This is a genomic window from Pseudomonas sp. Q12-87, assembly GCF_001269755.1.
Lineage (GTDB): Bacteria > Pseudomonadota > Gammaproteobacteria > Pseudomonadales > Pseudomonadaceae > Aquipseudomonas > Aquipseudomonas fluorescens_S.
In genome coordinates this window covers 57,672-115,342 of sequence record NZ_LHVI01000013.1, presented here as the reverse complement: position 1 = coordinate 115,342, position 57,671 = coordinate 57,672, and the positions used below count along the sequence as shown (strand labels likewise).

Genomic DNA, 57,671 nt, shown 5'->3' with positions numbered 1-57,671 from the left:
TGGGCCTTCACCAGGCCCGAGCCCGGCACCACGATGGCCTGCTTGATGGTCGAGGCAACCTTGCGGCCCTTGGCGATAACGGCAGCGGCACGCAAATCTTCGATCCGCGAGTTGGTGCAGGAGCCGATGAACACGCGGTCGAGCTGGATGTCGGTGATCGCCTGGTTGGCGCTCAGCCCCATGTATTTCAAGGCGCGGACAATGGAGTCGCGCTTGACCAGGTCCATTTCCTTGGCCGGATCCGGCACGTTCTGGTCCACAGCCAGCACCATCTCAGGCGAAGTACCCCAGCTGACTTGCGGCTTGATCTGGGTCGCGTCGAGTTCGACCACGGTGTCGAACTTGGCATCGGCATCGGACACCAGGTCTTTCCAGGCCTCGACCGCCAGGTCCCATTCCGCGCCTTTTGGCGAGAACGGACGGCCCTTGACGTATTCCACGGTTTTTTCATCGGCGGCCACCAGGCCCACGCGGGCACCGGCCTCGATGGACATGTTGCAGATGGTCATGCGGCCTTCGACGGACAGGTCGCGGATCGCGCTGCCGGCGAACTCGATGGCATGGCCGTTACCACCGGCGGTGCCGATCTTGCCGATCACGGCCAGGACGATGTCCTTGGCGGTCACGCCGAACGGCAGCTTGCCCTCGACGCGCACCAGCATGTTCTTCATTTTCTTGGCGACCAGGCATTGGGTGGCGAGCACGTGCTCGACCTCGGAAGTGCCGATGCCATGGGCCAAGGCGCCGAATGCGCCGTGGGTCGAGGTGTGCGAGTCGCCGCAAACCACGGTCATGCCCGGCAAGGTCGCGCCCTGCTCCGGGCCGATGACGTGGACGATGCCTTGGCGCACGTCGTTCATCTTGAATTCGACGATGCCGTATTCATCGCAGTTATCGTCGAGGGTCTGCACCTGTAAACGCGAGACCTGGTCGGCAATGGCTTCGATGCCGCCCTTGCGCTCCGGCGTAGTCGGTACGTTGTGGTCCGGGGTCGCGATGTTGGCATCGATACGCCAAGGCTTGCGTCCGGCCAGGCGCAAGCCTTCAAAAGCTTGCGGCGAAGTCACTTCATGAATGATGTGACGATCGATGTAGATCAGCGCCGAGCCATCGTCGCGCTGCTTGACCAAATGCGAATCCCAGAGCTTGTCGTAGAGCGTTTTGCCGGCCATCAGACGGTTCCTCATCAGCTTGTTTCTATGCCCTGGGTCTTGAATGGAATCAATGACCCCTCGGCTTGTGAGGCTGATGCTATGGGGTTACATTAAATAACTCAAATTCATATTTTTCATACTTTGCATAACCAACTGGAATCCCAGCGAAACCACCATGGACCTCGCCAATCTCAATGCCTTTATTGCCATCGCCGAGACAGGTAGCTTCTCCGGTGCCGGTGAACGCCTGCACTTGACCCAGCCGGCCATCAGCAAGCGCATTGCCAGCCTTGAGCAGCAACTCAAGGTGCGCCTGTTCGACCGCCTGGGCCGCGAAGTAGGCCTGACGGAAGCCGGCCGGGCCCTTCTGCCACGGGCCTATCAGATTCTCAACGTGCTGGACGACACCCGCCGCGCCCTGACCAACCTGACCGGCGAAGTGACCGGGCGCCTGACACTCGCCACCAGCCATCACATCGGCCTGCACCGTTTACCGCCCTTGTTGAGGGAGTTCACCCGACGCTACCCGCAGGTGGCGCTGGACATTCAGTTCCTGGATTCGGAAGTGGCCTACGAGGAAATCCTCCATGGCCGGGCGGAACTGGCGGTCATTACCCTTGCTCCCGAACCCCACACGCTGGTGCGCGCCACGCCCGTGTGGGACGACCCGCTGGATTTCGTGGTCGCCCCGGAACATGCGCTGTTGGGCAACGAGGCGGTCAGCCTGGCGGATATTGCCTTGCATCCGGCGGTTTTCCCGGGTGGCAATACCTTTACCCATCACATCGTGCAGCGGCTGTTCGAAGCCCAGGGCCTGACGCCGAACATCGCCATGAGCACGAATTATCTGGAAACCATAAAAATGATGGTCTCCATCGGCCTGGCCTGGAGCGTTTTGCCGCGCACCATGCTCGACGAGCAGGTGGCGCGCATCCCTTTGCCAGGCATACAGCTCAGTCGCCAGCTAGGCTATATCCTGCACACCGAACGCACGCTGTCGAACGCTGCACGGGCTTTCATGGCCTTACTGGACGCACAAGTCGATCTGCCAGGGACAAGGGCATAGGTTGTGCTACTCCTATAGAGCCGCAACGCCCGTGCCCAACGCTCAACCTGTCAAGGCTCTTTAAACAATGCCCAAACCCGCTGACCACCTCCCGCCCCTGCCGCGAATCCAGGCGCTCGACCCGAAACGGTCCGAGCAAAGCTGGGACAGCGCGCCGCAGTTGCTGGCCGCCCTGAACGGTGCGCGCCTGGGTGCCTGGTCATGGGACATCGATACCGGGCAGATCAGCTGGTCCCGAGGCACCCAGGCCTTGTTCGGCTTCGATCCGCACCATCCGCTGCCAGCAGACCTGGACTACCTGGACTTATTGCTGCCCGAAGATCGTTCCAAAGCCCTGCGCGCCTTTCACGCCGCGGTGGCCGGTGCACCGCTGGAACAGGCGATGCACCACCGCATCGTCTGGCCCGACGGCAGCCTGCATTGGCTGGAAATCAACGGCAGTGTGCTGCCCGACAAGCATGGCCGCCCTCGCATGATCGGGGTCATCCGCGAGATTACCCATCAGCGCGAGCGCGAGCAGGCGTTGCGCAGCTCGGAAAAACGTTTCGCCACGCTGTTTCACCTCAGCCCGAACATGGTGCTGTTGACCCGCCAGGAAGACGGGCTGATCAGCGAGGCCAACCAGTATTTCGAGAGCCAGTTTGGCTGGCCGTTGCATGACGCAATTGGCCGGACCACTCTGGAACTGGGGTTGTGGGTCGATCCCGGTCAGCGGGCGAAACTGCTCGAAGCCATCAAGGGCAGGGGCGAACTGGCAAGCATGGAAGTTGAGCTGCGCGCCAGCAACGGGCAAGTCCATAGCGGTCTTCTCAGCGCGCAAAAAGTCGAGCTGGAAGGCCAGCCTTACCTGTTGAGTACCTTTCTCGACACCACCGATCGCAAGCTGGCCGAACGAGCCCTCAAGGACAGCCAGGAACGCCTGGACCTGGCCCTGGATTCCGCACAACTGGGCACTTGGGACTGGCATATTCCCAGTGGCATGCTCTACGGCTCGGCACGGGCAGCGCAGCTTCACGGACTGGAACCCAAGCCCTTCCATGAATCGTTCGATGCCTTCTTCGAGGGGGTGCCCACGGAAGAACGCAACAACATGCGTAACGCCTACCGCAGTCTGCGCGAAGGCCCGGCGGGCAATTATCAATTGACCTACCGCGTGCAACTGCCCGACGGCAGCTCTCGCTATCTGGAAAGCCGCGCCCGCCTCTACCGCAACGACGACGGCAGCCCCTTGCGCATGGCCGGAACGTTGCTGGACATCACCGACCAGGTGGAGCGCGAACAGAGCCTGGCGGCTTCGGAGGAAAAATTCGCCACGCTGTTCCAGGTCAGCCCCGACCCGATCTGCGTCACTCATCAGGACAGTGGCCGGTTCCTTGAAATCAACTCCAGCTTCACCCAGACCTTCGGCTGGGGGGCCAGCGATGTAATTGGCCTCAGCGCCGATGAAATCGGCCTTTGGGACGCGTCGGGCAGCAGCCTGCAACGGATCGAACGGGTGATTCGCGAGCAATCCTTGAGCAACGTCGCCATCGTCGTTCATCACAAGAACGGCCAGCCGCTGACCTGCGTGATCTCCAGTCGGCAGATCAACGTCGGCAACCAGCCCTGCATCGTCACCACCCTACGGGACATCACCCAGCAACAACGCTCCGAAGCGGCCCTCAAGGCCAGCGAGGAGAAGTTCGCCAAGGCGTTTCACTCCAGCCCCGACGCCATCACCATCACCGAACTCGACAGTGGCCGCTACCTTGAAGTCAACGACGGTTTCTGCCGCCTGACCGGCTACCGCGCCGACGAGGTGATCGGGCATACGGTCTATGAGGTCGGCATCTGGGCCGAAGAAAAACAACGCACGGCCCTGCTGGCCGAGCTGCAACTCAAGGGCCGCGTGCTTCACCAGGAAATGCTTGGGCGTAACAAGCGTGGGGAATTGCTCACGGTGGAGGTATCGGTCGAACCCATCACGCTCAACGAAACCGCCTGCCTGTTGCTGACCGCCCGGGATGTGAGCCTGCTGCGCAACGCCGAGGCCCAGATCCGCCACCTGGCCTATCACGACCCGCTGACCAACCTGCCCAACCGGGCCTTGTTGATGGACCGGCTAAGCCAGCAGATCGCGTTGCTCAAGCGCCATGACCTGCGCGGTGCCCTGCTGTTTCTCGACCTGGATCACTTCAAGCACATCAACGACTCCCTGGGCCATCCGGTGGGTGACACGGTGCTGAAGATCATCACCGCGCGCCTGGAGGCCAGTGTGCGCCTGGAAGACACCGTGGCGCGGCTGGGCGGCGACGAATTCGTGGTGCTGCTCAGCGGTCTGGAAGGCAGCCGCAACGAAGTCGGCACGCAAGTATTGAAGCTGGCCGACACCTTGCGTGAGCTGCTCTCGGAGCCGATGTTTCTCGACGGCCAGCGGCTGCAGGTCACGCCAAGCATTGGCATAGCGCTGATACCCGACCATGGCGCCACGCCCACGGACCTGCTCAAGCGCGCCGACATTGCGCTTTATCGCGCCAAGGATTCGGGGCGCAACACCTCGCAGATGTTCCACGCCACCATGCAAAAAGCCGCCAGTGAACGCTTGCGCATGGAAACCGACCTGCGCCAGGCCCTGGCCCGTGGCGAGTTCAGCGTGCACTTCCAGCCCCAGGTCGATGCCCGGGATAACCGCATCATCGGGGCCGAAGCCCTGGTGCGCTGGCATCACCCGGACCTGGGCGCCCAATCGCCCAATGAATTCATCAAGGTACTGGAAGACAGCGGCCTGATCCTGGAAGTCGGGACCTGGATCCTTGACGAAGCCTGCGATGGCTTCAAGCAACTGATCGCCAGGGGCAAGATCGACCCGCAGCGGTTCAGCCTCTGCGTGAATATCAGCCCGCGGCAGTTCCGCCAGAGCGATTTCGTCGAGCGTATCGAAAACAGCCTGGCCACCCACGGCCTGCCCTGCTCCATGCTGAAACTGGAGATCACCGAGGGCATCGTGATCCAGAACCTGGACGACACGATCAGCAAGATGCGTCGCCTCAAAAAGTTGGGGGTTAGCTTCGCGATGGACGATTTCGGTACCGGTTATTCGTCATTGACCTACCTCAAGCGCCTACCGGTAGACACGTTGAAGATCGACCAGTCATTCGTGCGCGACGCCACCAGTGACCCCAACGACGCGGAAATCATCCGTGCCATCGTCGCCATGGCCCGCAGCCTGAACCTGGTGATGATTGCCGAGGGTGTGGAAACCCTGGAGCAGTTGCACTTTCTGCAGGGGCTGGACTGCCATCTGTACCAGGGTTACCTGCACAGCCGGCCACTGCCGCTGGAAGCGTTTGAGCGGTTGTTGCCCTAAGTGTTCGGGATAGGAAGCTCTTGTGATGAGGGAGCAAGCTCCCTCGCCACAACTATTCCTTCATTGCTTGCAAAAACGAAAAAGGGCGCCATCTGGCGCCCTTCTTCAGTTGCGATGCATCAGTTTTGCAGCGCGGGTTGTTGCTGCACCCCATTGATCGGGATGCGCTTGGCTTTCGCCTCTTCCGGCACCACCCGCAACAAGTCGATACTCAACAGACCGTTGCTCAGGCCGGCGGACTTGATCTCGATATGATCCGCCAACCGGAAGGACAGCTTGAACGCGCGCTGGGCAATGCCCTGGTGCAGGTAGGTCACGCTGTCGTTGCTGGCCTCACGTTTACCACCACTGATGGTCAGCACGCCTTTCTCCACCTGCAAGTCCAGGTCTTCTTCCCGGAACCCGGCGGCGGCGACCACAATGCGGTACTCGTCATCGCCATATTTTTCCACGTTGTAGGGTGGATAGCTGCTACCCGGCTCGTTGCGCAGTGCGGTTTCGAACAGGTCGTTGAAACGGTCGAAGCCCACCGAGGAACGGAACAGAGGGGCCAACGAAAATGCAGTACTCATGATTCAAATCTCCTGAAAATTCAGCAAGGTTTTTTGTCTCCGCGACCCGAATTCGGCATCGCGTAACCCCTATCTAGGGTCCGCCAAATACTTTTCAAGAGCTTTTTTTGAATTTTTTTCAGGCCGCTTCAGTGCGGTGCACCCCAAGCAAACGGCCCACCGCATCCAGGTCGGTTTCCCGCCGGACGGCGCTGAACAGCTCAACGGCTTCGGGGTAATTGCGGGTCAGCATCGCCAACCACTGCTTCAACCGACCGGGCGCTTGGCGGGGGGTCAGTTGCTCGACCACTTGCACCCAGAAGTCCTGGAGCATCGGCTGCAACTCGGCCCAGGACATCTCGACGACCTCCTCGCCGGCCCGGGCCGCGGCGATCTGCCGGGCCAGGTCCGGGCGAGACACCAGGCCGCGCCCGAGCATGATGTCCTCGACGCCGCTGATCTCCCGGCAACGGCGCCAATCTTCCACGCTCCAGATATCGCCATTGGCGAACACCGGCACCTTCACCACGTCCTGGACCCGGGGAATCCACTCCCAGTGCGCCGGCGGCTTGTAGCCGTCGACCTTGGTCCGGGCATGCACCACGATGTGCGCCGCGCCGCCTTCGGCCAGGGCCGTGGCGCAAACCAGCGCGCCGTCCGGGCTGTCGAAACCCAGGCGCATCTTGGCGGTAACGGGAATGTGCTTGGGCACCGCGCGGCGCACGTGCTCGACGATTTGGTTGAGCAGCTCCGGCTCCTTGAGCAATACCGCGCCGCCCCGGGATTTATTCACCGTCTTGGCCGGGCAACCGAAGTTCAGGTCAATGACTTGCGACCCCAACTCGCACGCCAACGCCGCGTTCTCCGCCAGGCACACCGGATCGGACCCCAGCAATTGCACCCGCAACGGCACGCCGGCAGCGGTCCGGGCTCCAGTCAACAATTCGGGGCCGAGCTTGTGGAAATAGGCCGGCGTGAGCAGGCGGTCGTTGATGCGGATGAACTCGGTGACACACCAGTCGATACCGCCGACACGGGTCAGGACATCCCGGAGGATGTTGTCAACCAACCCCTCCATGGGTGCCAGGGCAATTTGCATGGAAAAACACACTCAACGAAAAAACGTGCGGCAGTTTACCGGATTTTGCCGGCATACCCGGCATTCACCATAAAGCCCGCTCCCACAGGATTTTGGTGAGCAGAGAAGTCGCGTCCACTCCAATCCCCTGTGGGAGCGAGCTTGCTCGCGATAGCGCTGGGTCAGTCTATGGAAATGCCAGACGGATCGAGCGCCACACCATAACCTTCGATGAACTCCGCCGGCATGCGCTTGGGCCTACCGGTGGACAGTTCGATGCAGACAAAGGTGGTCTGGGCACGTAACAAGGTGGTGTTGTCACTGGGGCGCACCAGCTGGAAATGCCGGGTCATCTTCAACCGCTGGTCCCAGTCGACAATCCAGGTGGCCAACTGCAACTCGTCGCCTTCATAGGCAGCTGCCAGGTAATCGATTTCATGACGCACCACCGCCATGGCTCGGTCCAGCCGCCGATACTCCACCAAGTCCAGCCCCAGGCGCTGGGAATGACGCCAGGCGCAGCGTTCCAGCCAGGTAACGTATACCGCATTGTTGGCGTGGCCCAGCCCGTCGATGTCTTCGGCCGCTACCTGGAGATCAATGATGAACGGCGTTGCCCGATCCCAGCCCATGCCCCTCTCCCGTCAGAATTTGGATCGGGGCAGTGTAACGGATGCTCAAGCCGATTGCCGCGCTTGCAGGCTGCGTCCGGCCAGCAGTGATAACACGCCATCAACGACGCGTTGATCGGCCAGCACCCGCTGATGTCCGCCCTGAGGCAATCGCAGCAGACGACTGTCGAACCAGGCTTCATGAATCAATTCGGATTCCTTGACCGAAACCGAAGTGTCATCCTCGGCATGAACGATCAATCCGGGCACATCCAGTTGGTAGTGCGCCACATCCATCTTCGAAGCCGGCATGCCTACATCGCTTTCCACCTGGCGAATGAACGCCGAGCGCGCCTTGGGCGGCATGCCCATCAGCCGGGCGAAACCGCGTAGCACGCCGAGGATGCGCGCTGGCGCGGCAATGCTGACCAACGCCTCGGTACGCAAACCCAACTGAACCGCCAGCATCGCACTGGCACCCCCCATGGAATGGCCGATCACGGCCTGGAGCGGTGGCAATTCAGCCGCAGCCTCGAGCATGGCCCTGGCGAACAGCAGGACATTCGCCTCGCGGCCAGGCGAGCGACCGTGAGCCGGGCCGTCCAGGGCGACGACTGTGTAACCGGCCTCGACCAGCGCCGTGATCAGCGCCGCGAACTGGGTAGGCCGACCTTCCCAGCCGTGCATCAGCAACACCGCCGGCCCCTTGCCCCAACGCAAGGCCGATAAGCCAAAGCGCAAGGTGATGCGCTCGGAACTCGCCAGCAATGGCAACTCCCAGTCCCGCGGCGGCAGGTTTCGGGGCCGCATGAACAGCGTGCGCATTTTCTTCGCTACCAACTGCGGCGCTACCCGGCCCAGCGTGCCATTGACACCACGAATCCAGCTCAACCTGTCCATTGCTTGTCTCCAGGGCTTGCGCCTCAGCTCAACGCACCGCCGACTTGGCGGCCCGCAGCAAACGATCCGATAACTCTCCGGGGCCCAAAGCCCGTGCCAGGGCCAGGCCACCGACCATCAAGGCAATGTCGGCCAAGGCCTTGTCGGCATCTTCTGGGCTGGCCGCCAACTGCGCGGCCATCAGCTCGATGTGTTCATTGAGTACGTCACGAAACGCATCCGGCAGCCGTCCGAGCTCACCAACCGATGCGGGGATCGGGCAGGCTTGTTCAGTGGAATCCCGGTGCTTGCGCGACAGATAGAACGCCGCCACCAAAGCGCGCCGCTCTTCACCGGTCAACTCGGCATCCATATCGGCGATCAGGCCGCGACGCCGATTGAGCAACTGCTTGAACGCTTCGAGCATCAAGGCGTCCTTGCTTTCGAAGTGAGCATAGAAACCGCCCACTGTCAGCCCTGCCGCGCCCATCACCTCGCCCACGCTCGGCTCAGCCGGGCCGCGTTGGATCAGCGCGTCGCTGGCCGCCTTGAGAATACGTTCACGGGTCTGTGCTTTTTTATCGCTCATCGCTGCCTCCGAATATTACGATTGAAATATTATCTCTATAATAATTTTCTGCAAGCAGAAATTCTGACCGTTGGTCAGAAGCGCTTTTTTCGATAAATAGAGAATTGGCTGAACGCCAGACAAACAAAAGGGCCATTCAAGAATTGAATGACCCTTATAAAATCCCGCAGAGCGGGTAATCGTGGCGTCCCCTAGGGGACTCGAACCCCTGTTACCGCCGTGAAAGGGCGGTGTCCTAGGCCACTAGACGAAGGGGACACAAACCTTCTTGCTTGATCAGCGCTGAGAACTGATCGATTCAAGGCCGGTGTGGCCAGACCTTGAACCTGACGTTTGGTGGAGCTAGACGGGATCGAACCGTCGACCTCTTGCATGCCATGCAAGCGCTCTCCCAGCTGAGCTATAGCCCCGGATTTTTCGCCTCGCGGCGGAGCGACATCTTGCAACATCGCTTCTGTAAAACTGGCGTCCCCTAGGGGACTCGAACCCCTGTTACCGCCGTGAAAGGGCGGTGTCCTAGGCCACTAGACGAAGGGGACGCAAACCCTTTCTACAACTGATCAACACTGAGTGTTGATCCCTTCAAGGCCGGTGTGGCCAGGCCTTGAAGTGTAAAATTGGTGGAGCTAGACGGGATCGAACCGTCGACCTCTTGCATGCCATGCAAGCGCTCTCCCAGCTGAGCTATAGCCCCTCATCGCTGAGGACGGGGCGAATCTTAAGGGCGTATCGGAGGGCTGTCAAATTTATTTTCAACATATTTGAAAATTTTTTGCCGGGATAACAATCACTTACCGACAAACCCCGGAAAACCGGGGTATGCCCTGCCCCATCGACCGATTATGCAATCGCGCCCAGCAGTTTTTCCCACTCCTTGTTTTCCTTCTTCGACACACCACCGAGCAGATCGAGGGCCTGGCGCAGGCGGAAACGGGTCAGGTCCGGCCCGAGGATTTCCATCGCATCGAGCACCGACACCGAGCTGGCCTGGCCGGTAATGGCGGCGAACATCAGCGGCATGGCATCGCGCAGTTTCAGCTCCAGCGACTCGACCACAGCCTGGATGGTCGCGGTAATGCTGTCCTTCTCCCACTGACGCAAGCTTTCGAGCTTCCACAGGATCAGTTGCATCAACTGGCGCACCTGGTCGCCAGAAAGCTTCTTGGATTCGAACAGCTTCGCATCCGGCGTCACGCCACCGGCAAAGAAGAAGCCGGCCAATGGCGCGATCTGGCTGAAGGTTTCTACCCTGCCCTGCACATGGGGCGCGATCTTCATCATGTACTCAGGGTTCAAGGCCCATTTCTGCACGCGCGCGGCGAATTCTTCCACCGGCAGGTCCCGCAGCCACTGGCCGTTGAGCCACGACAGTTTCTCAATGTCGAAAATCGGCCCACCTAGGGAGACGCGCGACAGATCGAAGTGCTCGACCATCTCTTGCAGCGAGAACTTCTCACGCTCGTCCGGCATCGACCAGCCCATGCGACCCAAGTAGTTGAGCATCGCCTCGGGCATGAAGCCCATGCGCTCGTAGAAGGTCACCGATGTCGGGTTCTTGCGCTTGGACAGCTTGCTCTTGTCCGGGTTACGCAGCAGCGGCATGTAGCACAGCTGCGGTTGTTCCCAGCCAAAGTACTCGTAAAGCAGGATCAGTTTCGGTGCCGACGGCAGCCATTCTTCACCGCGCAATACGTGAGTGATGCCCATCAGGTGATCGTCGACCACGTTGGCCAGGAAGTACGTCGGCAAGCCGTCGGTCTTCATCAGCACCTGCATGTCCATGCGGTCCCACGGGATTTCAACATCGCCGCGCAACATGTCCGGCACCACGCAGACGCCTTCGGACGGCACCTTCATGCGGATGACGTGAGGCTCGCCAGCCGCCAGGCGACGGGCGACTTCTTCCTTGGACAGCAGCAGTGCACGGCCGTCGTAGCGTGGGGTTTCACCACGGGCCATTTGCTCGGCGCGCATCTGGTCCAGTTCTTCGGCGGTGCAGAAACATGGGAATGCATGCCCCATGTCGACCAGTTGCTGGCAGTACTGCTGGTAAATATCACCGCGCTCGCTCTGGCGATACGGGCCATGGGGGCCGCCGACGTCCGGGCCTTCGCTCCAGTCGATGCCCAACCAACGCAGGGCGTCGAAAATCTGCTGTTCGGACTCACGCGTCGAACGCAATTGGTCGGTGTCCTCGATCCGCAGGATGAACTCGCCGCCGTGCTGTTTGGCAAAGCAATAGTTGAACAAAGCGATGTAGGCGGTGCCGACATGGGGATCGCCAGTGGGCGACGGCGCGATGCGGGTGCGGACGGTGGTCATGGCTTGTCTCGAAAAGAATATAAAAGCGAAGGTCGAACAGGGGGCGAATGGTAACAGGCGATGGCGGGCGGGCTCCAGTCAGAGCGGGATATGAGTCTTTTCTTTCAGACCGCGTCGCTCCATTCGCGAGCAAGCCCGCTCCCACACAGGAGACCGCATGAAGCCTGGACGACGCGGTCAACTGTGGGAGCGGGCTTGCTCGCGATGAGGCCCTTAAAGCCGCCGAAAAACCTCAGACAGTCAACAACCGCTCGCGCAACTTGCCAATCTCATCGCGCAATTGCGCCGCCGCTTCGAATTCCAAGTCCCGAGCCAACTGGTACATCTTCTCTTCCAATTGCCGGATACGCTTGGTGATTTCGCTCGGCGAACGCAGTTCGGCTTCGTAGCGGGCGCTTTCTTCGGCCGCCTTGGCCATGCCCTTGCGCTTCTTGCTTCGCGAGCCGGGCACGGTGGCGCCTTCCATGATATCGGCGACGTCCTTGAACACGCCTTTGGGCGTGATGCCGTTGGCCAGGTTGAACGCAATCTGCTTGTCGCGACGGCGTTCGGTTTCGCCAATCGCTCGCTCCATGGAACCGGTGATGCGGTCGGCATAGAGAATCGCCCGGCCATTGAGGTTACGCGCCGCGCGACCGATGGTCTGGATCAACGAACGCTCCGAACGCAGGAAACCTTCCTTGTCGGCGTCGAGAATCGCCACCAGTGACACTTCCGGCATGTCCAGGCCTTCGCGCAGCAGGTTGATGCCCACCAGTACATCGAAGGTACCCAGGCGCAGGTCGCGGATGATCTCGACCCGCTCCACCGTGTCGATGTCCGAGTGCAGGTAACGCACCCGCACACCATGGTCGGCCAGGTAATCGGTGAGGTCTTCGGCCATGCGCTTGGTCAACGTGGTCACCAGCACCCGCTCTTCCACCGCCACGCGCTTGCTGATTTCGGAGAGAAGATCATCGACCTGGGTCAACGCCGGGCGCACCTCGACTTGCGGGTCCACCAGCCCGGTCGGCCGCACCACCTGCTCGACCACCCGCCCGGCATGCTCGGCCTCGTAGTTGCCCGGAGTGGCCGAGACGAAGATCGTCTGCGGGCTCACGCTTTCCCATTCATCGAAGCGCATCGGCCGGTTGTCCAAGGCCGAAGGCAGGCGGAAACCGTATTCCACCAGCGTTTCCTTGCGCGAACGGTCGCCTTTGTACATCGCGCCGACCTGGGGCACGCTGACGTGGGATTCGTCGATCACCAGCAAGGCATCGGCCGGCAGATAGTCGTACAAGGTCGGCGGCGGCGCACCGGCCGGGCGGCCCGACAGGTAGCGCGAGTAGTTTTCGATACCGTTGCAGTAGCCCAGCTCCAGGATCATTTCCAGGTCAAACCGGGTCCGCTGCTCCAGGCGCTGGGCCTCCACCAGCTTGTTGTTCGAACGCAGGTACTCCAGGCGCTCCTGCAACTCGACCTTGATCCCCTCGATGGCGCCCAGCAGGGTTTCGCGCGGCGTCACGTAGTGGCTCTTGGGATAGAACGTGAAGCGCGGCAGTTTGCGGATGACTTCGCCAGTGAGCGGGTCGAAGGCCGAAATACTTTCCACTTCATCGTCGAACAGCTCGATGCGGATCGCTTCCAGGTCGGATTCTGCCGGATAGATGTCGATCACGTCGCCACGCACCCGGAACGTCGCACGGGCGAAATCCATGTCGTTGCGGGTGTATTGCAAATCCGCCAGGCGCCGCAGCAAGGCGCGCTGGTCGAGTTTGTCGCCGCGATCCACGTGCAGCACCATCTTCAGATAGGTTTCCGGGCTGCCCAAGCCATAGATGCATGACACCGTGGTGACGATGATCGCGTCCTTGCGCTCCAGCAGGGCCTTGGTGGCCGACAGCCGCATCTGTTCGATGTGGTCGTTGATCGAGGCGTCCTTCTCGATGAAGGTGTCCGACGATGGCACGTAGGCCTCGGGCTGGTAGTAATCGTAATAGGAGACGAAGTACTCCACCGCGTTATTCGGGAAAAACGCCTTGAACTCACCGTACAACTGCGCCGCCAGGGTCTTGTTCGGCGCCAGCACCAGGGTCGGGCGCTGGACCTGGGCGATCACGTTGGCAATGCTGAAGGTCTTGCCCGAGCCGGTCACACCGAGCAACGTCTGGTGCGCCAGGCCAGCCTCGATGCCCTCGACCATCAGGCGGATGGCTTCCGGCTGGTCGCCGGCGGGCTGGAATCGAGTGACGAGCTGGAATTGAGACATGACATAACCTCTGGTTCACCCCGGTCGGCCAGCCGACAGGAACGAGAAAGACCGAAACGACTGATGTCGCCCGAGGAAAAAGCTGGAATACCCACAATGTGGAGGTGAATGCCTTCGCTTTCAAGACGAACGTCCTACACCCCTTGAAGACTTTGATGCGGCGAAGGGACTAACGGTCGAAAAAAAACGAAAATACTTACCGTAAAAGCCGAATCGCCTGTCGCCGCGCCCGGTGATGGCCTCTATACTAGCTCCCCGTTTGTGCACCGCTCTAGTGCATTCGGCTGGAGCGCGACACGTCCCCTCTCACTCCATTCAGAGCCGCGCAATAATGAGCCTGTTTTCTGCTGTCGAATTGGCACCACGCGACCCCATCCTGGGCCTCAACGAAGCATTCAACGCCGACCCTCGTACCAATAAGGTGAACCTGGGCGTAGGTGTTTACTGCAACGAGGAGGGGCGCATTCCACTCCTGCGCGCTGTCGTTGAAGCCGAGACGACCCGTGTGGCTCAGCACGTTTCCCGTGGCTACCTGCCGATCGACGGCATTGCCGCCTACGACCAGGCGGTCCAGACCTTGCTGTTCGGCAAGGATTCGCCGCTGATCGCTGCCGGCCGGGTCATCACCACCCAGGCCGTGGGCGGCACAGGTGCACTGAAGATCGGCGCAGACTTCCTCAAGCAATTGCTGCCTGACGCCGTCGTGGCCATCAGCGATCCAAGCTGGGAAAACCACCGCGCCCTGTTCGAAACTGCCGGTTTCCCGGTGCAGAACTATCGCTACTACGACGCCGCCACCCATGACGTGAACCGCGCCGGCCTGCTGGAAGACCTCAACGCCCTGCCCGACCGCTCGATCGTCGTGCTGCATGCCTGCTGCCATAACCCGACTGGCGTGGACTTGAGCCCCGAAGACTGGAAAAACGTGCTGGCTGTGGTCAAGGCCAAGAACCACATCCCGTTCCTGGACATGGCCTACCAGGGCTTTGGCGCCGGCATCGAAGAAGACGCCGCGGCCGTGCGCCTGTTCGCTGAGTCGGGCTTGACCTTCTTTGCCTCCAGCTCCTTCTCCAAGTCGTTCTCCCTGTACGGCGAGCGCGTCGGTGCCCTGTCGATCGTCAGCGAATCGAAAGAAGAAAGCGCCCGCGTGCTGTCCCAGGTCAAGCGCGTGATCCGCACCAACTACTCCAACCCACCGACTCACGGCGCAAGCATCGTTGCCGCCGTACTCAACAGCCCGGAGCTGCGGGCCCAGTGGGAAGCCGAACTGGCCGAAATGCGCCTGCGCATTCGCGGCATGCGCAACCAGATGGTGGACATGCTGGCCAAGGCCGCGCCAGGCCATGACTTCAGCTTCGTGGCACGCCAGAGCGGCATGTTCTCCTACTCCGGCCTGACCGTTGAACAAGTGACGCGTCTGCGCAACGAGTTCGGCATCTACGCCCTGGACACCGGCCGCATCTGCGTGGCCGCGCTGAACCAGAACAACATCGAGGCGGTGACCCAGGCGATTGTCCAGGTGATCTGAAGGTCGCCGGGATGAAAACGGGAAGCCATGGCTTCCCGTTTTTTTTTGGAGCTTTAGTATCCGGCGAGGCTACAACTCACTCGCCCGCTGACTCGCCGCATCGTCATAAACGACATACAACGACTCGGCGACTTGGCTCTTGATGGCCTTGGTGCTTTCCAATCCCAGGACAAACCCTTCGGCCTTGCCCCCGGCACGGTTCAGCTCTTCGGCGGAGCTAGCCTGGGTGATGGCGTCGTAAAGCTTCTCGGCGTGCGGCCCCACGCCCTTGGGCAAGCTGATATGTGCGGTGCTCATGGAGACACCTCGGTGCCACTGGCTGTGTGGAGCGGTAACAGATGGTTCATGGCGCGTACCTGTGCTGGCGAATGGCCGTCAGCGCGTACTGCCACTTCCGGGCGGCCATGGTAGCCCTCTCGAGCGGTGACGGTAACCGTCAAATTGCGAATCGATGGGCATCGGCCATGGGAATCTGCCGGCCGGCATTAGAAGCTTGACTTCTCTTTTCCAATCAGTAACATACGCGTCATTCCGCGATAGCTCAGTTGGTAGAGCAAGTGACTGTTAATCACTGGGTCCCTGGTTCGAGTCCAGGTCGTGGAGCCAGACAGCAACACATCAAGCCCCTGAATCGAAAGATTCAGGGGCTTTTTTGTGGGCGAAAACCAACCGGTGGCCGTATCAGCCTGTCCGAGGTCGCTGCCGGAACATTAATCTGGCGCCAAAAAGGCATTATGGTCTGAATCCTGCTTTCTTTTTCCGACAACCCAAGCTGTCACTTGAGCGTCATGGCCGTGCCGCAAGCTGGCGCTGTCCGTCAACAACAGCTTCATAAAAACAAGGACGAAGGTATGCCTACACAAAACCCCCACCGCATCGTTGGCCTGTGCACCTCCAGCAAGGTGTACAACGCGCTGACCGAACTCAAGCACCTGGAAGGCCATCGCAGCGCCAAGTTCCTCTCGCTGCTGGCGGAAAACCTGGTACGCAAGGGCCTGCTCAACGAGCAGGAAGTGGTGCACATGCTCGACCTGGTGGTCGATTGAGCGGCGTCGATTCCTACTATTGAGGCGGTTGATTTTTCCTCGTCCCGGCGGAGCCGTAAGGTAACCCCATCGATTGATGGAGGTTTCCCATGCCCAAGGTTCAAATCATGTCTGTCATTGGCAGCGCCGTCCCCGCCCCACTCCGGGACCGCGGCTTGCTGGCCTGCTGGTATCTGGTGCAGGACGGCGTGACCATCAGCGGCCCGCTGACTTCCCTGCCCGCCGCCCAGGCCTTGTCGCAGCGCATCGGGCCCTACGTGCTCAGCGCCTAGGGCAGTTGTATCCGTGGCGTGCTTTCGACAAACAAGGCCCAACACGACATGAACAGCGCAGCGATCAGCGGCCCGATCACGAAGCCGTTCAACCCGAACACCGCCAGCCCGCCCAGGGTCGAGATGAGTACCATGTAATCGGGCATTTTGGTGTCCTTGCCCACCAGTATCGGACGCAGCAGGTTGTCCACCAGGCCAATCACGAACACCCCGAACAGCGTCAGCACCACGCCTTGCCAGATGGCCCCGGACAGCAGGAAATACACCGCCACCGGCGCCCAGACTATACCCGCCCCTACCGCAGGCAACAGTGACAGGAAGGCCATCAGCACGGCCCATGGCAACACCGTCTCGATCCCCAGAATCCAAAAGATCAGCCCGCCCAGTGCCCCTTGGGTGATAGCGACCAGCAGGTTGCCCTTCACCGTCGCTCGCACCACCCGATTGAATTTCAGTTGCAGGCGACGCTTCTGGTGCTCGGCCAGGGGAACCGCCGAACGCACCTTGCGCACCAATTCGGCACCATCGCGCAGAAAGAAAAACAGCAGATAGAGCATCACGAAGAAGCTGACCAGGAACTGGAACGTCCCTTGTCCGAAACTGAAGGCCTGGGTGGCGAAGAATTCGCTGCCCTGCATCGCGCTCTTGACGATCTTGTCCCGCAATCCATTCAAGTTGCCCAGGCCGAAGCGGTCCAGCAGATGCTGGAAGTACGGCGGCAAGGCATCCTTGAAGCGGGCCAGGTAATCGGCGATGTCCAGCTCGCCGCTTTCCAGGCTCTTGTAGAGCGCCGCGCCTTCTTGGACCAGCAGGGTGCTGATGACAATCACCGGCAAAATCGCGATGACCACGCAGACGCTCAAGGTGAGCAGCGAGGTGACGTTGCGGTGCCAGCCGAATTTCAATTGCAGGCGGCGCTGCATGGGCGCAAAGACGATACCGAGGATGACTGCCCAGAACACCGCGCCGTAGAACGGCAAGAGGATCCAGATGAAGGCGATGGTGACCAGCATCAACAGCAACATCTGGGATTTATTTTGCAGCATCTTTCGGTTCATCAGCTTTCCATGTCCAGGGGCGGGATATGTATTAGTCCGCCCGGACCCGCCGGAGTGCCGTCGCATCTGCATACGGTATTGATCCACGTCAATCTGGCCCGGCCCACCTTGGCGTACCCTCTGCGCTTTTGCGACCCCGACGCCACCATGACCTTCGCCGCCCCCGAACTGCTCGCTCCCGCCGGCACCCTGAAAAATATGCGTTATGCCTTCGCCTATGGCGCCGATGCGGTGTACGCCGGCCAACCGCGCTACAGCCTGCGGGTACGCAACAATGAATTCGACCACGCGAACCTGGCCCTGGGCATTCGCGAGGCCCAGGCAATGGGCAAGCGTTTCTACGTGGTGGTGAACATCGCGCCGCACAATGCCAAGTTGCGCACGTTCCTCAAGGACCTGGAGCCGGTGATCGCCATGGCGCCGGACGCATTGATCATGTCCGACCCGGGGCTGATCATGTTGGTGCGCCGGCATTTCCCGCAGATGCCGATCCACCTGTCGGTGCAAGCCAACACGGTGAACTGGGCGAGCGTCGAGTTCTGGCAGCAACAGGGTTTGAGCCGGATCATCCTGTCGCGAGAACTGTCCCTGGAGGAGATCGCCGAAATTCGCCAGCAGGTGCCCGCCATGGAGCTGGAAGTGTTCGTCCACGGCGCGCTGTGCATGGCCTATTCCGGACGCTGCCTGTTGTCCGGTTACCTGAACAAGCGCGACGCCAACCAGGGCAGTTGCACCAATGCCTGTCGCTGGAAGTATTCGGCGCAACCGGCAATGGAAAACGCCGTGGGCGACATCGTGCACACCTATCAACCCGAGCCGACCCTGGGCCTGGGCGCGCCCACCGAGCAAGTGTTCCTGCTTCAAGAGGCGAACCGCCCGGACGAGTCGATGCCGGCCTTCGAAGACGAACATGGCACCTACATCATGAATGCCAAGGACCTGCGCGCCGTCCAGCACGTAGAGCGCCTGGCCCGCATGGGCGTGCATTCACTGAAGATCGAAGGCCGGACCAAATCGCACTTCTATTGCGCACGCACCGCCCAGGTGTATCGCCGCGCCATCGATGACGCGGTGGCCGGTCGGGAATTTGACCGCACCCTGATGAACGACCTGGAGTCCCTGGCCCAGCGTGGCTACACCGAAGGTTTTCTAAGGCGCCACGTGCATGATGAATACCAGAACTACCAGAACGGCAGCTCGGTGTCGGAGCGCCAGCAGTTCGTCGGCGAACTGACCGGCGAACGGCGCGAACGCCTGGCCGAGGTGCGGGTCAAGAACCGTTTCGGCCTGGGGGATCATTTGGAACTGATGACGCCCAAGGGCAATTTCCATTTCGACCTGCATCAGTTGCAAAACGCCAAAGGCCAAGGCATCGAAGTGGCGCCGGGGGATGGGCATGTGGTGTATGTGCCGATTCCGGATGCGGTGGATTTGCAGTTTGGGTTGTTGATGCGGGATCTGAGCGGTTTGCCTGCCTGATCAGGGCAATGTGCCCGACTGAATTCGCGGAACGATTCGTCCAGCAGAAACTGCCGAAGGCTGCGATCCTCCACTCCCGATAGGGCCTGGTAGCCCAGGCGAAACATCTGGATCGAGAGCGAAAGATCGCAGCCTTCGGCAGCTCCTGCTGCGGCGGGATCAGATTCGGAACTGCCCCACCAGTTTGCCCAGGCGCTGGCCCAGGTCTGCCAGGCTGCGGGAGGTCTGGGCGCCAAGTTGGGTTTCGTCGGCAACGCTGTCCACCGCCACCGCGATCTGATGCACGCTGCGGTTGATTTCCTCGGCCACGGCGGTTTGCTCTTCAGCGGCGCTGGCGATCTGGGCGTTCATCGAATTGATGGTGCCGATCAGTTGCGCCATGGTGTCCAGGGACGCACCCGCTTCGTTGGCTCGCACCGAGGTGCCATCGCCGGCCTCGCTGGAACGGCGCATCGCTTCCACTGCCGCATGGGTGCCCGATTGCAAGCGGTCGATCATGCCCTGGATTTCCTGGGTGCTTTGCTGAGTCCGGCTGGCCAGGGCCCGCACTTCATCGGCCACCACGGCGAATCCACGCCCCGCTTCCCCGGCACGCGCAGCCTCGATGGCCGCGTTCAGCGCCAGCAGGTTGGTCTGCTCAGCAATCGAACGAATCACTCCAAGCACGCTGACAATCGAGGCCACGTCCTGCTGCAGGCTGTCCAGGGACACGCCGCTGCTGCGAATGTCGTTCACCAGCGCGTGAATCTGCTGGATGCTGCCGGCCACCACGCGCTTGGCGGACTGGCCTTCCTCGTCGGTCTGCTGGGCCGCGACGGCGGCGCCTTGGGCGCTGCGGGCCACTTCTTGTGCAGCCGAAGACATTTCGTTGATGGCGGTGGCGACCTGATCGGTTTCGTGTCGCTGGCGCTCCATGGCCTGCTCCGAGCGCTGGGCCTGTTCGGAAACTTGCGTCACCAGCCCGGTCAGTTGCGACGTCATGTCGGTAATCTGCCGCACCAGGCCGTGGATCTTGTCGACAAAGCGGTTGAACGAGCCGGCCAACTCACCGAGTTCGTCCTGGCTGGTGATCGCCAGGCGGCGCGTCAGGTCGCCCTCGCCCGCCGCGATGTCGTCGAGGTTGTCTTTCATCAGGTGCAGCGGCCGCAAGATTGTGTTGGCCAGCAACAGGCCCACGACCGCAATCACCAGCAATACCACGGCGGCGATACCGACAATACTGAGGATCACGCCTTGCACACGCTCGTGGACCTTGGCCTCCACCAATGCCACCTGGGCTTCGATGCCGTCCAGGTTGACCGAACTGCCGACCGCCATGTCCCACTTGGACAGGTATTCGGTGTAGCCGAGCTTGGGCACCAACTCCTGGCTATTGGGCAGTGGTGAGCTGTATTCCAGGTAATGCGTCCCGTCCTTGGCGACCTTCACCAGGTCGCGGTTGACGTAGACGCCGTTCGGGTCGCGGTTGTCCTTGAAGCTCTTGCCCACGCCGTCGGGGCTGTTGGCCTTGAACAGGCGCACGGTTTCGGAATCGTAGCCGAAGAAGTAGCCGTCCTTGCCGTAGCTGACACTCGACAGCAACTTGATCGCCTGGGCGCGCGCCTCGTTATCACCGGGGGCTGCGGCATCGTACAGCGGCTTGATGGCGGTGAGCCCCACCGCCACGTAGTTCTGCAGTGTGGCCTTGGCGTCGGCCAGCAGCCGTTCGCGGGTCTGCTGGACCTCATTGCGGGCTTGTTCCTTCAAGATGAAAGCGGTGGTCAGACTGATGATCACCGCGGACAACAATACGGGCAGTATTGCCAGGGACAGAACTTTAGCCTTCAGGCTCAGGCGCATGCTGTTCACTCTTGTTGGTTTTATGGCGTGGTTAACGGTATTAACGGCACGGCGCAGTAAAACTGTAGAGCAATGCCTAATTCAGCGGATCACAGGATTCAAAGGCCCCTTCGCGAGCAAGCCCGCTCCCACACAGGATCGCGGATGTTCACATATTCTGTGTTTACCGCAGATTCAGTGTGGGAGCGGGCTTGCTCGCGAAGGGCGCGACTCGGTCCGTGAGCCTTGTTGAAGCGTTACAAAACCATCGCCGCCACCCAACCAAATGCCAGCAGCGGCAGGTTGTAGTGGATGAAGGTCGGGACCACGGTGTCCCAGATGTGATGGTGCTGGCCATCGATGTTCAGGCCGGAGGTCGGGCCCAGGGTCGAGTCCGAGGCAGGCGAGCCGGCGTCGCCCAAGGCGCCAGCGGTGCCGACGATGCAGACGATCGCCAGCGGGCTGAAGCCCAGTTGCAGGCACAGCGGCACAAAAATGGTCGCCAGGATCGGCACCGTGGAGAACGACGAGCCGATGCCCATGGTCACCAGCAGTCCCACCAGCAGCATCATCAGCGCGCCGATGCCCTTGTTGTGGCCGATCCAGCCCGCCGAGGCTTCCACCAGGCTCTGGACTTCACCGGTGGCCTTCATCACTTCGGCGAACCCCGAGGCAGCGATCATGATGAAGCCGATCATTGCCATCATCTTCATGCCTTCGGTGAACAAATCGTCCGTTTCGCGCCAGCGCACCACTCCCGACAAGGAGAAAATCAGGAACCCGACCAGCGCGCCGATGATCATCGAATCCACCAGCAACTGGATCGCGAACGCGGCCGCCACGGCAACACCGGCCACCGTCAGGCTCAGCGGGTTGTAGCGCACCGCTACCTGCTCGACCCGGGCGATTTTCTTCATGTCATAGACGCGTTTCTTGCGATAGCTAAACAACGACAGCAGCAGGCCGAACACCATGCCCAGCGCGGGAATGCCCATGGCGTGGGTGACGTTGATGCCGCTGACGTCCACGCCGCTGCGGGAAATGTTGGCCAGCAGGATCTCATTGAGGAAGATGTTGCCGAAGCCCACCGGCAGGAACATGTAGGGCGTGATCAGGCCAAAGGTCATGACGCACGCGATCAGGCGGCGGTCCAGTTGCAGCTTGGTCAGCACATAGAGCAGCGGCGGCACCAGGAGCGGGATGAAAGCGATGTGGATCGGCAACACGTTCTGTGAGGCGACCGCGACCGTACCCAGCAGGCCGATCAGGACCCATTTGACCCCAGAACCACCGGCGGCGTCCTGGCGATCCACCAAGGCCAGGACCTTGTCTGCCAAGGCGTGGGCCATGCCCGACTTGGCAATCGCCACCGCGAACGCACCGAGCAAGGCGTAGGACAACGCCACCGTCGCACCGCCGCCAAGGCCGGCATTAAAGGCCTTGAGTGTCGCCTCGATCCCCAGGCCGCCGGTCAGGCCACCTACCAATGCGCCGATAATCAGGGCGATCACCACATGCACCCGGGACAGGCTGAGCACCAGCATGACGCCAACCGCGGCAATTACTGCATTTATCATCGTTACCTCAAAGCACAGCGATGGAAAGCCACCGGACAAAAAGGTCGCGACTTTGCAGCAAGCGGCGCCAGGCTGCAAGCGTCATGCGGCGGGTTTTAACGTCTCGCAATGTTTGCACCCATCACCGCCCGCTCCCACAGGGGGTTGGCGCAGGTTTCAGCGCTTGGGCAGTTCGATCACGACCTTCAACCCGCCCCACTCGCTGTCGTCCAACGCCAGCATCCCGCCCCAGCTGTCGACGATGTCCCGCACGATGCCCAGCCCCAGGCCGTGTCCATCGGTCTGCTCGTCCAGTCGGGTGCCGCGGCTGAACACTTGGTCGCGGCGATCCTTGGGAATGCCCGGGCCGTCGTCTTCCACGGCCAGGCTGAACCCTGCGGTTGTCTCGTTTACCGTCAGGCGCACCTCGGCGTCGGCCCATTTGCAGGCGTTGTCCAGCAGGTTGCCCAGCAGCTCCAGCAGATCCTCCCGGTCCCAAGGCAAATGCAAGCCTGGTGGGGCCACGTAGCTCAGTTGCAGGTGTTCGCCGTGGATCATGTTGAGCGTGGCCAGCAGCCCTGGCAGTTCGGCATCGCAATCCAGGTGCGCGCCGGGCAAGGCATCGCCGGACAGTCGGGCGCGGTTGAGTTCACGGTTCAGGCGCTGCCTGACTTGCTCCAACTGATCGAGCAACAGCTTGCGCAACTCGGGATAGGGGTCGAGCTTGGCATTGGACGCCAGGCTTTGCAGCACCGCCAGCGGAGTCTTCAGGGCATGGCCCAGGTTGCCCAGGGCATTGCGCGAACGCTTGAGGCTGTCTTCGGTGTGGGCCAGCAGGTGGTTGATCTGCGCCACCAGGGGCTCCAGCTCCCGCGGCACTTGTTCATCAAGTTGCGAACGCTGCCCGCGTTGCAACTGCGCGATCTGCTCCCGGGCGCGATCCAGCGGACGCAAGGCCCGGCGCACAGTGAGGCGTTGCAGCAGCAGGATCAACAGCAGCCCCGCCAACCCCAGGCCGAGGCCGACCTGCTGCATCCGCCGAAAGCTGTCACGCACCGGCGTGTAGTCCTGAGCCACGCTGATGGAAATCCCCTGGCCCAGTCGCCGATAGTCGGTACGCAACACCAGCAGTTTCTGGCCCTCGGGCCCCAGTTGCAGGTTGCTGTGCAGGCCTGGATGGTCGAGCCGGGGCAGTTCCTGGTCCCACAGCGAGCGGGAACGCCAATGCACATCAGCGAAGTCGATGCGGAAATAATGCCCGGAAAACGGCCGTTGATAGGCTGGCGACAAGCGCCGCTCATCCAGTTGCAAACCCTGTGGCCCGCGCACCAGGGCAACCAGCAGGTTTTCACTGTCGTTACGCAGCCCGGCTTCCAGGTAGCGCTGCAAGCCCAGCTCGAACAGCCACAAACTGGTTTGCGCCAGAACCAGGCCGACCACCACCATGACACCGATCAGGCCCAGGCTCAGGCGCCGCTGGATCGATCTCACTGCGCCTGCCCGCCGAACAGGTAGCCCTGGCCGCGACGGGTTTCGATGACGCTGCGCCCCAGTTTGCGCCGCAGGTGATTGACGTGGACTTCGAGAACGTTGGAGTCGCGCTCGGTTTCACCGTCATACAGATGTTCGGCGAGGTGGCTCTTGGACAGGATTTGCTCGGGGTGGAGCATGAAGTAGCGCAGCAGCCGGAACTCGGCGGCGGTCAGCTGGATGTCCGTGCCGTCGCGAACCACGCATTGGCGGCCCTCATCCAGATGCAGCCCGGCCGACTGGAGCGTCGGTTGGTTGACCTGGCCATGGGAGCGGCGCAACAACGCCTGGACCCGCAAGTGCAGCTCCTCGGGGTGAAAGGGTTTGGTCAGGTAATCGTCGGCACCGGCCTTGAGACCCTCGATCCGCTCGGCCCAGGATCCGCGCGCGGTGAGAATCAGCACCGGGGTCGCCAGGCCGCCGGCACGCCATTGGGCCAGCACCTCAAGCCCCGGCACACCCGGCAGGCCGAGATCGAGAATGATCAGGTCGTAAGGCTCGCTGCTGCCCTGGTACACCGCGTCGCGACCATCGGCGAGCCAATCGACGGCGTAGCCCTGTCGTGTCAGCCCGGCCATCAGTTCGTCGGCCAGGGGAACGTGATCTTCCACCAGAAGCAGGCGCATCAGTCTTCCTTATCTTTGAGTAAACGGCCGGTCGCGGCCTCCAGGTCCAGTTCGCGCACGACGCCGTCGGTGTCCAGCAGTTCGACCTCATAAATGTAGACACCGTGCTTTTCTTCCAGCTCGGCCTCCAGCAGCTTGGCGCCGGGATGCAGGTCCAGCGCCTGCTGCAGCAACTGCTCCAGCGGCAGGATCACGCCCTGCTGGCGCAGTTGCAGGGCTTCGTCCTGATCCAGGTCGCGGGCCAGGGCCAGCGAACAAAATCCCAGCAGCACCAGCGCCCAGCGGCAACGGGCGCATCGATTAAGCTTCATTACGTATCCTGATGATTCTTGAGCACCTTGCCGGTGACGGCGTCTACTTCCACGTCCCAGTCGATGCCCTGGGTATCGCGCAGGTCCACTTGATAGATGTACTTGCCGTATTCTTCGTCCAGCTCGGTATCGGTCAAGGTGGCGCCCGGGTGCTCGGCCAAGGCCGCGGCGTTGAGTTTTTCGTAGGACAGGATGGTACCAGCGTCTTGCAGTTTGCGGGCTTCGTCCTCGTTGAGGTCCCTGGCGTGCGCCGCGCCAGTACCGATGACCATGAGCGTCGCGATGAATAAGGCAGTCAGGCGGTTCATGGGTTATCTCCTTTTTATAGTCTTCAGCGGTGGACTGTATCGGGATCAACTTAACTGAAACTGAATTGCCATCATGGAACCCACATCAATGTGTGGACTTTAGTGGGAGCGGGCTTGCTCGCGAAAGCGGTGGGACAGCTTGCATCGAGGCAGGATGTGCTGACGCCTTCGCGAGCAAGCCCGCTCCCACAGAAAAGCAGTGTCGCTATAATCTTTCGCTTGTATGCATTCGAGACCGGTATGACCGCCATTCACATCAAGTTTCCCGCCCTCACCCTCAAGGCCGGGGCCCGTGCGTTCGCGCGAATTCGCCAGGCTGGCCTGAGCGCCGCCGACGTCGGAATCCTGCCGGGTGCCGCCGGTGGTCCAAAGGCTCTCGGCATCCAAGGCCTGGATTTGGCGCTGTTCGGCGAATGGCTGCCCGCCGAGCCCCGGGAGCGCTCGCTGATCGGGGCTTCGGTGGGCTCCTGGCGCTTCGCCAGCGCCTGCCTGCCGGATGCCGCCGAAGGCCTCCGCCGCCTGGGCACTTTATACAACGAGCAAAGCTTCGCCAAAGGCGTGACCATGGCCGGGGTCACACAAAGCTCGCAACGCATGCTCGATGATTTGCTCGAGGGCCGCGACACTTCGATCCTCGCCAACCCGCATTACCGGCTCAATATCATGGTGGTCAAGAGCCACGGTTTGCTGGCCCTCGATCATCGCGGGCGGCTGGGCCTGGGGTTGTCTTCGGTGATCGCCGACAACCTGCGGGGCCGTGCGCGGCTGTCGCGGCACTTCGAACGGCTGATCATCCATGACCCGCGCCTGGCCCCGCCGCTGCATCCGTTGAACGATTTTCCGTCCCGTTTCGTTGCCTTGGACGCCGGCAACTTGCGCCAGGCCCTGCTGGCATCGGGCTCGATCCCGATGGTGATGGAAGGCGTGCGCGACCTGCCGGGCGCCGGTGCCGGCACCTACCGCGACGGCGGTTTGCTCGACTACCACCTTGACCTGCCCTACAGCGGCGACGGCATCGTGCTATACCCGCATTTTACCGACCGAGTCATCCCCGGCTGGTTCGACAAAGGTTTGCCATGGCGCCGGGGTGATGCCGAACGCTTGCAAGACGTGCTGTTGCTGGCGCCGTCCCGTGAATACCTGGCACGCCTGCCCTTCGGCAAGCTGCCGGACCGCAACGACTTCAAGCGCTTCATGGGCGATGACCCAAGCCGCCGCAAATACTGGCGCACGGCGATGGACGAAAGCCGCCGGCTCGGCGACGAGTTCCTCGAACTGACGGCCAACGGTGCGCTGGGCGAGCGTTTGCTGACCCTTTAGTCAGCACGGTCGCGCAACGCAGGGTTCAAACTGATAAACTCCGCCGCCTGCCTCGCGACCGCTACCTTAAAGAGCCCGAACCTGTGGAAATTTTCAAAGAATTCACCTTCGAATCCGCCCATCGCCTGCCCCACGTGCCGGACGGCCACAAATGCGGCCGCCTGCACGGTCACTCCTTCAAGGTGGCGATCCATTTGAGCGGCGACCTTGACCCGCATACTGGCTGGATTCGTGACTTCTCGGAGATCAAGGCGATCTTCAAGCCGCTCTACGAGCGCCTGGACCACAACTACCTCAACGACATTCCTGGCCTGGAGAATCCTACCAGCGAAGTACTGGCCAAGTGGATCTGGAATGAGTTGAAGCCGTTGCTGCCTGAACTCAGCGCCATTCGCATCCATGAAACATGCACCAGCGGCTGCATCTATCACGGCGAGTAACCACTGTCCTTGCGGCAAGTAGGCTCCCGTGGCGAGGGAGCTTGCTCCCGCTGGGCTGCGCAGCAGCCCCAACAGCAGCGGCTCGATTCAACCCGCCACACCGCCATCTCAGGCTTGAGGGCCGCTTCGCGCCCCAGCGGGAGCAAGCTCCCTCGCCACGATTGTGTTTTTCCAACTCCATTGCATTGGCCTATGCTCCGTCCTCTGAACCCTTCTCAGTGGAGCGTCGAACATGACCAACTGGCCGCTGGATCAGCGATACGACTTCAACGGACACCCCATCCGCTACGCCATCCACGGCGATGGCCCGCCGCTGGTGTTCGTCCACGGCACGCCCTTCTCATCCTACGTGTGGCACCGGATCGCCCCGCTGTTCTTCGCCACCCACAAGGTGCATTACTTCGACCTGCTGGGTTACGGCCAGTCCGCGCAGCCCGATGCCGACGTGTCCCTCGGCGTGCAAAACCAGCTGCTCGCGCAACTGCTGGAACACTGGGGCCTGGACTGCCCCGATGTGGTGGCCCATGACTTCGGCGGCGCCACCGCACTGCGCACGCACCTGCTCAATGGCAAGGACTACCGCAGCCTGACGCTGATCGACCCGGTGGCGCTGTCGCCCTGGGGTTCACCTTTTGTGCAGCACGTACGCCAGCATGAAGCGGCCTTCAGCGGCCTGCCCGATTACATTCAGCGAGCCATCGTGCCGACTTATATCCGCGGCGCGATCAAGCGGGACATCCCCGACACGGAACTGGCGCCCTACGTGCAGCCATGGCTTGGCGAGACAGGCCAGGCGGCGCTCTACCGGCAGATTGCACAGATGGACGAGCGTTATACCCACGAGGTCGAAGGGCTGTACCCGAAGGTACGCTGCCCGACCCAGATACTTTGGGGCGAGGATGACCAGTGGATCCCCATCGAGCGCGGCCGGGCCTTGCACAAACTGATTCCAGGCGCGCTATTCCAGCCGATCCCGAATGCCGGGCACCTGGTTCAGGAAGACGCGCCGGAGGCGATCGTGGCGGCGCTGTTGCGGTTCCTGCCGTTGAACTCTTGCACCTGAAGAAACCGTATCTCTGTGGGAGCGAGCTTGCTCGCGAAGGGGGTGTGTCAGCCAACATATTTCTACCTGACTCACCGCTTTCGCGAGCAAGCCCGCTCCCACAAGGGACCTCCATGCGCAATGCAAACGCTGTCCCAACTTGAATCACGCCCGCACCGTTTTCGCCCCTTCGCCCAACTAAAATCCAACGATTGTCTATAAATAACCTCGCGTTCACTCGCTTGGCACGGCCACTGCACGCTTGCGATATCCCTCCCATCCGCAAGGACCGCCACATGACTCAGAACGATCCGGGCAATGACTACCCCTTGAGCGAAGTCCCGATGCATGCGCGAAAAGGCCTGGCCTCCACGGCCATGGTGCTGCTGGGTTTCACCTTTTTCACCGCGACGATGTTTGCCGGAGGCAAGCTCGGGGTGGCGTTCGGTTTTGCCCAGATGCTCACCGTGATCGTGGTCGGCAATCTGCTGCTGGGCCTCTATGCCGCCGGCTTGGGCTATATCGCCTTCAAGAGTGGGCTCAATTCGGTGCTGACGGGCCGTTTCTGTTTCGGCGAGGTGGGCAGCAAGCTCAGTGACTTGATCCTGGGTTTCACCCAGATCGGCTGGTACGCCTGGGGCACCGCGACCGCCGCGGTGGTGCTGGGCAAATATTTCGAACTGGACCAGGGCACCGTGCTGGGCTTGATGGTGCTGTTCGGCCTGGGCTTCTGCGCGACGGCCTACGTGGGTTATCGCGGCTTGGAAATCCTTTCGTATATCGCTGTGCCGGCGATGATGTTGCTGCTGATGCTGTCGATGTGGGTGGCGACGGTGAAGGTCGGTGGGCTCGATGGTTTGCTGGCCGTGGTGCCGACGGGCAGCCTCGACTGGTCCACCGCCATCACACTGGTGTTCGGCACCTTCGTCAGCGGCGCGACCCAGGCGACCAATTGGACGCGCTTCTCCCGCTCGGCGAAGGTCGCGGTCCTGGCGAGCCTGATCGGCTTCTTTCTCGGCAACGGCTTGATGGTGCTGATCGGCGCCTACGGGGCGATCGTCTATCAGCAGCCGGACGTGGTCGAAGTGCTGCTCTTGCAGGGCTTCGCCATGGCGGCGATGGCGATGCTGTTGCTCAATATCTGGAGCACCCAGGACAACACCATCTACAACTTCGCCGTGGCCGGTTGCAACCTGCTGCGCACTCGCCGGCGCAAAACCGTGACCCTGGGCGGCGCGGTGATCGGCACGCTACTGGCCTTGCTGGGCATGTACGATTTGCTGGTGCCCTACCTGATTCTGTTGGGCACGGTGATCCCGCCGATTGGCGGCGTGATCATGGCCGATTTCTTCTTCCGCTGGCGCGGTCGCTATCCGCGCCTGGCTGACGCGCAACTTCCGGCGTTCAACTGGCCGGGGCTGCTGGCCTATGGGGTGGGTACGGTCGCCGCGTTCAACTCGCCGTGGGTCGCGCCACTGGTAGGAATCGCCACCGGCGCGCTAACGTATGTGCTACTGATCGGCGTAATGGGTACTCGCACCGCTGACGCGCCCCTACAAGACCTATAAAGGATTGACCTGATGCATATCATCAACGCCCGCCTGCGCAACCGTGAAGGCTTGCATGAACTGCACCTGGAAAACGGCCTGATCGCCAGCATCGCCCGCCAGACCGAGGCGCCAAGCCTTGGCCCGGAAGACCTCGATGCCGGCGGCAACCTGGTGGTGCCACCCTTCGTCGAGCCGCACATCCACCTGGACGCGACCCTCACCGCCGGCGAGCCGCGCTGGAACATGAGCGGCACACTGTTCGAAGGCATCGAGTGCTGGGGCGAACGCAAGGCCACCATCACCGAGGAAGACACCAGGACCCGCGCCGGGAAAACCATCCAGGCCCTCGCCGCCCATGGCATCCAGCACGTACGCACCCACGTCGACGTGACCGATCCCGAGCTCACGGCCCTCAAGGCGATGCTGCAAGTACGCGAGGAAAGCCGCCACCTGATCGACATGCAGATCGTCGCCTTCCCTCAGGAGGGCATCGAGTCCTACCGCAATGGCCGCGAGCTGATGGAAGAAGCGATCCGCATGGGCGCTGACGTGGTGGGCGGCATCCCGCACTTCGAATACACCCGCGACCAAGGCGTCAGTTCAGTGAAATTCCTCATGGACCTGGCCGAACGCACCGGCTGCCTGGTGGATGTGCACTGCGACGAAACCGACGATCCGCATTCGCGCTTTCTTGAAGTCCTTGCCGAAGAGGCCCGCAGCCGAGACATGGGCTCGCGCGTTACCGCCAGCCACACCACGGCCATGGGATCCTACGACAACGCCTATTGCGCCAAGCTGTTCCGCCTGCTCGGACACTCGGGCATCAGCTTCGTCTCGTGCCCGACCGAAAGCATTCATCTGCAGGGGCGCTTTGACAACTTCCCGAAACGCCGCGGCGTCACTCGGGTCAATGAGCTGCTCGAGGCTGGAATGAACGTGTGCTTCGGCCAGGATTCCATTGTCGACCCGTGGTATCCGCTGGGCAACGGCAACATCCTGCGGGTGCTGGAAGCCGGTCTGCACATCTGCCATATGCTCGGCTACCGCAACCTGCAAAGCGCCCTCGACCTGGTTACTGACAACAGCGCCAAGGCCATGGCCCTGGGTGAGCGCTACGGCCTGGAACCAGGGCGCCCGGCGAACCTGCTGATCCTCTCGGCCGACAGCGACTATGAAGTGATCCGCAGCCAGGGCTTGCCGCTCTACTCGATTCGCAACGGCGAAGTGCTGATGAAACGACAGATGCCCGTGGTGGAATTCGCCCCGCAGCTAGGCTGACCCCCACCAACCTGTGGGAGCGAGCTTGCTCGCGATGAGGCCATCGGCCGTGTCGCTGGACGTGCAGATTTTCTACGGTGCGGTTCGCGCTGTTCCGAAGAGCCTGACCCGCCTCAGTTCGCCAGCCTCTTCTTCCAGCAGAATCGGCGCGGTGCCGCCAGGCATCACCACGCTCACTGGCCCCGCCTTCACCCAGCCCACCTGCCATGCAGCGCAGGCCACGGCGCTGGCGCTGGTGCCCGATGAGGCGGTGGGACCTTCGCCCCGTTCGAATACCCGAGCGGCGATTCGCCCTTCGACTTCGCGCCAGGCCCATTGCAGGTTCACCCCCATCGGGCACGGAATTCCAGATCCACCGGGCGCGGCAAAGGCGATGCGCGTCAGGCTTTGGGACAGCGCGGCGGCAAGCATCTGCGGATGACTCGGCAGCGCCTCGGCACGCGCCACCAGCGTCACGCAATGTGGATTGCCAATGTTCACGAACTGGCTGTTGTCCCACGCCGGATTCAATGCTTGCAACGCAGCCACGCGACTGACGTCCCGTTGATTGAAGGTCACGCTTTCCACGTCCTGGGCGCCAACCGCTTGGGCCCCAAACAACGGTCGCCCCAGGTCCAGCCAAAAACCCTGCACCCCCTCGAACCCAGCGGCACGCACCGACGTTTGCAGCGGTGAGCGACCTTGTGGATTGTCGTGATGAACTTGCAGCACACAATCCTCCTCACCCGGCATCAAGCCTTGCTCATGCAGGGCCTGGGAGAAAATCGTCAGGCCGTTGCCGCTGCGCTCGGCCAGGGTGCCGTCGGTGTTGACGATCAACAGGTCAAAGGGTGGCTCGTTCTGGAACGGCCCGATCAACAGACCGTCGCTGCGATGGGCCTTGGCGCCCGGCGGTGCTTCGCCCGGTGCCCAGGCACAGAAGGCATGCACCGCAGCCGTCGCCCAGGATTGACGCGTTTGCGCAGCCAGGGCCGCCGAGTGCGGCAGATCCACCCCATCGGCACGGGCCTGCTGCGGTGAGACGACCCCATAGATATTGCCGCGTGCGTCGTAAAACTGCGTCATCGACCAAACCCTGAATCTGCCAGCAAGGGCCGCTACTTTAGGCTGGCAGAAGCTGCTGGGCAAAGCTTGCTCGCGCCTCCTGAAAGGCGTCGGCACCTTGGGGTCGCAGTGCGGTCAGTGGATATGCAAGCATAGTTCCCCTGCCCGCCTCACCGCACCGCGAAAAACCAAGGACGTTTCATGACTGCCATTACGCCCCCGCCCACCTTTACGCCCGGACGCCTGGAGCAGATGTCCACCCGCATTGCCTACCTCATCGCCGGCATCGGCATCGCCGCCTGGGCGCCGCTGGTGCCTTACGCCAAGGTGCGGGCGAACCTGGATGAAGGCACCCTCGGGTTGCTGTTGTTGTGCCTCGGCGTGGGTTCGATCCTGGCGATGCCGATTTCCGGCGCGCTCGCCGCGCGATTCGGTTGCCGTCAGGTGCTCAGCGGCGGGACGGTCCTGATCTGCCTGGCGTTACCGCTGTTGGCTACCATGACGTCCTTGCCCTGGTTGGTGGCGGCGTTGTTCCTGTTCGGCGCCGGGCTCGGCACCGTGGACTCGACCGTGAACCTGCAAGCAGTGATCGTCGAACGGGCCAGTGGCAAGACCATGATGTCCGGCTTCCACGGCATGTTCAGCCTCGGCGGGATCATTGGCGCGGCCGGCGTGAGCGCGTTGCTTGGCCTGGGGCTTTCGCCATTGGGGGCGACGCTGGCGGTCAATGGCGTGCTGCTGGTGGCGTTGTTCAAGGCTGCACCGCATTTGCTGCCCTACGGCAGCGAAAGCTCGGGCCCGGCGTTTGCCATCCCCCACGGCGTGGTGCTGTTTATCGGCATCCTGTGTTTTATCGTGTTCCTCGCCGAAGGCGCGGTGCTGGATTGGAGCGCCGTGTTCCTGACCACCGAGCGCGGCGTGCAGACGGCCTACGCCGGGCTGGGTTATGCGGCGTTCGCGCTGACCATGACCGTCGGCCGGCTGACCGGCGACACGGTGGTGCATCGCCTGGGTGCCAAACGCGTGATCATCTACGGCGGGGCAGTGGCCGCAGCGGGGTTCCTGCTGGCGACCCTCGCACCGATGTGGCAAGCCGCGCTGCTGGGGTATGCGTTAGTCGGCGTGGGGTGTTCGAACATCGTGCCGGTGTTGTACACCGCCGTCGGCAAACAGACCCTGATGCCGGAAGCGATTGCCGTTCCGGCCATCACCACCATCGGTTATGCCGGCATTCTCGCCGGCCCGGCGCTGATCGGGTTCGTCGCCCACGGCAGCAGCCTGAGCCTGGCCTTTGGGTTGATTGCTCTTTCGCTGGTCGCCGTGGCGGCCAGTGGCAGGGTGTTGAAGGTCTGATTGCTCACCCCACTGTGGCGAGGGAGCTTGCTCCCGCTGGGTCGCGAAGCGGCCCCAAAACCTGCCGGACGCGGAGCATCAGGCACACCGCATCCGCCGGATTACGACTGCTTCGCAGCCGAGCGGGAGCAAGCTCCCTCGCCACAGGAATTGTCTTTCAACCCGAGAAATTGTGTTCCAAGCCACAGGATCGAGCCTGATCCTCGATCAGAACCCCACGCTGGCCTGCACAAAGAACGTACGCGGTGCGCCGACGTAGATACCCGAATTGTTGTCGCTGGAGCGGGTGTAGTACTGGTGGTCGAACAGGTTCTTCACCCCGGCGCCGACTTTCAGGTTCGACAGCTGCGCGCCGAAGTCATAGCCGGCGCGCACGTTCCAGAGCACGTAGCCCGGCATGTCGCCGTACTGTCCATCGGCACTGCCATCGGTGATGTAATCGCCGCTGAAGCTGCCATCGGCGTTCACGCTGTTGCCCGGTGAACGTTGCTTGGACTGGGCAAAGGCATCGAGGTTGTAGGTCCAGCGGTGGACGTCGTAGCGCAGGCCCACGTTAGCCACCTGACGGGAATAGAACGGCAAATCACGGCCCTTGAAGCGCGGGATTTCACCTTCGTAGGTCGCCCGGGTGTAGGTGAAGCCGGCGTTGGCGGTCAGGCCTTCAAGGCGCGGGTCCAGCGCGGCCATGTCGTAATGCACCGAAGCTTCCAGGCCCTGGTGCTTGGTCGCGCCCATGTTGGTCCAGCCGACGTCATTGCTGATGTATTGCAGCTCGTCATCGAAGTCGATATAGAACAGCGTCACCTCCCCGCCCCACACGTCATCGTTATAGCGCGTGCCGATCTCGTAGGTCTTGGCCTTTTCCGGGCTCAGTCCGTTGGCCGTGTTGTTGCCGTCGCCGCCCTGGCCCAGTTGGAAATACTGCAGGCTGCCGAACGAGGTCTCGTAGTTGGCGAACAGCTTCCAGGCATCGGACAGGTGATACATCACGCTCAGGGCCGGCAGCGGTTCGTTGCTGTCGATTCTGCGGCGCTTTTCCTGCACAGGGCTACCGGCCGTGTCGAGGACCGGCCGGTCGTGCCACTCGGTGCTGATGCGCTCGAAGCGGATGCCTGGGGTGATCGTCCATTTGCCGACATCAACCTTGTCATCGATGTAGACCGCGTGCGCTTCAGTGCCGCCGGTACGGTCCTGATAGACGTGACCGTCGGCGCCCGGACGCACCACCGGTTGGTTATCCCGCAATGCCAGGCGGCTGGCCTCTTCGTGCATGCCCTCCTTGAGGTAGCGATAACCCACACTGGCTTCTTGAGTGGTGGGCCCCAGGTCGAACACACGGGACACCCGCGGCTCGATGCCGAAGGTGTAATAGGTGCGAGGGTAGGACACCAGGTTGCGCTGGTCCCGGGACGCGATGGTGCTGCCACGATAGCTGTCGGAGTAATAGGTCAGCACTTCGGCCTGGGTGTGGTCGTCGATCTGTCGCAACCACTTGAACGACACATCCTTGCGCCGGCCGCTGAAGTTGTCCCAATCGCGGTCGGACTGATACGGGTCGGCGTCGTACTGCTTCTGGTTCAGACCACCGGGCATGTCGGCCTTGGCGTCGTAGTAATGGAAGTTCAGCGAAAAATCATCCACCTCGGTGGGCGCCCAATGGGTCTTGAGGATGACGTCGTCGATGTCGTTGCCGTTGTTGCTCTGACGATAACCGTTGCCGTTGACGCCCGAATACAGGAGCGCAACGCCCAGGCCATTGTCGGCGGTGCCGCCGAGGAACGCCGTGTCGATGTGCTTCCAGCCGCCGCGCTGGGACGTTTCCAGCGTGCTGCCGATTTCACCGGTGGCTTTTTCCGGAATCGCACGGGTCACGAAGTTGATGACCCCGCCGACGTTCTGCGGCCCGTAGCGCACCGAGCCGGCACCGCGCACCACGTCGATGCTGTCCAGGTTGCCCGAAGAAATCGGCGCCATGGACAGTTGCGGCTGGCCGTAAGGAGCGAACGCCGCCGGCACGCCGTCAATCAGTACCGTGGAGCGCGGTGAAAGGCGCGAGGTGAGGCCGCGCACGCCGACATTCAAGGAAATATCGCTGCCACCGGTGCCATTGGCGTCCTGCACCTGCACACCCGGTATGCGCCGCAACACATCGCCGACGTTCATGGCGCCCTGTTCCACCATCGCCTCGCGGCGCACCACCGTCCGCGCGCCGGGATGGTTCTGCACCACTTCGGCGTTGGCGTCACCGAGCCAGTCGCCGACCACTTGGATTTGCGTGGCCCCCAGTTCCATTGGGCCGGCGCTGGATGTCGACGGCGCCGGCACCACCGTCACCGACCCTTCATCGATCTGGTAGCGCAGCCCGCTGCCTTGCAGCAATTGACGCAAGGCCGCCTCCGGCGACAGGTTGCCCTCCACCGCCGGGGCTTGCTTGCCGACCACCGACTCAGGGCTGAAGAACACCTGCAACGAGGTCTGCTGGCCGAGTTGGCTCAGGGCCTGGCCCAGCGGTTGCGCCTGGATGTGAATGGCTGCGGCCTGATCGGCAAATGCCTGGGGCAGCGCGGCGCTGACGGCCAGGGTCAAGGCCAGCGGCAGCCAGCGCGAAGAGGAACGGTAGTGGTGTTTGGCGGAGGTTTTCACGTCGAACCTTGTCCTGTCGAATCGCAAGAATACGCGTCTGTTAATGCAAACCAGTTGCAGTTGGACAAGAAGACGAAGAACTCGAAAAAAACCTGAATCTATCGCGCAATTATTTCCTGACTGCCGTCATCCAGGGTCCGCACCGCCACCGGCAAAATGTTCGGCAGCGCCTTGAGCAGCGCCTCGGGATCGTCGACGCGGAACACGCTGGTCAGGCGCAAGTTGCCCACCGCCGTGTTGGCGACTCGCAAGGGCTGGGCGCGATAACGGGAAACTTCTTCAGCCACGTCCTTCAGCGGCGCGTCGTTGAACACCAGCTTGCCGTTGCGCCAAGCAGTGAGCGCCTCGGTGTTTACCGCGTAGGGTGTGGCGACTTTGCCCCGGGCATCGATCTGGGTGCCGAGGCCCGCAGTCAGGCTGACCGATTGAGCCTGGCGCGCGGCGCGTCCCTGGACCTTGACGCTGCCCTGCGCCACCGCGATACGGGTCTTGTCGGGATCACGGCGCACATCGAAGCGCGTGCCGGTCACTGTCACCTGGCCGTTGCCTGCGTCGACAGTGAATGGCCGACTGGCATCGTGCTCGACGTTGAACAACGCCTCGCCTTCGGCCAGTTCCACCCGGCGCTGATAGTGGGCGAATCGAACGCGCACCCGGCTGCGGCTGTTGAGGTCGATCACCGAACCGTCCGGCAATGCAATGTGCCGGCGCTCGCCGAAGGCGGTGGCATATTCGCCGCTGTAGTCGGTGGAGGAACTCAAGCCGCTGAACAACCCCAACCCGACCACCACCGCCAGCAGCCCGGCGGCGACCGCGTAGCGTAACAATGGCCGGCGCTGAGGACGTTTGGCCGGTGGCTCGCACAACGCTTGCAGGCGTTCCTTGGGCAGCAGGTCCGTGGCGCTCCAGATCCCCTGGAGCAATTGAATTTCATCGCGGTGATTGGCGTGTTCGTCCAGCCAGGCTTCAAACCGCTGGCGCTCTTCGACACCCATGGCCGGCGCTTGCAAGCGCACGAACCACTGCGCCGCCTCGTCGCGAACCCTGTCCTGCCCGCACGGGCATTCACGGCTGTCCATCGGAAGGTCCTGTGGCTCAGGTGGAAAATAGCGACGGGTCATTGCTCAGGCCCGTCCAGGCGATCACGCAGATGCCGCAGGGTGCGGATCATATATTTTTCCACCATGTTCTTGGACAGTCCCAGGCGCTCGGCAATCTCGGCCTGGGTCAAGCCTTCGATCTTCTGCCAGACAAACACCGTACGGCAGTTGGCCGGCAGTTCGGCAAGCGCTCGTTCGATGGAGTCTGCCAACTGGATCGCGTGCATGAAATGCTCCGGGTCGCCCGACAGCGACTGGCTATGGTCAACCGCCACCTCCTCCATGGCCCCCCGTCGATCTTCGCGCCGATAGCCATCCACCGCAATGTTGCGCGCGGTCTGGTGCAGATAGGCCCGTGGTTGTTCGACCTCCGCCGAATTCGACTCAAGCACCCGCACGAAGGTGTCATGGGCCAAGTCCTCGGCCTGCTGGCGATTGCGCAGGCGACGGGTCCAGGTGCCGATCAACTCTTCGTAATGCTCTAGGAAGCCAGGTCTGCGGGGCAGCTTGGAGGTCATCGCGGCGCGCTGTGGAAACGGGGCGTGAATAGTAATGCTTCCTATTAATACGAAGCAAACCTATTACGGTGCCTGTCGTCCGAAGCTGCAATGCCAGCCTATGGGAGCAAGCTTGCTTGCGATGACAGACTGACTGCCCCTACGCATGCCAACTGACACACCACTGTCGCGAGCAAGCTCGCTCCCACCAGGCTCGGCATTCAAACGCGTGATTTCCTTAGAACCGGCACACGGCCGCCGCGCCCGTGTCGGTGGGCATGACATGCTCAGGAGGAACCACGACCACCTCGCCGCCTTGCCGGGTGACCGCCAGGATCAGCTCGTCCAGCACGTCGATCGCTTGTGCATCGCCGGTCTCATCGATAATCAGCTTGCCCTTGTCTGGATCGAGCTGGCCTGGCACTTGGCGCTCCGCCTCCACCAACAGCATCGCCACGCGGCTTTCCCAAGCGGCCTTTGCAATGTCGGCGAGACCGTCCAGCGCCCGTCCCTGCCCCACCGCAACGCCATAACGGTTCAGGCTGTCGACGATCCGGTCCGAGTGGCTGTGGTTCATCAGCTTCGAGCAATGCACGCGCAACTCTTCCACGCTCATGCGCGACGGGTCGGCATCGATGCCCTGGCCCAGCAGGTGCGAGTTGTGGCTGACGGCGCGGAACACCGCCTGGTTCTCCGGCAACGCCACCAGAATCATCGGCAACCCTGACGGCTGGGAATGGTGTTCAAGAATGGCTTTGTCCACGGCACGGAAGAACCGCTCGCGGTCCAGGTTGATTTCGTCCTGCTTACCGCCGCCGGCCGACTCGTGCATCATCGGATCGCCGCGTTCGCTGCTGCGGCTGAACCCGTTGGGGAAACCTTGCTGGTCGCCAGAGGTCAAGTCCTCGCCCAGGGCTTCTACCTGGTTGCGCGGCACTTGTTCGGACAGCTCGACTTTCTCCAGTTGCTGCGAGCTGCCTTCATACAACCAGACTTCATCGCGAGTCAGGCACAGCGCCTGATAGCGCTCGGTGGACTGGGCCAGTCGCAGCAATGGCTTGAGATACGGATGGCTGTTGGCGAAGGCGCATTCCGGCAAGCGCTGGTTCACTGCGATGACCTTGAAATAGTCGGGTGCGCCGAATACCGCGATGCCGTCCCGATTGGAGTTCCAGAAATCCTGGTCATCGACCAGCGCCAGGAACGGTTCGAGCAATGATGTGTTATCCAGATCCGGATGCTGTTGTTCCAGTTGGGTCTGCAGTTCGCGCACCAGGTTCTTGTAGCGGATCGGGTCCTGGCTGCGCTCCGGGAACGTGCGGTGGGTGGGCATGTACAACGAAAGGCTCGGCTGTTCGTCGAACGCCAGTAGCTCGGTCAGCACTTGGCGGCTGAAGGGTTGATGAGCAGTCATGATCGTCTCCTTATTCTTTGCCCCGGGCCTCTTGGTTTTCGAGGAAGTCTTCCTCCAACATCGAATCCACCACCTCGGGCGGCGCCTCATCCACGGGCGCGGTCACTCGGCCCATGGACTCCACGGCAGGGTTGAGCTTGCCGATCTGATGATCGAGCGCGTGGACCATTTTCTCCGCAGCCCCTTCCACGGCCAGCTCCAGGTTTTCAGCCTTGTGACTGACAGACACCGGCGAAACGCCCTGCAACCGTGCCTCGATCTGGCAACGCTTGTCCGCCGCACCGCCCTTCTGCGCATTTTCATCACTGACATGAATCTCGACCCGGGCCAGTTGATCTTCAAACCGGTGCAGGGCGTCCACCACCGTGCTGCCGACCCACTCCTGCAAGCGGGCACTGCCTTCGATATGGTTGCTGTTGACTTGAACTTGCATGATCGACTCCTCTGACAAAAGACGGCTGGAGCCGTCTGTTGTAGGTAGAAGAAAATCAAACGGGCGAAGTTCCCGGCGTGGGATGACTGGCTGGCGAGCCGGTCCTGGGCGGATCGGTGGACGAAGATTTTTTGTGGCAGCGGGCTTGCTCACGAAGGCGGTGTGTCAGTTTGCGGTGATGTCGAAGGTACCGACGCCATCGCGAGCAAGCTCGCTCCCACTGGGTTGTGTCTATTGAATGGAGCAGCGGCTCACGCCTCGGGCATCTTACGAAAACCCACCGCCAGGCGGTTCCAGCCGTTGATGGTGTTGATCGCCACGGTGAGGTCGACCATTTCCTTGGCGGTGAAATGCTGATTGAGCAGTTCAAAGTCGGCGTCCGGCGCATGGGTGTCGCTCAAGCGGGTCAGCGCTTCGGTCCAGGCCAGTGCGGCGCGTTCACGCGGGGTGAAGAACGGTGCTTCGCGCCAGGCGGTCACGGCGTACAGGCGACGTTCGGTCTCGCCGTCCTTGCGGGCATCGGCGGTGTGCATGTCGATGCAGAAGGCACAGCCATTGATCTGCGAGGAGCGCAGCTTGACCAGTTCCAGCAGCGGCTTTTCCAGGCCGAGCTTGGAGACGGCGGTTTCCAGGGCGATCATGGCTTTGAGGGCCTCAGGGGACGCGGTGTAGAAATCGATACGCGGTTGCATGGCGAACTCCAGGACAATTGGGTGTGGCGCTACGTTAGCCCTGCGCTGGCGCAGGGCAAATAGCCAATTATTGGGAAGTTCGGGTAGCCAATCAGCGCGGCCGGGCGCGGGGCTATTGAAGACCGCAATTGTGGCGAGGGAGCTTGCTCCCGCTCGGCTGCGAAGCAGTCGTAACCCAGCCGATGCGGTCTGCCTGGAAAATGGTGTTGGGCCATTTTGGGGCGGCTGCGCCACCCAGCGGGAGCAAGCTCCCTCGCCACGGGGGGACGATGCACCTTTCGAGGGTCGTTCAGGCCCGACTGCGCAGCCATTGCAGGAAGCGCTTCTTGGCGATTGGCTTGGGCACGTCACGGGTCAGGTTCTGGGCGAGGTGGATGCGCACGTCCAGCAAGTTTTTCATGGCATCGTTGATGTCGCGACGGGCGTCGAGGCAAGGTTTGAGATAGCTGTTCTCGATACGATAGAGGGTGCAGAACGTCTTGGCCGAGAAGCTTGCCAGGGTAGCCTGCTCGGACACGATCCCGGCTTCGCCGATCACCTCCCCCGGCCCCATGCGCGCGGCCTCGAAAGGCTGGCCGTTGCGTACAAGCGTCACACTGACCACGCCGGACTCGACGATGAACAAATGATCGCTGACTTCCCCGGCCGGCAAAATCAGGTCGCCGGCACGGAACGTCTGCAAGCTCATGTTCTGGCTGAAGGTCTCTTTCTCGTCCTGGCGCAACGTGGAGAAAATATTCGAGCTTTCCAGCAACGCCCGGGGCCGCGATGCGTCCTTGGCCATGGCGCTTTCGCTGCCGGACAACAGGCTCACGCCCGATGCCTGCAAGTGCCGGAACGCCAGGTCGAACAACTGGTTACGCACCTCGCGCTTCTGGGCGCGGGAGGCGACGAACCCGCTGATCTCGTATTCCGCGCCCTCATTGCCGCTACTTTTGAGCGTGACGCAGGGTGCCGGACTGGCGAGCAAGGTACGGCAGCCGATCATCGCTCGCTCCAACGCGTCGATTACGGTTTGTGGACGCACGTGGGGGCTGACCTGGACGCTGATGGATAAGCCGTGGACATCGCTGGGCCGGCTGAAGTTGATCACTTTGGCCTTGGCTGCCAGCGAATTGGGAATGACTGCCATGCTGCCTTGGGCGGTCTGCAACCGGGTGGCCCGCCAATCAATGTCGGTGACCCGACCCTCGGTGCCGTCGATGGAGATCCAGTCGTCGAGCTGGTAGGGCTTGGTGGTGTTGAGCACGATCCCGGAAAACACATCGCTGAGGGTGCTCTGCAAGGCCAGGCCGACGATGATCGCCATCGCGCCGGACGTGGCCAGTACGCCCTTGACCGGCAGGTCCAGCACATACGCCAACGCCGCGATGACGGCAATCAGGAAAATCACCGCGCCCAGCAAATCCTGCAATAAGCGCCCGGTATGGCCGACCCGCTGCATCATCGCCGCGACAATCATCACCGTCAGGGTTCGCGCGGCGAACAACCACCAGGCGATCTGCAAACCGGTGGCCGCCAGGTGCCGTGGCACATCTTCGACCCATTGCGCCGGCTCCATGGGGTTGAGCCCTTCGTTGAACAGCAGCACGCTGAACAGCGAAAAAATCACCAATCGCCCGCCCACTTTCCAATAGATCCGATCTGCGCTGACCAGCCGCCACATCAGTAAGTCGAGCACAAGCAACGCCAAGGCACAGAGCAGCGGGTGGTCGGAAATCAGCGACGGCATCGGGACAGCTCCAGGGAGATCATTGGGGCGAAGATTGGCACAGATTGCAGACGCTGTAGAGATCCCCACGAATCAGTTGTGGGAGCGAGCTTGCTCGCGATTTCGCTGTATCAGTCAATGAAGCATCGACTGTCAGGCCGCCTTCGCGAGCAAGCTCGCTCACACAGGAGACTTTCGGTAGTTGCAAGATTTGTGTTCACCACGACCAAAGTGTGGGAGCGGGCTTGCTCGCGAAGGCATGTATCAACAAGCACTTGTTTCACTGACACTGCGCGTTCGCGAGCAAGCCCGCTCCCACAGGAAATTCAGTGTGGCTGTGATTTCGCCTCCATCCGCCCAAAATGCCCGGAATGGAAGTCATTGAAGGCCTGGTGGATTTCCTGCTCGCTGTTCATCACGAACGGACCATGACCGACGATGGGTTCGTCGATGGGCTCGCCACTGAGCAGCAGCATCACCGCGTCGTTGTTGGCGTGCAGGCTCAACTGGTCACCGGCCCGGTCGAACAGGGCCAGTTGCCCGGCCTCGACCCGCTCGCGGTCGTTGGCCAGGACCGAACCACGCAGCACCACCAGGGCGGTGCTGTGGCCTTCATGCAGGTCGAGGATGAGGTTTTTCCCGGCATTCAAGCGGATGTCCCAGACATCGATGGGAGTAAAGGTTTTCGCTGGGCCTTGCTGGCCGTCGAAGTGCCCGGCGATCAGGCGCAGACTGCCGGCATCGTCTTTCAGGGCGATAGTTGGAATGTCGCCCTTGAGCAGCGTCTGGTAGCCGGCCGCGGCCATTTTATCCTTGGCTGGCAGGTTGACCCACAGCTGGACCATTTCCATGAACCCGCCCTGTCGGGCGAAGGCTTCGGAATGAAATTCTTCATGGATGATGCCGGAAGCGGCGGTCATCCACTGCACGTCGCCGGGCCCGATCTTGCCGCCGCTGCCGGTGGAGTCACGGTGTTCCAGTTCGCCCTGATAGACGATGGTCACGGTTTCGAAGCCGCGATGCGGGTGTTGCCCGACACCGCGACGCTCGGTGGTGGGTGCGAATTCGGTGGGGGCCGCGTGGTCCAGCAGCAAAAACGGGCTGATGTGCTTGCCCAGGTTGTCGTAGGAAAACAGCGTGCGAACCGGGAAGCCGTCGCCGACCCAATGGGGCTGCGGGCTGGTGTAGAGGCCGATGATGTTCTTCATGCCGTGTCTCCAAATCAGGTGATGCGATTCGATGAGACAGGATAAAACCGTCACCTTTGAAGCACTAGACTGCAAAAATCGGCTTTAGCGTTCTATATGAAGAACAGTGATCAAGCTCGCTCCCACATTTATAGATGATTGCGCTTGGCGAACTCTGACAGGCCCACCAATGACTTCAACCCAAGCTTCTCCAACAGGCGAGTCTTGTAGGTGCTGACGGTTTTCGGGCTCAGGAACAGGCTCTCGGCGATGTCCTTGCCGCGCATGCCCATGGCCAGCATGCGCAGGATGGACAGTTCGCGGGTGGAAAGACTTTCCAGGGCTTGCTGTTCGGTGCGCTGTTGAAAATCCAGCCTGACGGACATTTGTGGGAAATACGCATAGCCGGACTTCAACGCATGAATGGCCTTGGTCAGTTCCTTCAGGTCGCTTTTCTTGGTGACGAACCCCCTGGCCCCGGCCGAGATGCAGCGGTTGCAGAAATGCTGCGCATCCTGGGACGTGAACACCAGCACACCACAGTCGGGAAACTGGCCCGTGATCCACACCAGCAGGTCCAGGCCATCGAAACCGTTCATCACCAGGTCCAGGATCACCAAGTCTGGCACGCCTTCCTTGATGAAGCTCCGGGCATCGGCCGCCCCGCTGGCATCCCGGACCTGAGTGAAGCCTTCATTCTGGCAAATGAGCCGCAATGCTCCCCGTATGACAGGGTGGTCATCCACGATCAATACGTCTTTCAAGGCAGTTCCCCCATTCAAAACAAACGGCACCGATGCCTTGGCTGCACCGGACTCTTGCACACATGCCAGGGCTTGGCACCTGTCAGGTCCGACAGTCCGGACCGGCGGCCCGCGTCAGCCGCCACGGCCCTGGCGCAAGGCTTGATCCCATGATTGCAGGGGCTCGCTGGCCGGGCGGTCGACCCGTTCCATCAGGCGCTGCAGCGACGCGCGGTCAGGCAGTGGGGCATGGCTCAAATGCAGACTGGACCGGCGCGCAACCGGAACCGACGAGCGCCCCACTTGTGGCGCGTTGTAGACCATTGCGTGACGAATCTGCGGGTTGTCGATAATGAACTCGTGCAAATCCAGCACCCCGTTCGCCAGCCCTGCGTTGACGACCACCAGGTCGAACGGGTCGCCGTCGTACCCCACCAGTGTCAACAGCTCTTGCATGTCGCTCACCGGGACGATCCGAAAATAGCCCTGTTGATTGAAGAGGCGTTCCAGCACGATTCGATGAGTGTGTTGCTTGTCGGCAATCAGAATACGTAGTGCTTTGTTCGGCATGGCAGGCATTCCAGTAGCAACGCGCCAGGTATGAACCGGCTTCATGGAGATAAGGGGCGTCAGGCTAGAGGAAGCTTTTGAAGGCCGCTGTAGGACTAATCCGAAAATCGGAGAGAAAATGGTCATGCCGACCGGTCGCCGGACGTAGGACCTGGAACGGGCTCGGTCACCAGGTGGGTGTTCAGTCGTTCAGCCAGTTGATCCATGGCTTGGCGCAGATCCTCTACAGCCCGGACGAGCAATGCTCCGTCGCCCCCTCGGCAAACGCTTTCCAGCGCCTCGCATGCGGCAATCAAGGCGTGGGCATTGATCAGGCGCGCCCCGCCCTTGATCCGATGCGCCAGGTCGGACAGGCCCAGCAGGTCTCGCTGGCCGGACAAACGCAGCAGCCGGGCCGCATCGTCGGCATTGCTGTTGATCAGCGCCTGCAACAGTTGGTTGACAGAAGCCGTGTCGCCGCCGGTCAGTTGTTCAAGGCTGGTCAAATCAATGTCGTCGATAAACGCAGGCTTTACCGAAGCCAGGCGTTCATTGAGTTCCTTCAGGCCGATGGGCTTGAACAGGCAATCGTCCATGCCGGCTTCGGCGCAACGGTCTTTTTCCTCGGGCTGGGCATTGGCCGTGAACCCCAGGATCACCACCGGCGGCAAGCTGCTGGCGCTCTCCTCCTCGCGAATGGCGCGGGCCAACTCATAGCCGCTCATCAAGGGCATGTTGCAGTCGGTGATGACCACATCGAAAGGTTCGCTGCGCCAGGCGTGCAGGCCCTGCACACCATTTTCCGCCTCCCGGACGCGATGGCCCAGGTAACTCAGTTGCTGGGACAACAAGAAACGGTTGGCCGGGTAATCGTCGACCACCAGTATGCTCAGGGCCCGCCCTGGCAGCAGCGCCTCGATTTGCGCGGGCGGCGCGGGCGCCCGTGCATCCAGCAGCGGCAGGTTGAGGCGGATTTCGACCTGCGTGCCCTGCCCCGGCACACTGTTCAAGACCAGGGTGCCACCCATCATTTCGCACAAGGTGCGGCTGATGACCAACCCCAACCCTGAACCGCTGCGGGCCGACTGGGGGTTAGGGCCGACCTGGGCAAAGGGGCTGAACAAGCGCCGCTGGTCCTCCGGTGAAATACCGCAGCCGGTGTCCTCGACCCGCACATCAATGCCCAGGTGCCCACCGTCAAGGCTCGGTTCGCCGCGCACGCTCAGGCGCACTGCGCCCTGGTCGGTGAACTTGATGGCGTTGCTCAGCAGGTTCGACACGATTTGCTTGAAGCGCAACGGATCGATCAACACCTCACTGTTGATCGCAGGATCCAGGTCCCGTTGCAGGCGCAGGTGTTTTTGTCGGGCCAGGCCCTCGAAGATTCGCGCCACCGACTCGATCAGCTCGTACAGATTGGCCCGCTGCGGCGCCAGCGACAGCTTGCCTGACTCGATGCGGGCGATGTCCAGGATGTCGCCGATCAGGTCCAGCATGCCCCGGGCGGCACCCGAGGCGACTTCGATGGCAAAGCGGTCCACCACGCCCTGGTCGGCCTTCTTCATGGCCAGTTCCAGCATGCCGATTACCGCGTTCATAGGCGTGCGGATTTCATGGCTCATGGTTGCCACGAAAGTGGTCTTGGCCCGATTGGCGTCGTCGGCGCTCTCCTTGGCCAGGCGTAATTGCTCCAGCAGGCGACGCAGGTAAAAGACCCATCCCAACGTCACCAGCAACAACAGCGCGGCAATGGAAAAACCTTGGACAATGGTCGTGCGGTTGCGTAGCCAGTAGCTGTCATCGACGACCACTTCACTGCGCCAGCGGTTGGTCAGTTCGTCCATTTCCTCGGGGGATATGCTCAGCAATGCCTTGTCCAGGATCGAATGCAGTTCCAACGCATCCGGATTGGTCGCCAGGGCAATGCGCGCAGGCAACGTACCGACGGTGCTGGTGATCTGCAGCTTGTCGCGGTATTGGCGGGAGATCATGTAGCGGGCGCTGATCAATGAATTGATCGCGCCGTCCACCGTGCCGGCGGCGAGCATGGCCATGGCGTCCGGCACGTTTTCGGCGGGGACGAGGTTCACCCGGGGAAACGCTTCCAGCAGGTATTCATGCAAGACATTGCCCCGCACCAGTGCCAGCCGCTTGCCGTCCATCTGGTCCAATGTCAGGGCCTTGGCCTTGAGCGATGTCACCAGCACGTAGGGGTTGGTCAGGTACGGCCGGGTGAAGCGCAACGCCTGGTCATCCCCAAGCTCGGTACTGGTAGTGATGGCCGCGAGCACGTCGGCCTTGCCGCTCTTGATCTGCGCGATGAGGTCGGGGACCGAGTTACTGCGCTGGATATCGAATTTCAATCCGGTGCGCAAACTGATCCTCGCCAGCACATCGGCGCTGATACCGCGTAAATGGCCTTGTTCGTCGATGAATGTCAGCGGCAGGAAACTTTCGTGGATGGCCACCTTGATTCGCGGATGGGCATCCAGCCAGCGTTGCTCGTTGACACTGAAATGCAACGCTTGCTGGCCCGGCATGCTCGCGCCGCCGGCGCTCCAACGGCGCAGGATGCTCATGCGCTCACTGGCGGGAATGGCTTGCAGCGCCGCGTTGACGATGCGCAACAAGCGCGCATTGTCGCGAGCGAGTGCAAAGGCAAACGGCTGCACTTCCATGCGCGAGAAGTCCGCCAGCTGGACATTGTTCAGGTAATTCTTGCTGATCAGGTAGTTGGCGCTGATCGAATCCCCCAGATAGACGTCGGCCTGACCGAACGCCACGGCGCCGATGGCGCTCAAGGTCGAGGGGTACAGCCGCAAAGACGCCTGTGGGTAGAAAGCCTCGACCGTGTCCGGCGGCAAGTAGTGATACAGCATCGCCACACGCTTGCCCGCGAGGTCCGGGGGTAGATCCTGGCTGTCGTCGATGCGCGCCACCAGGGTCGGCAGGTCATCCGCGTAAGCTTGGGACATCGCCAGGTCCGGATCGCTGGCTTCAAAGCCGTTGGCGGTGCCAAGCAGGTCGATTTCGCCGCTGCGCAGGGCCTGGAGCGATTCGGCACGGGATGGATAGCGCTGGACCTGCACCGTAATCTGAAGGAGCTGCCCCAGCAGTTGCGCGTAGTCGGCGGTCAGGCCTTCATAATCGCGGCCATTGCCGGTGATGCTGAAGGGCACGTAGTCCGGCGCCGAGGCGCCCAGCAACAACCGGCCTTTTTGTTTGAGCCAGATCCTGTCGGCTTCGCCCAGGGACACCGAATAGTCGCTCACATCGGATCGCCCGAGCACCTGCAGCGACTCGGGTGCCGCGCCAACCCCCGGCGCCACACTCAATGTGCCCAGCAACAGCGCCGCCAGGCCTGCGCGTAGAAGCAGCATCATTTGTATCAGGTTGCATCGTTTGGCGTAGTCGGCCCGGAACGCCCTCGACTTCATATTCAGTCAGGGTGACCGGCTGAGGGGTTCAGACTGCCAATACGAGGGAACAGCGAACCGTCGATGCGCCTGTCGAATAGACGCATGACATGAGTGTAGGAAGTTTCTGAAGAATTGCCTGCGGGTGACCCAAGGCCGGCCTATGACCTGTGGGAGCGAGCCTGCTCGCGAAAGCAGTGTGACCGTCGGTATCAATGTGACTGGCCCACCGCATTCGCGAGCAGGCTCGCTCCACAGGGCCTACACGGCAGCGAGTAACAGATCGCGTACCGGACGCGCCTGACCGCGATTTTTCCCGTGCTCATAGAGCGAACCGGCAATTTCATCGGCACGCACCGGCAGGATCGACAGCAAGGTGTCACTCAAGCCATGGCTCGCCTGGCAGAAGCCCTGCATGTAGATCGCCGCCTTGCAGCGCTCGTCAGTGATCAGCTTGTAGTTGCGGTCCACCTCGAAGTCCCCGAGGTATTGCGCCAGCGGCTCCAACAACGTGCGGTGCATTTGACGCTCATAACCGGTGGCCAGCACCACGGCATCGTAGCAACGCACGGTCAGCTCGCCGGTGGCGTTGTTGCGCACCGTCAGCTCAATGCCGGTATCGGTGGCCGTGGCTTGCTCGATCGTGGTCAGGGTAAGAAACGCATGACGGGCCACGCCCGAGACTTTCTGGCGATAGAAAATCCCGTAGATGCGTTCGATCAGGTCGATGTCCACCACCGAATAATTGGTGTTGTGGTACTCGTTGACCAGCCGCTCGCGCTCGCTGTGGGGTTGCTGGAACACCAGGTCGGTGAATTCCGGGGAGAACACTTCATTGACGAACGGGCTGTCGTCCGCCGGCTTGAGGGCCGAGCCGCGCAGGATCATGTCGACCTGCACCGAAGGGAAGCTGTCGTTGAGATCGATGAAGGCTTCCGCCGCGCTCTGTCCGCCACCGACGATCGCGATCTTCATCGGCTGGCCGCTCACGCACGGCTGGGTCGCCATGCGCTCCAGGTACTGGGAATGGTGGAACACCCGGCCATCCTGCTTGAAGGCCTTGAACGCCTCGGGAATGCGCGGCGTACCGCCAGCACTGACCACCACCGAACGGGCGGTACGCACGAACTCTTCGCCTTGCTGGTTGCGGGAAATCACCCGCAAGGCTTCCACCTGCTGGTTGTGCAGCAGCGGTTCGATGCGCAGCACGTCTTCACCGTAGCGGCTCTGTTCGGCGAACTGCGCGGCGACCCAGCGCAGGTAATCGTTGTACTCCATGCGGCACGGGTAGAAGGTGCCGAGGTTGATGAAGTCCACCAGCCGGCCATGGTGCTTGAGGTAATTGACGAACGAATACGGGCTGGTGGGGTTGCGCAGGGTCACCAGGTCCTTGAGGAAGGAAATCTGCAACTCGCTTTGGGTCACCAGGGTGTTGCCGTGCCAGCGGTAGTCGGCCTGCTTGTCGAGGAACAGCACATCCAGTTCGCCCTGGACCGGGGCCCGTTCCTGCAGCGCAATGGCCAGCGCCAGGTTCGAGGGGCCGAAGCCGATGCCGATCAAGTCGTGAACGATGGGCGATGCAATTGCCTGTGTCATGTCCAGTGTCCTCTGGAGAAGCCCTCAACAGGGCGCGAAAAGCCTGGTGTGACTGGACCGGTTCTTGGCGAGCCGACAAGTCGTCTGTTGAGTAGGAACGAGGACGATGAAAAAAAATTTAGCGCACGGGATGGGTCAGCAACCGTCCCACTGGCGCATCCGGGTGCGGCAGTGCTTCATGGCGTTGACGATGTGTTTTTCCACCAGTGCCCGGGAAAGGCCCAGGCGTGCGGCGATTTGTGGGTGGGACAAGCCTTCGAGCTTGCGCAACAGGAAGCTCTCGCGGCACAGCGGCGGCAGCTCGGCCAGGGCGCGCTGCAGCATGTCCAGGCGCTGGCGATGATCGAAGCTGGCATGGGGCGACGGCGTGAAGAAACGTTCTTCGCTGTCCAGCACATCCAACGACTCGGCCTGGCGCAGGGTATTGCGCCGATGGCCGTCGATCACCAGATTCAATGCCGTGCGGTACAGAAACGCCCGGGGTTGTTCGATGGGCGTATCGCTGGCGCGCTCCAGCACCCGCACATAGGCGTCATGCACCACATCCTCGGCCGCCTGGCGGTTGCCTAGCCTGGCGTTCAGGAAACACACCAGCTCGCGATAGTAGTTTTCCAACATGACTCCCGTGCGCAAGGGCTGCGCCAGCTATCCCTGTGCCACCCGGCACGCCTGGAACAGGCAGTGGCACGATGGTGGCAGATTCAATGACGTAATTTATAGTAATTCTCATATAGATTTAAAGCTTTGCTTTGTATCGGGGTTGATTGGTTTATCTGATTCGGCGTCAGGCATTGCTTTTGTGGCGAGGGAGCTTGCTCCCGCTGGACTGCGCAGCAGGCCCAAAACAGACGTCCCCCTTGAACCTGGAGGATCCGGGACTCAGGCTTCAGGGCCGCTTCGCGCCCCAGCGGGAGCAAGCTCCCTCGCCACGGGGATCGGGGGTCGCTTCAGTTGATTTGTTAACCTGCTACCCAGTGCTCCAAACCAGTAAATTCCCGCCCCAAGCGCTCGTCTACCAGAACAGCCTCCCGTCCCTGCCCTTCCTGGGACGGGCCCGATACCACCGGCCGGAACCCTGTATGAAACGTCCCCGCCCTACCCGACGCGCCTGGCTTTTAACCTTCGCCCTGCTTCCGGCCGTGGCGTTCGCCGCGTGGCAAGCGGTTGCGCCCAGCCGTGCGCCGCTTGCCATCGCGCCCGTCAGCCGTGGCGATATCGAAAACAGCGTCACCGCCCTGGGCACCCTGCAGCCGCGGCGCTACGTGGACGTAGGCGCCCAGGCGTCCGGGCAGATCCAGAAGATCCATGTAGAAGCCGGCGACGAAGTGCGCGAAGGCCAGTTGCTGGTCGAAATCGACCCCTCCACGCAAAAAGCCCGGCTCGACGCCGGACGTTTCTCGATTGAAAACCTCAAGGCTCAACTCCAGGAACAACGAGCCCAGCACGACCTGGCGCAGCAGAAATTTCGCCGCCAGCAGCAACTCAAGGCCGGCGGCGCCACTCGCGAGGAAGACGTGCAGACCGCCCAGGCCGAGGTGCGGGCGACCCAGGCGCGCATCGACATGTTCCAGGCCCAGATCCGTCAGGCCCAGGCCAGTTTGCGCAGTGACGAGGCCGAGTTGGGCTACACGCGAATCTACGCGCCCATGAGCGGCACCGTGGTCGCTGTCGGCGCGCGGGAAGGCCAGACCCTCAACGCCCAGCAACAAACCCCGTTGATCCTGCGCATCGCCCGCCTGACGCCGATGACGGTATGGGCCGAAGTCTCGGAAGCGGACATCGGTCACGTCAAACCCGGCATGACCGCTTATTTCACCACGTTGTCAGGCGGCACCCGGCGCTGGAGCAGCACTGTGCGCCAGATCCTGCCGGTGCCGCCGCGCCCGCTGGAGGCCAGCCAGGGCGGCAGCCCCACCGGTGGCCGCAGCGGCAGCGAACGGGTGGTGCTCTATACCGTGCTGCTCGATGTCGACAATGCCGACCGCACGCTGATGACCGACATGACCGCCCAAGTCTTCTTCGTCGCCGCCGAGGCGCGAGGCGTGCTGACCGTGCCGACCGCCGCGTTGCAGGACAACGCTGGCCAGGTGCAAGTGCTGGCCGACAATGGCGATGTCCAGGCGCGTGCCGTGCGCACCGGCGTCAGTGATCGCTTGCGCACCCAAGTGCTCGACGGGCTGCGCGAGGGCGAGCAGGTGCTGATCGGCCCAGCCACCGGCAGCGGGGGCTGAATGAACACACCCCTGATCGAATTGCGGGACATTCGCAAGGCCTACGGTGGCGGCGACAGCCCTCGGGTGGAGGTGCTGCGGGGCATCGACCTGTCCATTCACGCCGGGGAGTTCCTGGCGATTGTCGGGGCGTCCGGCTCCGGTAAATCCACCCTGATGAACATCCTCGGCTGCCTCGACCGCCCCACAACCGGCGAGTACCGTTTTGCCGGTGAAGACGTCGCCCACCTGAATAGCGATGAATTGGCCTGGCTGCGGCGCGAAGCGTTCGGGTTCGTGTTCCAGGGCTATCACCTGATCCCCTCCGGCACCGCCCAGGAAAACGTCGAGATGCCGGCCATCTATGCCGGCACCTCCGCCGTGGAGCGTCACGCCCGCGCCAGCGCCCTACTCGAACGCCTGGGCCTGGCCAGCCGCACCGGCAACCGTCCGCACCAGTTGTCAGGCGGCCAGCAGCAACGGGTATCGATTGCCCGGGCATTGATGAACGGCGGCCATATCATCCTCGCCGACGAACCCACCGGCGCCCTCGACAGCCAGAGCGGCATTGAAGTCATGGCGTTGCTCGATGAACTGGCCAGCCAGGGCCACGTGGTGATCCTGATCACCCACGACCGTGAAGTGGCGGCCCGGGCCAAGCGCATCATCGAGATCCGCGACGGATTGATCATCAGCGACAGCGCCACCGCCGCACCGCAGGCCAACGCCAAGGCATTGCAAGCCGTGGATCTGCGCCAGCGCCTGAGTGCCGGCAGCGAACACAACGGCGCCTGGAAAGGTGAACTGATCGACGCGGTGCAGGCGGCGTGGCGCGTCATGTGGATCAACCGCTTCCGCACCGCCCTGACCTTGCTCGGCATCGTCATCGGCGTGGCCTCGGTGGTGGTCATGCTGGCGGTGGGCGAAGGCAGCAAGCGCCAGGTCATGGCCCAGATGGGCGCCTTCGGCTCGAACATCATCTACCTCAACGGCAGCGCGCCCAATCCGCGCGCCGCCAAGGGCATCATCAGCGAACATGACCTGAGCGCCCTCGCCGCCCTGCCCGAGGTGCAGCGCATCATGCCGGTGAACGGTGCCAACGCCAATGTGAGGTTCGGCAACCTCGACCACACCAGCTACGTGGGCGGCAACGACACGAATTTCCCGATCATCTTCAATTGGCCGGTGGCCCAGGGCAGCTATTTTACCGACGCCGATGAACGCAGCGCCGCAGCGATTGCGGTGATCGGCCACAAGGTCCGGCAAAAGCTGCTCAAGGACGTCGCCGACCCCATCGGCCGCTACATCCTGATCGAAAACGTGCCGTTCCAGGTCGTCGGGGTACTGGCCGAAAAAGGCGCCAGCTCCGGAGATTCCGACGCCGACAACCGCATCGCCGTGCCCTACTCCGCCGCCAGTGTGCGGCTGTTCGGCACGCGTCACCCCGAGTATGTGGTGATCGCCGCCAGGGACGCGGGCAAGGTCAAGGAGGCCGAGCAAGCCGTCTCTCGCACGCTGTTGAGCCTGCATGACGGCCAGCAGGATTTCGAATTGACCAACAACGCCGCGATGATCCAGGCCGAGGCCCGCACCCAGGGCACGCTGTCACTGATGCTAGGAGCCATCGCGGCGATTTCGCTGCTGGTGGGTGGCATCGGCGTGATGAACATCATGCTCATGACCGTGCGCGAACGGACCCGGGAGATCGGCATTCGCATGGCCACTGGCGCTCGCCAGCGCGACATCCTGCGCCAGTTTCTCACCGAAGCGGTGATGCTCTCGGTGGTCGGCGGGCTGGCGGGCATCGGCCTGGCCCTGCTGGTGGGCGGCGCGTTGGTGCTGGGCAAGATCGCCGTGGCGTTCGAATGGCTGGCGGTGTTCGGCGCCTTCGGCTGTGCCCTGGTCACCGGCGTCGTCTTCGGCTTCATGCCGGCCCGCAAGGCCGCCCGCCTCGACCCGGTCGCGGCCCTCACCAGTGAATGAACCTCATCCTATGAAAACGCACCTGGCCCTCCTGGCCGCCGGCCTGTTACTGGCGGCTTGCGGCACGCCTTCGCCGGCACCGGACAGTGGCATCCAACCGCCATTGGCCTGGCAGAACCTCGACGCGCCCAGCGCTCGCGCCGATAACACGCAATGGTGGACACAGTTTGGCAGTCCACAGCTGAACCGCTTGATCGAACAGGCGCGCCTGGACAGCCATGACCTGGCCGCCGCCATGGCCCGGGTTCGCCAGGCCCAGGCCAGTGCAGTGATCGCCGGCGCGCCGTTGCTACCGGAAGTCCAGGCCAGACTCAACGGCAATCGCCAGGAACTGCTGCGAGGCAAGGGCTACAGCCAGTTGGATGTGGATCGGGAAAACCGCACCATCGACTACTACGACGCCAACCTCAGTGCCAGCTATGAGCTGGATTTCTGGGGCGGTAAACGGGCGGCCCGCGACAGTGCGTTGAGCAGTTTATCCGCCAGCCAGTTTGACCGGGCGACCGTGGAATTGACCCTGCTCAGCGGCGTCGCCAACAGCTACACCCAGGCGTTGTCCCTGCGCGAACAACAGCGCATCGCCGAGCAAAACCTGGGCAACGCCCAGCGTGTGCTCGACCTGGTGCAAACCCGCTACGATGCCGGCAGCGCCACGGCCCTCGAACTGTCCCAGCAAAAAAGCCTGGTGGCGGCGCAGCAACGCCGGTTGTCCCAGGTGCAGCAACAGGCACGGGAGGCCTTGGTTACCCTGGCGACTTTGCTGGGGCAACCGGTGCAGTCGGTCAGGCTCGACGACGAACCTTTTGACCGCCTGCGTTGGCCTTCCATCGACGCCGGAGTACCCAGCGAACTGATGCGCCGGCGCCCCGACATCGCCGCCGCCGAAGCACGGCTCAGCGCCGCCCGGGCGGATATCAGCGTAGCTCGCGCTGCCATGCTGCCCTCCGTGACCCTGGGCCTGAGCCTGGCCACCGGCGCCGACATCGCCGACCGTTTGCTGCGCAACAACGTCTACAACCTCAGCGCCGGCCTCGCCACGCCAATCTTCAATAACGGCCGCTTGAAGGCCGAACGGGACAAAGCCACCGCACGCCAGGAAGAACTGCTGGAGCTCTATCGAGCCGCCATCATCAACGGCTTCGCCGACGTCGAAAAAGCCCTCAACAGCATCAACGGCCTCGACCAGCAACGGCAGTGGCAAACCGAAGAACTGCACCAGGCCCAGACCGCCTTCGACATCGCCCAGCGCCGCTACCAGGCCGGCGCCGAGGATTTGCTCACCGTGCTGGAAACCCAACGCACCCTTTACGCAGCCCAGGATATGAACGTGCAACTAAAGCTGGCGCGGGTGCAGGCGGGTGTGACGTTGTACAAGGCGTTGGGTGGGGGTTGGCGGGGGATGTAAGGCTAAAGCCAAATGACATCAAGCGCAGCGGGGGCCAACTAATCTGACCAATAATTCAAAGAGTCCGAATTAACGCCTCGGCATGCTCACGAAACACAGCAAAAGCCTCATCGAAGCTTGGGCGGACGGATCCAAAAATCAGCGGCATCAGCCTCGCGTCATATTGGCCACGAATCGCCGCGTCCGAGCTTGTTTGATCCAAAGCTCCCTGCATGACCTTTCCTGGATTGGCAGCGAACGGAGGAAACTGTCGACCAAACTCAGCGGCATCGAATTCAACCAGCTTTTTGAAACCGCTGGCGGCTCGTTCGCTGACTGCAGGATCGTCAACACTGATGCAATAAATATCGTAGATATGACGCACCAACGTATCGTCCCACGGCTGAAGCATAGCTCCGGCCTGGTGTTGGGCATAACGCCGAAGAAATGAAATTACTTTTTCCGAAAGCGTTTCTTCAACCGCTACACAAAGAATACTTCCCATGTACCCAGGCTTTGCGGCAAGTCTATCGACCAGGTGTTCCAGCGGTCGCAGGGTCATTTCGAACTCGGGAGTTCGTGCGGTCAGTTCGAGGCTCAGATAAGGACGCAAACTCACGTCGTGCGGGTATTGGGGTGCATATTGCCAACGACTGGAGAAATATCGGTTTTCATTCCGGGCAATACGCGCGTCCACGGTTTCTTCGAAGCCAAGCCTAGCGAGCGCTTGGGACACCTCAGCCTTCAACTGGCTGAGGTGTCGCTTTTGAGCCGAAGCGCTGAACATGCTCGACTCATCCCATACGATCTTCAAGTCAACGTCTTCTGACATACGCTCGATCAATCGATAGGCCTTTGACAAGCTCGTCCCACCGCAAAACACTAATCGAATGCCCGGGAATTGTATTCCCATCAGTTGCTGCAAGGCATCGGTTACATGGATGTCTTTTTCCAGGATGCTAGCGGTCAGAAAACCGACGTCAACTTCAGCCAGTACCGCATCAATTAACTCAACCTGATCAGGCGTGATGGTTTTCATAAACTACGTAGCGCCCACCAAAGCCGAGCTTCCGGTTAATACGGCGTGACCCTGTATCAAAAACAACGCCGGCGGGTAGTTGTAAACTATCGCTGGCATTATATTCACGCAACGCGCGCCCCGCCGTGATCTTCACGCCAAGCTTTTGCAAAGCCAGAGGCGCCAGAACTTCAAGTGGACGTATCGGGATTGGCTTACCGGTGAGCACACTGGTTTTAGCCTTTGCGAAGACGCCAACGCCAAGTCTGACCAATACACCGCTAGCCACCAGATGACGCAATGCTCGGGATACCTGTGCGGGGCTGCCGAATTTGGAAAATTCAGAGCGCAGAAACACGTCGTCCTTTCGCAAGGCGATTGATCTCCTGACACGCTCTTCGATAATCATTTCTCACCTCAGACAGCACCTATGTCCAAACAACACACAACATACTGTTTTATATAGATTTTTTAATACAAACCGTGCTCATACCTGCTCAGTATAGATCAGCCGAGGGGATACAGGCCAACTCAGAGAACCGCAGCGACGAAACTCAACCTACCGATGAAGCCCAAGACGCACAAGCCGGAGGATTCTGGTGCAGCTGTGGGCAATGGCGCAGGACGCTGCCATTTTGCGTGAACAGGCGCCAGGCACAGCAACCTGTGGAGCGAGCTGGCGCCCTCGCCACGGATAATTCTTCTCCACATAAATGTTGTCCGGCTTTGGTTCTGTTTATCCGGCCATGTAGGACTCCCGAGCCAGGCTACATCACCTTGCGCCGTTACCTACAACTGCGCCAGAATCCGCCGGCTTGTGCGCCTGGCTCGCGGCTTTTATTGTTTCCGGGTCGCTGATGTCAGCGATCGGGTTTGGTAGCCCGCGAGTCAACTAGGCGCAAGCGCCACCTCCTACAGATGCTTTCTCGGTGTCTGTTTCATGGTGGCCGTGCGCAGGGCGTCTTCGGGCGCGCCGGGTTCCTAGTGCTCCGGTCTACCAACCCGCGTACGGCCGCCACCCCATCGTTTGGTAGCGATAGTGTCGGCTCCTGAAACCAATACTAGGAGCTGCACAATGTTCAGGATCACCCCCAATCCCCCCGAAGACGATTCGAAAAAACTCAACGAAGCCGCCGACCGCGCCCTCGCCTTTTACCTCGACCCCAAACCTGAAAAACCCAATCCGCCACCGGGCCAGTTGTTCACCGTTGCAGAGAGTGCGGACATGGAATGCCTGCTGGCCAACCTCAGCGAAACCCTCGCCTCGGTCAATGTCATGGCCAGCGAGCTGGCATTCGAACTGGACGGCTCGCGGCGGCACTTTGCGCTGGGGATCCAGCAGATGATCGAGCTGGGTGAACTGTTGGCAAACCGCGCCCTGGACATCGCTGCACCGCGCTAAACGCACTCAAGCCCAGTGACACCCGTGGCGAGGGAGCTTGCTCCCGCTGGGCTGCGCAGCAGCCCCAATGGCCGGCACCTCGGTGGGTCAGATGTTTTTTGAGGGGGCTGGTTTGGGGGCCGCTTCGCAGCCCAGCGGGAGCAAGCTCCCTCGCCACAACTGCGTTCGCTTTAGTTTTTGGGTCAGGCGGGGTTTTACACCGGTTTGCTCTTGAGGTTGCGCGCATACCACGGCCGTTGCGGCACGCGACGGAACAGTTTCGAGAGCTTGTCGTCGTCGCTGCCAAAGGT

49 protein-coding genes, 5 tRNA genes and 1 pseudogene (2 of these 55 cut by a window edge) are annotated in these 57,671 nt (G+C 61.8%); 17 read left to right on the top strand and 38 right to left on the bottom strand.

Annotated features, from left to right (window positions below; genetic code table 11):
* On the bottom strand, positions 1–1,172 hold the 5' portion of the coding sequence (gene leuC / locus AD663_RS08390; RefSeq protein WP_003179747.1) for a 3-isopropylmalate dehydratase large subunit. The gene continues 247 nt to the left of window position 1, outside the view; only the first 1,172 of its 1,419 coding nucleotides appear in the window; the start codon lies at positions 1,170–1,172; the stop codon falls past the left edge of the window.
* A 157-nt stretch (positions 1,173–1,329) separates the two neighbouring features.
* Between leuC and AD663_RS08385 the strand changes: the two genes are divergently transcribed.
* The gene (locus AD663_RS08385) at positions 1,330–2,220 is read left to right on the top strand and encodes a LysR family transcriptional regulator (protein WP_053213561.1); all 891 of its coding nucleotides are present in this window, start codon (positions 1,330–1,332) and stop codon (positions 2,218–2,220) included.
* Between the two features lie 67 nt (positions 2,221–2,287).
* The gene (locus AD663_RS08380; protein ID WP_053213560.1) at positions 2,288–5,566 is read left to right on the top strand and encodes an EAL domain-containing protein; all 3,279 of its coding nucleotides are present in this window, start codon (positions 2,288–2,290) and stop codon (positions 5,564–5,566) included.
* A gap of 119 nt (positions 5,567–5,685) precedes the next feature.
* On the opposite strand, the gene AD663_RS08375 is transcribed toward AD663_RS08380, so the two are convergent.
* From AD663_RS08375 to uvrB, 11 genes are all read right to left on the bottom strand, one after another.
* The gene (locus AD663_RS08375; RefSeq protein WP_003179742.1) at positions 5,686–6,138 is read right to left on the bottom strand and encodes an Hsp20 family protein; all 453 of its coding nucleotides are present in this window, start codon (positions 6,136–6,138) and stop codon (positions 5,686–5,688) included.
* A 118-nt stretch (positions 6,139–6,256) separates the two neighbouring features.
* A complete protein-coding gene (locus tag AD663_RS08370; RefSeq protein ID WP_003179740.1) occupies positions 6,257–7,216 on the bottom strand; it encodes a tRNA-dihydrouridine synthase in 960 nt (319 codons plus the stop codon).
* A gap of 161 nt (positions 7,217–7,377) precedes the next feature.
* Entirely contained in the window at positions 7,378–7,827 is a 450-nt protein-coding gene (locus AD663_RS08365) for a thioesterase family protein (protein WP_003179738.1), read from the bottom strand.
* Between the two features lie 45 nt (positions 7,828–7,872).
* Positions 7,873–8,706, bottom strand: coding sequence for an alpha/beta fold hydrolase (locus tag AD663_RS08360; protein ID WP_053213559.1), 834 nt, complete (start codon positions 8,704–8,706; stop codon positions 7,873–7,875).
* Positions 8,707–8,734: 28 nt separating this feature from the next.
* Positions 8,735–9,274: a TetR/AcrR family transcriptional regulator gene (locus AD663_RS08355; RefSeq protein WP_003179734.1), complete on the bottom strand. Its 540-nt coding sequence runs from the start codon at positions 9,272–9,274 to the stop codon at positions 8,735–8,737.
* A 182-nt stretch (positions 9,275–9,456) separates the two neighbouring features.
* Positions 9,457–9,532: transfer RNA gene (locus AD663_RS08350), tRNA-Glu, on the bottom strand.
* A gap of 76 nt (positions 9,533–9,608) precedes the next feature.
* Positions 9,609–9,684, bottom strand: a tRNA-Ala gene (locus AD663_RS08345).
* A 53-nt stretch (positions 9,685–9,737) separates the two neighbouring features.
* Positions 9,738–9,813 (bottom strand) — tRNA-Glu (locus AD663_RS08340).
* Positions 9,814–9,892: 79 nt separating this feature from the next.
* Positions 9,893–9,968, bottom strand: a tRNA-Ala gene (locus tag AD663_RS08335).
* A 146-nt stretch (positions 9,969–10,114) separates the two neighbouring features.
* Positions 10,115–11,596 (bottom strand): glutamate--tRNA ligase, encoded by a 1,482-nt coding sequence (gene gltX / locus AD663_RS08330; protein ID WP_053213558.1) that lies wholly within the window; start codon positions 11,594–11,596, stop codon positions 10,115–10,117.
* A gap of 232 nt (positions 11,597–11,828) precedes the next feature.
* Positions 11,829–13,844, bottom strand: coding sequence for an excinuclease ABC subunit UvrB (uvrB, locus tag AD663_RS08325; RefSeq protein WP_053213557.1), 2,016 nt, complete (start codon positions 13,842–13,844; stop codon positions 11,829–11,831).
* A 331-nt stretch (positions 13,845–14,175) separates the two neighbouring features.
* On the opposite strand from uvrB, the gene AD663_RS08320 reads away from it, so the two are divergent.
* Positions 14,176–15,372, top strand: a complete 1,197-nt coding sequence (locus AD663_RS08320; protein WP_003179728.1) for an amino acid aminotransferase — start codon at positions 14,176–14,178, stop codon at positions 15,370–15,372.
* A gap of 69 nt (positions 15,373–15,441) precedes the next feature.
* Here AD663_RS08320 and AD663_RS08315 read toward each other — a convergent pair whose 3' ends face one another.
* Positions 15,442–15,669, bottom strand: a complete 228-nt coding sequence (locus AD663_RS08315; RefSeq protein ID WP_003179725.1) for a hypothetical protein — start codon at positions 15,667–15,669, stop codon at positions 15,442–15,444.
* Positions 15,670–15,902: 233 nt separating this feature from the next.
* On the opposite strand from AD663_RS08315, the gene AD663_RS08310 reads away from it, so the two are divergent.
* From AD663_RS08310 to AD663_RS08300, 3 genes are all read left to right on the top strand, one after another.
* Positions 15,903–15,978: transfer RNA gene (locus AD663_RS08310), tRNA-Asn, on the top strand.
* 245 nt (positions 15,979–16,223) lie between these two features.
* On the top strand, positions 16,224–16,418 hold the full coding sequence (locus AD663_RS08305; RefSeq protein ID WP_003179723.1) for a hypothetical protein: 195 nt from the start codon (positions 16,224–16,226) through the stop codon (positions 16,416–16,418).
* An 89-nt stretch (positions 16,419–16,507) separates the two neighbouring features.
* Complete coding sequence (locus tag AD663_RS08300) at positions 16,508–16,690, top strand: hypothetical protein (RefSeq protein ID WP_003179717.1); 183 nt, start codon at positions 16,508–16,510, stop codon at positions 16,688–16,690.
* On the opposite strand, the gene AD663_RS08295 is transcribed toward AD663_RS08300, so the two are convergent.
* Positions 16,687–17,748 carry an AI-2E family transporter gene (locus AD663_RS08295; RefSeq protein WP_003179715.1) on the bottom strand — a complete coding sequence of 354 codons (1,062 nt, stop codon included), beginning with the start codon at positions 17,746–17,748 and terminating at the stop codon, positions 16,687–16,689. The two genes, AD663_RS08300 and AD663_RS08295, sit on opposite strands and share 4 nt — an antisense overlap.
* A 147-nt stretch (positions 17,749–17,895) precedes the next feature.
* On the opposite strand from AD663_RS08295, the gene yegQ reads away from it, so the two are divergent.
* Positions 17,896–19,227 carry a tRNA 5-hydroxyuridine modification protein YegQ gene (gene yegQ, locus AD663_RS08290; RefSeq protein ID WP_053213586.1) on the top strand — a complete coding sequence of 444 codons (1,332 nt, stop codon included), beginning with the start codon at positions 17,896–17,898 and terminating at the stop codon, positions 19,225–19,227.
* A 159-nt stretch (positions 19,228–19,386) separates the two neighbouring features.
* Here yegQ and AD663_RS29575 read toward each other — a convergent pair whose 3' ends face one another.
* The 7 genes and pseudogenes from AD663_RS29575 to AD663_RS08260 form a co-directional block, all read right to left on the bottom strand.
* The gene (locus tag AD663_RS29575) at positions 19,387–20,142 is read right to left on the bottom strand and encodes a methyl-accepting chemotaxis protein (RefSeq protein WP_371261168.1); all 756 of its coding nucleotides are present in this window, start codon (positions 20,140–20,142) and stop codon (positions 19,387–19,389) included.
* 102 nt (positions 20,143–20,244) lie between these two features.
* Positions 20,245–21,066 (bottom strand): annotated as a pseudogene (locus tag AD663_RS29570) (cache domain-containing protein); the annotation flags it as partial.
* Between the two features lie 236 nt (positions 21,067–21,302).
* Entirely contained in the window at positions 21,303–22,619 is a 1,317-nt protein-coding gene (locus AD663_RS08280) for a Na+/H+ antiporter family protein (protein WP_172680593.1), read from the bottom strand.
* 159 nt (positions 22,620–22,778) lie between these two features.
* Positions 22,779–24,092, bottom strand: coding sequence for a sensor histidine kinase (locus AD663_RS08275; RefSeq protein ID WP_003179707.1), 1,314 nt, complete (start codon positions 24,090–24,092; stop codon positions 22,779–22,781).
* On the bottom strand, positions 24,089–24,757 hold the full coding sequence (locus tag AD663_RS08270; protein WP_053213554.1) for a response regulator transcription factor: 669 nt from the start codon (positions 24,755–24,757) through the stop codon (positions 24,089–24,091). Before AD663_RS08270 ends, AD663_RS08275 begins: the two co-directional genes overlap by 4 nt.
* Positions 24,757–25,068, bottom strand: a complete 312-nt coding sequence (locus AD663_RS08265) for a PepSY domain-containing protein (RefSeq protein ID WP_003179702.1) — start codon at positions 25,066–25,068, stop codon at positions 24,757–24,759. Before AD663_RS08265 ends, AD663_RS08270 begins: the two co-directional genes overlap by 1 nt.
* Positions 25,068–25,376 carry a PepSY domain-containing protein gene (locus AD663_RS08260; RefSeq protein ID WP_003179700.1) on the bottom strand — a complete coding sequence of 103 codons (309 nt, stop codon included), beginning with the start codon at positions 25,374–25,376 and terminating at the stop codon, positions 25,068–25,070. Before AD663_RS08260 ends, AD663_RS08265 begins: the two co-directional genes overlap by 1 nt.
* 240 nt (positions 25,377–25,616) lie before the next feature.
* Between AD663_RS08260 and AD663_RS08255 the strand changes: the two genes are divergently transcribed.
* The 5 genes from AD663_RS08255 (at position 25,617) to codA (ending at position 31,006) form a co-directional block, all read left to right on the top strand.
* Entirely contained in the window at positions 25,617–26,696 is a 1,080-nt protein-coding gene (locus AD663_RS08255; protein ID WP_053213553.1) for a patatin-like phospholipase family protein, read from the top strand.
* Positions 26,697–26,779: 83 nt separating this feature from the next.
* Complete coding sequence (queD, locus tag AD663_RS08250; RefSeq protein ID WP_003179697.1) at positions 26,780–27,136, top strand: 6-carboxytetrahydropterin synthase QueD; 357 nt, start codon at positions 26,780–26,782, stop codon at positions 27,134–27,136.
* 232 nt (positions 27,137–27,368) lie between these two features.
* A complete protein-coding gene (locus AD663_RS08245) occupies positions 27,369–28,199 on the top strand; it encodes an alpha/beta fold hydrolase (protein ID WP_053213552.1) in 831 nt (276 codons plus the stop codon).
* 275 nt (positions 28,200–28,474) lie between these two features.
* A complete protein-coding gene (gene codB / locus AD663_RS08240; protein WP_053213551.1) occupies positions 28,475–29,746 on the top strand; it encodes a cytosine permease in 1,272 nt (423 codons plus the stop codon).
* A 12-nt stretch (positions 29,747–29,758) separates the two neighbouring features.
* Positions 29,759–31,006, top strand: coding sequence for a cytosine deaminase (gene codA, locus AD663_RS08235; protein WP_003179693.1), 1,248 nt, complete (start codon positions 29,759–29,761; stop codon positions 31,004–31,006).
* A 72-nt stretch (positions 31,007–31,078) separates the two neighbouring features.
* On the opposite strand, the gene AD663_RS08230 is transcribed toward codA, so the two are convergent.
* Positions 31,079–32,071, bottom strand: a complete 993-nt coding sequence (locus tag AD663_RS08230) for a DeoR family transcriptional regulator (RefSeq protein WP_053213550.1) — start codon at positions 32,069–32,071, stop codon at positions 31,079–31,081.
* Positions 32,072–32,251: 180 nt separating this feature from the next.
* Here AD663_RS08230 and AD663_RS08225 point away from each other — a divergent pair, with 180 nt between their 5' ends.
* Positions 32,252–33,403, top strand: a complete 1,152-nt coding sequence (locus tag AD663_RS08225) for an MFS transporter (RefSeq protein WP_003179690.1) — start codon at positions 32,252–32,254, stop codon at positions 33,401–33,403.
* A gap of 207 nt (positions 33,404–33,610) precedes the next feature.
* On the opposite strand, the gene AD663_RS08220 is transcribed toward AD663_RS08225, so the two are convergent.
* From AD663_RS08220 to AD663_RS08160, 13 genes are all read right to left on the bottom strand, one after another.
* On the bottom strand, positions 33,611–36,046 hold the full coding sequence (locus tag AD663_RS08220) for a TonB-dependent receptor (protein WP_053213549.1): 2,436 nt from the start codon (positions 36,044–36,046) through the stop codon (positions 33,611–33,613).
* 98 nt (positions 36,047–36,144) lie between these two features.
* A complete protein-coding gene (locus AD663_RS08215) occupies positions 36,145–37,125 on the bottom strand; it encodes a FecR family protein (RefSeq protein ID WP_053213548.1) in 981 nt (326 codons plus the stop codon).
* A gap of 38 nt (positions 37,126–37,163) precedes the next feature.
* Positions 37,164–37,664 (bottom strand): sigma-70 family RNA polymerase sigma factor, encoded by a 501-nt coding sequence (locus AD663_RS08210; protein WP_003179685.1) that lies wholly within the window; start codon positions 37,662–37,664, stop codon positions 37,164–37,166.
* 217 nt (positions 37,665–37,881) lie between these two features.
* Positions 37,882–39,057, bottom strand: coding sequence for a hypothetical protein (locus AD663_RS08205; protein ID WP_053213547.1), 1,176 nt, complete (start codon positions 39,055–39,057; stop codon positions 37,882–37,884).
* Between the two features lie 10 nt (positions 39,058–39,067).
* A complete protein-coding gene (locus AD663_RS08200) occupies positions 39,068–39,490 on the bottom strand; it encodes an HPF/RaiA family ribosome-associated protein (protein WP_053213546.1) in 423 nt (140 codons plus the stop codon).
* Between the two features lie 251 nt (positions 39,491–39,741).
* Positions 39,742–40,182: a carboxymuconolactone decarboxylase family protein gene (locus AD663_RS08195; protein WP_003179679.1), complete on the bottom strand. Its 441-nt coding sequence runs from the start codon at positions 40,180–40,182 to the stop codon at positions 39,742–39,744.
* Positions 40,183–40,471: 289 nt separating this feature from the next.
* Complete coding sequence (locus tag AD663_RS08190; protein ID WP_003179678.1) at positions 40,472–41,914, bottom strand: mechanosensitive ion channel family protein; 1,443 nt, start codon at positions 41,912–41,914, stop codon at positions 40,472–40,474.
* Between the two features lie 305 nt (positions 41,915–42,219).
* Complete coding sequence (locus AD663_RS08185) at positions 42,220–43,101, bottom strand: pirin family protein (RefSeq protein ID WP_003179676.1); 882 nt, start codon at positions 43,099–43,101, stop codon at positions 42,220–42,222.
* Between the two features lie 128 nt (positions 43,102–43,229).
* The gene (locus AD663_RS08180) at positions 43,230–43,844 is read right to left on the bottom strand and encodes a response regulator transcription factor (RefSeq protein WP_053213545.1); all 615 of its coding nucleotides are present in this window, start codon (positions 43,842–43,844) and stop codon (positions 43,230–43,232) included.
* Between the two features lie 114 nt (positions 43,845–43,958).
* Positions 43,959–44,393 (bottom strand): response regulator, encoded by a 435-nt coding sequence (locus AD663_RS08175; protein WP_003179673.1) that lies wholly within the window; start codon positions 44,391–44,393, stop codon positions 43,959–43,961.
* 122 nt (positions 44,394–44,515) lie between these two features.
* Complete coding sequence (locus tag AD663_RS08170; protein WP_053213544.1) at positions 44,516–47,755, bottom strand: transporter substrate-binding domain-containing protein; 3,240 nt, start codon at positions 47,753–47,755, stop codon at positions 44,516–44,518.
* A gap of 294 nt (positions 47,756–48,049) precedes the next feature.
* Complete coding sequence (locus AD663_RS08165; RefSeq protein WP_003179670.1) at positions 48,050–49,384, bottom strand: lysine N(6)-hydroxylase/L-ornithine N(5)-oxygenase family protein; 1,335 nt, start codon at positions 49,382–49,384, stop codon at positions 48,050–48,052.
* Positions 49,385–49,519: 135 nt separating this feature from the next.
* Positions 49,520–50,002 (bottom strand): sigma-70 family RNA polymerase sigma factor, encoded by a 483-nt coding sequence (locus AD663_RS08160; RefSeq protein WP_003179668.1) that lies wholly within the window; start codon positions 50,000–50,002, stop codon positions 49,520–49,522.
* 461 nt (positions 50,003–50,463) lie between these two features.
* On the opposite strand from AD663_RS08160, the gene AD663_RS08155 reads away from it, so the two are divergent.
* The 3 genes from AD663_RS08155 to AD663_RS08145 are packed head-to-tail and all read left to right on the top strand — an operon-like array spanning position 50,464 to position 54,982.
* Entirely contained in the window at positions 50,464–51,615 is a 1,152-nt protein-coding gene (locus AD663_RS08155) for an efflux RND transporter periplasmic adaptor subunit (protein ID WP_003179666.1), read from the top strand.
* Positions 51,616–53,577, top strand: a complete 1,962-nt coding sequence (locus AD663_RS08150; RefSeq protein WP_003179664.1) for a MacB family efflux pump subunit — start codon at positions 51,616–51,618, stop codon at positions 53,575–53,577.
* A gap of 10 nt (positions 53,578–53,587) precedes the next feature.
* Positions 53,588–54,982: an efflux transporter outer membrane subunit gene (locus AD663_RS08145; protein ID WP_053213543.1), complete on the top strand. Its 1,395-nt coding sequence runs from the start codon at positions 53,588–53,590 to the stop codon at positions 54,980–54,982.
* 55 nt (positions 54,983–55,037) lie between these two features.
* Here AD663_RS08145 and AD663_RS08140 read toward each other — a convergent pair whose 3' ends face one another.
* Both AD663_RS08140 and AD663_RS28250 read right to left on the bottom strand, forming a co-directional pair.
* A complete protein-coding gene (locus AD663_RS08140; protein WP_003179659.1) occupies positions 55,038–56,000 on the bottom strand; it encodes a nucleotidyl transferase AbiEii/AbiGii toxin family protein in 963 nt (320 codons plus the stop codon).
* Positions 55,981–56,388, bottom strand: a complete 408-nt coding sequence (locus AD663_RS28250) for a DUF6088 family protein (RefSeq protein WP_083455116.1) — start codon at positions 56,386–56,388, stop codon at positions 55,981–55,983. Before AD663_RS28250 ends, AD663_RS08140 begins: the two co-directional genes overlap by 20 nt.
* A 666-nt stretch (positions 56,389–57,054) precedes the next feature.
* Here AD663_RS28250 and AD663_RS08135 point away from each other — a divergent pair.
* On the top strand, positions 57,055–57,381 hold the full coding sequence (locus tag AD663_RS08135) for a DUF6124 family protein (RefSeq protein WP_053213542.1): 327 nt from the start codon (positions 57,055–57,057) through the stop codon (positions 57,379–57,381).
* A gap of 194 nt (positions 57,382–57,575) precedes the next feature.
* Here AD663_RS08135 and AD663_RS08130 read toward each other — a convergent pair whose 3' ends face one another.
* On the bottom strand, positions 57,576–57,671 hold the 3' end of the coding sequence (locus tag AD663_RS08130; protein WP_157062710.1) for a PvdJ/PvdD/PvdP-like protein. The gene runs 1,527 nt beyond the window's last position; the window shows 96 of its 1,623 coding nt (coding positions 1,528–1,623); its start codon lies off the right edge, out of view; it ends in the stop codon at positions 57,576–57,578.

Bases quoted from the DNA above. Each gene is read 5' to 3' on its own strand.
- AD663_RS08295 (WP_003179715.1), bottom strand. From the start codon at position 17,748: ATGAACCGAAAGATGCTGCAAAATAAATCCCAGATGTTGCTGTTGATG.
- AD663_RS08355 (WP_003179734.1), bottom strand. From the start codon at position 9,274: ATGAGCGATAAAAAAGCACAGACCCGTGAACGTATTCTCAAGGCGGCC.
- AD663_RS08380 (WP_053213560.1), top strand. From the start codon at position 2,288: ATGCCCAAACCCGCTGACCACCTCCCGCCCCTGCCGCGAATCCAGGCG.
- AD663_RS08145 (WP_053213543.1), top strand. From the start codon at position 53,588: ATGAAAACGCACCTGGCCCTCCTGGCCGCCGGCCTGTTACTGGCGGCT.
- codB (WP_053213551.1), top strand. From the start codon at position 28,475: ATGACTCAGAACGATCCGGGCAATGACTACCCCTTGAGCGAAGTCCCG.
- AD663_RS08140 (WP_003179659.1), bottom strand. From the start codon at position 56,000: ATGAAAACCATCACGCCTGATCAGGTTGAGTTAATTGATGCGGTACTG.
- AD663_RS08320 (WP_003179728.1), top strand. From the start codon at position 14,176: ATGAGCCTGTTTTCTGCTGTCGAATTGGCACCACGCGACCCCATCCTG.
- AD663_RS08135 (WP_053213542.1), top strand. From the start codon at position 57,055: ATGTTCAGGATCACCCCCAATCCCCCCGAAGACGATTCGAAAAAACTC.
- AD663_RS08375 (WP_003179742.1), bottom strand. From the start codon at position 6,138: ATGAGTACTGCATTTTCGTTGGCCCCTCTGTTCCGTTCCTCGGTGGGC.
- AD663_RS08230 (WP_053213550.1), bottom strand. From the start codon at position 32,071: ATGACGCAGTTTTACGACGCACGCGGCAATATCTATGGGGTCGTCTCA.
- AD663_RS08195 (WP_003179679.1), bottom strand. From the start codon at position 40,182: ATGCAACCGCGTATCGATTTCTACACCGCGTCCCCTGAGGCCCTCAAA.
- AD663_RS08170 (WP_053213544.1), bottom strand. From the start codon at position 47,755: ATGATGCTGCTTCTACGCGCAGGCCTGGCGGCGCTGTTGCTGGGCACA.
- AD663_RS08190 (WP_003179678.1), bottom strand. From the start codon at position 41,914: ATGCCGTCGCTGATTTCCGACCACCCGCTGCTCTGTGCCTTGGCGTTG.
- AD663_RS08215 (WP_053213548.1), bottom strand. From the start codon at position 37,125: ATGGACAGCCGTGAATGCCCGTGCGGGCAGGACAGGGTTCGCGACGAG.
- AD663_RS08300 (WP_003179717.1), top strand. From the start codon at position 16,508: ATGCCCAAGGTTCAAATCATGTCTGTCATTGGCAGCGCCGTCCCCGCC.
- AD663_RS08365 (WP_003179738.1), bottom strand. From the start codon at position 7,827: ATGGGCTGGGATCGGGCAACGCCGTTCATCATTGATCTCCAGGTAGCG.
- yegQ (WP_053213586.1), top strand. From the start codon at position 17,896: ATGACCTTCGCCGCCCCCGAACTGCTCGCTCCCGCCGGCACCCTGAAA.
- AD663_RS08255 (WP_053213553.1), top strand. From the start codon at position 25,617: ATGACCGCCATTCACATCAAGTTTCCCGCCCTCACCCTCAAGGCCGGG.
- AD663_RS08155 (WP_003179666.1), top strand. From the start codon at position 50,464: ATGAAACGTCCCCGCCCTACCCGACGCGCCTGGCTTTTAACCTTCGCC.
- gltX (WP_053213558.1), bottom strand. From the start codon at position 11,596: ATGACCACCGTCCGCACCCGCATCGCGCCGTCGCCCACTGGCGATCCC.
- AD663_RS08165 (WP_003179670.1), bottom strand. From the start codon at position 49,384: ATGACACAGGCAATTGCATCGCCCATCGTTCACGACTTGATCGGCATC.
- AD663_RS08200 (WP_053213546.1), bottom strand. From the start codon at position 39,490: ATGCAAGTTCAAGTCAACAGCAACCATATCGAAGGCAGTGCCCGCTTG.
- AD663_RS08185 (WP_003179676.1), bottom strand. From the start codon at position 43,101: ATGAAGAACATCATCGGCCTCTACACCAGCCCGCAGCCCCATTGGGTC.
- AD663_RS29575 (WP_371261168.1), bottom strand. From the start codon at position 20,142: ATGGAGCGCCAGCGACACGAAACCGATCAGGTCGCCACCGCCATCAAC.
- AD663_RS28250 (WP_083455116.1), bottom strand. From the start codon at position 56,388: ATGATTATCGAAGAGCGTGTCAGGAGATCAATCGCCTTGCGAAAGGAC.
- AD663_RS08315 (WP_003179725.1), bottom strand. From the start codon at position 15,669: ATGAGCACCGCACATATCAGCTTGCCCAAGGGCGTGGGGCCGCACGCC.
- AD663_RS08305 (WP_003179723.1), top strand. From the start codon at position 16,224: ATGCCTACACAAAACCCCCACCGCATCGTTGGCCTGTGCACCTCCAGC.
- AD663_RS08385 (WP_053213561.1), top strand. From the start codon at position 1,330: ATGGACCTCGCCAATCTCAATGCCTTTATTGCCATCGCCGAGACAGGT.
- AD663_RS08150 (WP_003179664.1), top strand. From the start codon at position 51,616: ATGAACACACCCCTGATCGAATTGCGGGACATTCGCAAGGCCTACGGT.
- AD663_RS08265 (WP_003179702.1), bottom strand. From the start codon at position 25,068: ATGAAGCTTAATCGATGCGCCCGTTGCCGCTGGGCGCTGGTGCTGCTG.
- AD663_RS08225 (WP_003179690.1), top strand. From the start codon at position 32,252: ATGACTGCCATTACGCCCCCGCCCACCTTTACGCCCGGACGCCTGGAG.
- codA (WP_003179693.1), top strand. From the start codon at position 29,759: ATGCATATCATCAACGCCCGCCTGCGCAACCGTGAAGGCTTGCATGAA.
- AD663_RS08175 (WP_003179673.1), bottom strand. From the start codon at position 44,393: ATGCCGAACAAAGCACTACGTATTCTGATTGCCGACAAGCAACACACT.
- AD663_RS08370 (WP_003179740.1), bottom strand. From the start codon at position 7,216: ATGCAAATTGCCCTGGCACCCATGGAGGGGTTGGTTGACAACATCCTC.
- AD663_RS08245 (WP_053213552.1), top strand. From the start codon at position 27,369: ATGACCAACTGGCCGCTGGATCAGCGATACGACTTCAACGGACACCCC.
- AD663_RS08160 (WP_003179668.1), bottom strand. From the start codon at position 50,002: ATGTTGGAAAACTACTATCGCGAGCTGGTGTGTTTCCTGAACGCCAGG.
- AD663_RS08210 (WP_003179685.1), bottom strand. From the start codon at position 37,664: ATGACCTCCAAGCTGCCCCGCAGACCTGGCTTCCTAGAGCATTACGAA.
- AD663_RS08205 (WP_053213547.1), bottom strand. From the start codon at position 39,057: ATGACTGCTCATCAACCCTTCAGCCGCCAAGTGCTGACCGAGCTACTG.
- AD663_RS08360 (WP_053213559.1), bottom strand. From the start codon at position 8,706: ATGGACAGGTTGAGCTGGATTCGTGGTGTCAATGGCACGCTGGGCCGG.
- AD663_RS08260 (WP_003179700.1), bottom strand. From the start codon at position 25,376: ATGAACCGCCTGACTGCCTTATTCATCGCGACGCTCATGGTCATCGGT.
- uvrB (WP_053213557.1), bottom strand. From the start codon at position 13,844: ATGTCTCAATTCCAGCTCGTCACTCGATTCCAGCCCGCCGGCGACCAG.
- AD663_RS08270 (WP_053213554.1), bottom strand. From the start codon at position 24,757: ATGCGCCTGCTTCTGGTGGAAGATCACGTTCCCCTGGCCGACGAACTG.